The following is a 57,671-nucleotide window of genomic DNA, read 5'->3' on the forward strand; positions in this document are numbered from 1 at the left end:
TCTTAGTATAGTTAATATCCTATGGTATGGCGCGGAATATGTCAAAGCAATTTTAGCAAATTGCTTTTTTATTTGGTATAATATTACAAATTAAATTATAATATGGTCCTTTTACAGTACATTTTGATTGATAAAATTATTTAATGTTCGGATATTGACGATATCCCATTTGAATCCCTTACTTTAAATTGACATGCAAAATATCAAAAAAAGCACCTTACGGTGCTTTCAGATCATCCATATAAAATTATCTCTTGCATAAACGTACAAATGCGAGTCCAGCTATTACTAAAGCAAGAGCCCCATATCCAATACTCCACCAAAAATGAGCATTAAATGTATCAAAATTCTGGGTCAATACATCACGCGCTAATTGAATAGAATGTACAAAAGGAAGCGCATTCGCTACTTTTTGAAACGTGTCCCCTAGCATACTTATATCCATCCACGCACCGCCTAAGAAAGACACAGCTGTAATAAAGATGGTACCAATACCAGAAATTTGTTTTTCCGTAAATAACGCACCTAAAAATAACCCAAGGAAAATGGACATAAGTGCAATGGGAAGAAGTGTTAAAATGCTCAGCGAGATATCCATAAAGCTAGACGATAAACCAAGAAACTTCGCCAATACAAAACAAATAATGCCTTGTAACAATGCAAGAGGAATTAACGGTAATGCATAACCAAATACATAATCCATCACTGTTAATGGTGAAGCAAATAATCTTGTTAAAAATGCACTTTGTTTATCCTTAGAGATTAAGAGTGCCGAAAACATCGTTAAAAAGGCAAAGCTAAATACAATCAAGCCTGGCGTTAGATTTTCAACTTTAAATGTATCGAGGGGTGCGTTTTTTTCAATCGTTGTAAAGACGACTAAAAGAAGAAGTGGTAACGCAATGCCAAGAACAATAGAAAGTGGATCTCTAAAAATTTCTTTTCGATTTCTTCCTGCAAAATTAAGCATTTTCATATGTCACCTCTTGAATCGCAAATCGCTAAAAACGCCTCTTCAAACGATGTTGTATTTGTACTATTTTTCATTTGTTCTGCTGTGCCAATGGCTTTTACAGACCCCTTCTGTAAAATACAAATACGATCCGCAAGTGCTTCTGCTTCCTCTAAATAATGCGTTGTTAAGACAATCGTCATCTTTCCTTTTAATTTCGAAAGGGTTGCCCACAGTTCACGTCTTGAACGAACATCAAGCCCCAGTGTCGGTTCATCCAGGAACAAAATTTGAGGATTTGTAATAAGCCCCATCGCAATACTTAAGCGTCGCTGCATACCGCCTGATAAAGATTTCGCTTTATCTTTTTGTCGTTCCGTCAGCCCGAATGTTTGAAGCATTTCCGTCGCTCTTTCTTTTGCTTCCTTTTTTGAACTGCCATAAATGCCAGCGACTAACTCAAGGTTTTCTCGAATGGTTAAATTCGGTGCAACGGCTGTTTCCTGAGGGGAAATATTAATTTTTTGCTTCACAGCATCAGCGCCTGTGCGAATACTGTCACCTAACACAAGAGCATCGCCAGCTGTAGGTGTTACTAGACAACAAAGCATACTGATTAATGTCGTTTTCCCAGCACCATTTTCTCCAAGCAAAGCAAAAAATTCGCCTTCCTCAATTGAGAAATCAAGGGAATTAACGACAGTGTGGTCTTTATATTGTTTCGTCAAATTATTTAATTTGATGGCTGCCAATTATTCTCCATCCTCCCGTATTTCTTGTGCTTTCAAAATGTCTTGCGCAAATTTAAACATCAACTCATTTTTCACAATAGCAATGCCCTGCTGCTCATCTCCTAGTAGAAGCAACGAATCACCTGGTTTAATATCAAAAACCTCTCTTGCTTCTTTTGGAATCACGATCTGCCCTTTTTCTCCTACTTTCACTGTTCCGAAAATGTACTTCCCATTTGGTCCTTTCATTCCATTTACCTCCTACAATCCATTTAAGTATGATTAGTCATACTTTTCATACCAATTATACACCATGTGTTAAAAAAATCCATCCAAAATTATACAAAAATAAAAACTTAAACAAAAAGAAACAGTTCCCTTTCAAATCGCTTTCGCACTTTCATAATCTAATGCAAGAAAGCAGAAATCGATCGAAATAAAGAAATGACGGTGCAGGGATAACCTCATGCACCGCCATTTCATTATTTTTCGTACCTTTTTAAGATCCAAACGATCGAATCCATTTATATCGGTTCACTTTGACAATGGCTACAAAGCATTTCAGAATCTGGTCCGATTTCAAGCAAATAAACGTAATTAGCGGTGAAAGATTAAACACAAAGGCACAAAGGAATGAGGACGGAAGAACGATGAGCCACATAAAAATAAAGTCATTGTACAGCACAAACTTCGTGTCTCCGCCACTGCGTACAATGCCGGTCAGAGCTGGCATCTGATAAGCGGTTCCGACCACGGTAATGGACATTACCGTCATAAACTGCAGAGCGAGCTCCTTAGCTTCCCCGGATATCGAGTAAAACCCTAACACGTAATCCTTTAGAATGAACAATACGGCCCCTGTACACAAACCCAAGAAAAGATAAAGAATCTGAAGCGTTTTGGCATAAGCTTTGATCTTATCGGCAAAGCCTTCCCCGATCGTTTTGCCAATCAGAACAGCTGTTGCACTAGCCGAAGCATAAATCACAACGCTCACCAGCTGGAATATGGTGGTTGCTATACTGTTAGCCGCAATTGCAGCCTCACCCATATGCCCAAGAATGGCGGTTTGCGCGCCCATGGCGAGTCCCCAGATCGTATTGGACAACAATATCGGTGAACCAACTTTGATGTAGTGCTTGAATAAGCTTAGATCGATACTGAAGAAATCCTTCAGTTTCAGTAAAATTTTACGGTCGTATTTCTTGATGTACACGCAAACAATAACCGTTTCAATTATTCTCGCTATTAGTGTTGCAATGGCAGAGCCTCTTACTCCGAGCTCCGGAAATCCGAAATGTCCATAAATCAGCACATAGTTCAACCCCACATTGATAATGAGCGTGGACAAGGATACGATAAAGCCGATTTTGACCGTCTCTACACTGCGCAGGGAGGCGAGCAGAATGCTTGTAATTGCAAAAAATACGTAGGAAAAACATATGATCTGCAAATATTTTACTCCCTCGTTGATGACACTCTCCCCGCTGGTAAATATCGAAAGTGTGGCGTGTGGGAAGAAAAACACAATGGCCCACAATACTGCACTTAACACAACGGCCATGCGCATCCCGATGCTTGCAACCTTTTTTATAGCCCCGATGTCTTTAGCGCCCCAATATCTTGACGCCATAATAACGAGCCCTTCACCCGCGCCCATAACAAGCATGTGGAGCAGGAATTGAATCTGATTCGCGAGTGCCACGCCGGAAAGCGCAGATTCACTGTATCCGCCTAGCATGACATTGTCCGACAGGTTTACCCCGAGGGAAATAATGTTCTGCAGCCCGATGATTAGAGTCAGCCAGAAGAAACTCTTGTAAAAATGCTTCTCTCGCACAAATAAACTCACGATAGGAATACCTTCTTTGTCGTTTAGTTATGTATCCTTATCCAATATATACTAACTCTTCAAAATAATCAGTACACCTTATGTTTATATTGATAGATTGGCGAATAAACAGAGATAAAAAAGGGGAGGCTCCCCATCAAATGGAGGCCTCCCCTTTTGTCCTGAAAAATATGATACGTCGTACTCCGGTATGGAGTACCGTAATGCAAACTATTCTATTGGAATCCCCTTCTCTATCCGTTCCTCAACCGACATATTCTGAATGTCCTCCATGCTGTAGAAAACTTCATCCTCCTCGAGCTGAATGAAATCCGGCACCGGCAACAAATCCGTCTCCTCGGTCGTGAATGAATCTGAGGCAATACTGTATTCAGGGAAGAAATTCGTTATCGGATTGACGGGAGTAGAGGAATTGTCTATTTGGCAGGCACTTGCACATTTTCTTGTCTCAAAATGAAGATGGACACCAGTGGCATCCCCCGTCTGACCCATGTAACCGACGGTGGTCCCTTTACTTACATTTTGATTGAGAGATACGGAAGGTGATTGGTTCATGTGAGCGTATCTGGATTGATAATTCGTATTGTTGATGACATGATGAATGTAGACGACCCAACCATAACTTGTTGACCAACCTGATCTTGACACGGTACCGCCATAGAAGGCGACAATCTTATTGCCGGCTACACCAGCAGTCTTGGCTCCAATGTCAATTCCATTGTGGCCGCTGCTGAAACCTTGTGTAATCCTTGATGATTCAGGTACGGGCCAGGTGTATACACTGTTTGCAGAAGCAACTGTGGAGAGTGAGGCAATACATAAAGCAAGCACCGATAACAACGTTACCAATCTCTTCATGACTCTATCATCTCCTTTTTATGGTAAATACACTATAAGTTTATCATATATTATATATTTGTAAATACTTAATATAATTGGAATTTAAGTTTTTGATAGAGTGCAGGTGATAGAAGAACAGATGGTAGAAGAACACTCCCAATAAGCTCCGCAATTGATGCGTCGCAAACGATTATCTATCATCCTTTCACCTACCATCTGCAATTCTTCTCTATCATTTCCCTGCATCTGCGCGCTCAACTAAAGCTCGCACACCATCTTGTAATTCCCGGGCTCCGCCCGGAAACCGATCAGATCACGGTTAATTCGCAGCATGGGGGCATTCATAGAGTCGTTGTGTGTTCTCAAATAGGGAACTCCGCATGCACGGGCCGTTTGCACGCCGAGCATCTTTAAGGCAAGTGCAATACGACGGCCGCGGTATTCCGGAAGCACGCCGGTATATTCGTGATACATCGCCTGTGTCTGCTCATTCTGCTGCAACGTAACAACGCCGATGTAGCGATCGCCATCCTTGGCAATATGGATCCATTCCGGACGCACACCGGCTTGCCCGATGCTCCACTTTTTCCATTCTTCAAACCAGGGAAAATCGCCAGCGTAGCCTGGTATATCCGGATGAGTAACCTTATACAGCTCATAGAGCTTTCTTTCACTCGCTTCCCCCGGCTCATCTGCCAGCGTAACGAACCGGATTCCGGCCCGTTCTGCCTCATTGATCGCATCATACAGATTACCGCCGTCAAACGATGCCAGGTCCAGAACGGATTCGAACGTGTGGCGTTCCTTTACGTACCCGTGACGTTCCGCAAAAGCTACCGAACGATCATCTGTCTCTCTCAAAAAGCTGATTAAACGCGAGGCTTTGACCTCTGCAGCCCACTGATGAAGCGTATCGTGCAAGGCTCTTCCTATCCCGTTCCCACGACTTTCCGGGTGAACGACATTGGTCTGGATCAAAGTTCCGGGATCCGTCCATGGAGCCCGCCAAGCGATCGCGTAGGCAACAACTTGACCAAACTCGTCTTCCGCCACCCATTGAGGACGGTCCCATCCCATAAGCTCGCCCTTTTCATTGTAATCCAGCTTCCCCGGAGGAACTTGGTCCTCCTCTGCCTTCAATCGTTCCGCTGTCGTCGGTTCCGACCAGATCCAATTCAACAGCTGAGCAACCGCTGCAAAATCGTCCGGCTGCCGCATCCTTCGAATTATAAATTTTGTCATGTTTCCAATCTACCACCTTATTTAGAATAAGATTTCATAGACATTATCCCATATCTCAAAATCCATTTCATGGTAAATATTAGCTGTATAGATCAAAAAGAATAGCGGTGCAGGAATAACCAACCTGCACCGCTATTTTGTCATCTTTTTAAATCATATTATTTTTTCAAGAGAATACATTCGTTAAAGTACCAAGCTCTTCGATTTCTACACTTACAATATCGCCCGGTTTCAAGTAAATGTGCTTAAATGGTGGATAACCCATAACCACTCCCTCCGGAGTTCCGGTCAGTATAATGAGCAACAAAAACTTGCTATTACAAACAGCGCGGAGAACCATATCATAAATAATAGATTTGAAATTAGTTGAACCCCCCCTACAAATTCAGCTCATCTTTTTTGTTACATAAAGCAATCCGTATAGAATTTACCAAAACGTAAAAAATAGATGCGGAGGTGCTTTATGCAGAAAATTATATTGCTTTTAGTCACTTTTCTCATCTGTTTTGCTCCTGTTGCTTATGCTGTACAAGATGAGGCGGTAGAACCGTTTACATGGGATGGAGAGTACGTTGAACAGTTAAAGAAAGTGAATATTCCTCTTTATGTCCCGACTTATGTAGCTTCATCTGAATTTTCTCGAAAACTTGGTCAATTATTTGTAAGCAAACTTGAAGTAAGCAAAGATCGTTATTTATTTCATATTTCACGCCAAAGAGTCCATGACGGTGAGGTGAAAACGCTAGCTTTCGATGTAATGACAATGTCTGCTGGTACACTTCCAGCATATCGAAAACAGCCCTTCTCAACATACGATATGTTCAAGAAACCAGAAGGTACAACTAGGTTTGAGGGGTATGATGTAGAGTATTTTGCTGATAAAAAAGCATTTATTTGGGAAAACAATGGCTGGGAATACCTCGTATGGGCAAAGAACACAAACAATGCTATTAATATCATGAAGCGTGTTATGGCTACAATACCAAAAGGAGCTAATCCTGTTCAGGGTGCAATAAAAGGACAGGTTACAACTTTTGATACAAATGAAGGTGTTCAATCCGATGCTGGTTGGTCTTATGATAACGGTAAAACATGGTATATTATCACTGGACGAACTACACCAGAACAATTAATAAAAGTTCTAAAATCTATGGTTAAATTAGATACAAAATAAAATCCCCCCTTACAGTATCATCGGTTTCCCATATAGGTTTTTCCAATTTCTAAAAAGTGGGCTTCATTATGATAGGCAAACGTGGCGACAAGCTCCAAATCCACTACATATGCTGGCAAAAAGAGAGGTGGGGCTCTTTCCCATGACCTATAAGAGCAGTACAATTAAGAGCAAGTGGAAAAAGACCAAATGGCTTCTGGAAGAATCCCATTTAAAGCAATATGTGCCGGCAACACTGCCCTTCAGTAAAGGTAACCTGACGTCCATGCTCTCCTCCTATTCCACTGTTTTTTTCAAACCGACAAGCGGCTCCGGCGGGAATAATATAATCCGTATCAAAAAAAAGGACGGGGGGTATCAGACCCAGTACAATACCGTCAAAACCACTTACACGACGCAAGAAAAGCTCTATAAAGGACTGAAACGGTTTGCAGGGAAGAAAGATTTTTTGCTGCAAAAAGGAATCCGTCTAGCCAAAAGCAACGGAAAGCCATTCGATATTCGTGTCATGGTTCAAAAGACGAACAAAGGCTCTTGGGTAAGCACCGGATTGTTTACGAAAGTCGGCAAGCCAAACAAGGTCGCTACGAATTACAATCAAGGCGGAACCGTTGAATATTTTAATAAAACGATGGCCCGTTCAGAATTTAACAGCATCTCCATACAACAGATGGAACATAAACTGAAGCAACTCGGTGTTTCTGTGGGGCATAACTTTGATCGGCATTACAAGGGCTTTAAGGAGCTGGGGCTGGACGTCGCTCTGGATCAGAGCGGCAAGCCATGGATATTAGAAGTGAATACACGGCCTCAATTTTACCCGCTTAAAGCTTTGAAAGACAAAAGCTTATATCATCGGATTGTTTCTTATGGCAAACAGTATGGGAGAACAAAATAGACTGCATAACGAAGGGGGTGTCCCAAGGTCTGTTGACCTGGGTCACCCCCATTGTACTCAACCGATGATCAGGTTCCCGGTACTGTGCTGAACCGATGCTCCTTCAGCTGGGAGCGACGAACGGTTCACCTTCTCTTCGATGCAAGACGTCAGAAAGAAATAGTTCCCCTTCGCAATACTTCCCTCCGAAGCGGCGTATTGACCTCCCTTGAAATGAGCTCCCACTGCCTTAAAGTTCAGCTTGCCATCGGTCATCTGAAAGTGCAGTGTACGGGCGTCATCCGCCAGACTCTGGCAGCTGCCGTAGTGCAGCGTAAAGGTTCCGCCTGCGGCTTCATGCTTAACATATGCGTTCTCGCCGCTTGTCCCTTTGAATACCGCTCCACCGTCTACGGTCAGACACTGGTCCATCGTACCTGTCTTGATATGGTCCCAAGCTCCTGTGAAGATTAAGCCGCAGTTGTCTAATCCTCCGCCGCTGATCATCACTTCCTTGCTTCCGACACGCACAATACCTGTCGATGCTGAAGTCCCTCTAAACCAGGTGTCCCGGATGGTCAGCCTGTTGATACTTCCAATATTGACATCCTCCACCGATGTGAACTCACAGTTAGCAATCAACAGATCGCTGGACACCGGAGTTACACCTACCGCCTCGCTCCGGATCGGTCTGGCAATTTCATACCCCTTCAACATGCCAAAAGAACAATTCTCGATGGCGTTCGGACGCTTGGAACGTACCGAGCTTTGCGACAAAGTAATCATATTCTCAGCCGTACAGCCCCGGATTTGCAGGCCGTCAACGTTAGCCCAGATCGAACCGGAATTACTGAGACCTGGCTTGTTGATGGCATAGCAGTCCTCCAGCGTAAGATCCGTCAGCTTTTTATGGGCTACAATCCGTGTTGCAATGTGCTTCTTAACTGTGATCCGTTTGGCACTGTCGCCCCAATGTGTGCCGCTGTTGGCGAACGACAGCAGACCGGAGTTGCCGATATACGTCAGATCATGTTCAAACTGGCCGTGGGTTACGAACGGACCATAATCATCTCCGTCGCCGTGGCAGTTCTCGACCAGACAATAAGCAGCGCACGTAAAATCGTTCAAGTGACGGGCATTACTCGTATTGCAGTTCCGAACGTTACCGTACAGCACATTCAACTGCTGGGTTAAATACCCTGTTCCACCCCAGTCCCGTTCCTCCGGATTGATCAGCTCGCAGCTTTCTGTTACATAGTGGGAGCAGTAGCGCCGCTGAACGACCGGCCAAAATACTTTAGTCGCCCGAACCCCGGATACGTCACATTCAACAGCAAATTCATAAGCGACCGGGTTAGAGCCGATCTGATCCCATGTCTCGAACGGCCTTTGACTCGTTGATTCTGTCGGAGGAACAGGCACACCGACAAATTCCATGTTGCGCACGCTGCACCGGTAAACAGGATTCATCTTCGTATATGTAATGGTACGTCCTGCTTCAAGGCTCCAGCCAAGCTTGTAATTGATCCGTATATGAGTGGCATCGATGATCTCCGTCACCTTCACCATATAATCCAGCTCACGTTGGGCTTTGCCGCCCTTCTGGGGTGACACTTGGGCAATCCACCAATCCTCTACCGCAAAAGCGGAGGAGTTCTGTACCTCCAGTACATCACTGCCCTCCGGAATGTCGGCACTTAACGTAATACTGCTTGCCGCACCTGCAGCTTGTCCCTGAAAAAACATCACGGCACCAAACGGATTATCCCGGGTATTGAGCTCGATTCCATCCGTCGTCACCCGGTGTCCGCCAAAATCCAGTTCGATCCCGCTGCGGTGAAACACATGCCGCCTTACAAAATTCAAAGGCGTATGCGCCTCAACCCTGTGGATGGAAAGATCGTTCACCATCGCAGCCAGCGCATCATCCGCATTGGTCTGTGCATCGAATATACCGAACCAGCGGAAGTCGGCCACCCCGTTATGAATGGTTTCCCAGCGGCCTGATCCGAGGCCTCTAGCTGCATGAACTGTTCCACCATTGTCCTCTTTATTACTGTCAGCCGCCCAGCGAACCCATTTTCCCCCGCCGTCCCCGGCTTTGTAGTAACCAGCGACATATACAATAGCGTCTGCTTTAAGCCGTTTGGGATTGATCGCTAGCAGCGCTTTTACGTCAGACACAAATTCAACCTTGGTCTGTCCTCCCTGGGCCTCTGCGCTCTGAGACTGTGACTGTACTTCATCGGCAAAAGTCAGCTTGGAACCTAGGACGCTTCCAACAACGACTGCCCCAGCGGCGCCCAACACCTGAAGCGCTTTGCGTCTGCTTACAGCTAAGCTTGAATTTGAACTGCATTCTTCATGATTCATGGAGAAACCTCCTTCAGTTGAATAGACTCTATGCATATGATCCTATGGTCAATCTTTATCCTGCGGGTTCGTCGGCTCTGAAATGATTTTGGCAGCCCCGCTCTTCAACTCTCGGATTGTCGTTCCAACGGCACGGCCCAGCTCAGGCAGCTTCTTCGGACCGAACAGTAAAAGACCCAACACGACCAGAAGTACAATACCGGTCACTCCAATAGTCGGCATAATGTTATTTCCCTCCCATTCTTCACGTTCTCGCTACTAACTTAGTACTCTCACTGCGCATAAATGGATGCGCTTTCAAATTCATTCAACCTCCTTTGATTCACGATTAGTTCACGAAAGAGTGCTCACAGATCGATAGAAACACTTCTTCACCATTAATTGATGTACGCTGATGTACGTTAATTATAGAAACAGCACCATTTTTTTGTCAACACAAAAAACCACACCACGCGAAACTCAAAAGCGCGGTGTGGCGTTGCATGACAGCGATTGACCACATCATATCTTCGATTTACTTGTTATCCGAATAATAACTTTCCAACTTGGCATATAGCTCCTTCTCGTCGATGATGTCTGACCAGAATTCCTTCAGGCTGCTGCTGAATTGCTTCATCGAGTGAATGGATAAGCCAAGCTGATTGTGATACATAAAGCTCGGGAACAGCTCCCGATACATGGAATAACGCGATGGGCGGTTAATATCTTCGGTTGCTGCCTCTTCTGCGATCATCTTCCTGGACGGGATACTGATCGTCTTCTCCCTGATAATAGCCTGCGCCGCAGGCGAAGCTAGAAATTCCGCAAACGTCCGAGCCGCCTCCTTCTCTTTCGATCTGCGGTTTACCGCAACCCCAATCGATACAAGCAGCGTTTTTTGCTCACCACCACGGTTCATCAAAGGTACAGGTGAAATGTCGTACGACAGACTCCGTTCCTTGAATGCGTTCAGACTGAAATAAGTCGTCAAAATGATGGATACCCGCTCCTGCATAAACAGCGAGATGGAGTCATCTTCGCTACTTCCTGAGAAGTATTTTGGAAAAATCGTATGGTCATTCACAATATCACTGAGCTTCCTTAGACTGTAGGCCAGCCCCGGAGCATTATTCCGCTTACGCCCCGTATTTCCGTCAAGCTCATCCAAGCTATTAACAGCTACACCTTCCGCACTTTCCATCAGACCGCTGTGCAGTAGAAATATCGGATACCTGTTCAAGGCAGCAGGAACAAAATAAATAGAGTGCCTTCCGCTATACTTCGTAAGCTTTCGGGCCGTATCCAGCAGATCATCCCAGGTCCACGAGCTGTCAGGTTCCTGCAGCTTCGCTTCTTGGAAATGCTCCTTGTTGTAACATAAGACGACCGGCGAGAATGACACGACCCTTGCATACAGCTGCCCTTCATGCCGAAACGCCTCGCTGGCGACCCGGTATATCCCATCGTCCGACTCAAGCGGCTCCAGCAGCGGAAATCCGGTTCCGGTCTCACACATTTCTTGAAACTGCCAGTTGTTAAAAGACACTACATCCAGCATCCCGCTTGAGAGCATTTCGCCGGCAGAAGTCACATGTTCGAAGAAATCAAGCGGGATAGCTCGGACATGAATAGCCGGATGCAGTCGGTGGAATTCCTCCAGCAGTTGATCCATCACGATATCTTCTGACAAAGAAGGATTGCAGCCGAAATTTACGATAATCGGCTTCTGCTCCTTCGAGACCATGCTCCCAACCCGGTCGATTTTCACGATAAGTTCTTCTTCCACTAGAAGTTCCAGCCCTTTGCGGACTGTTTTATTACTTATCTTAAACTGCTTGGCCAGCGCACTTTCCGAAGGCAGAAACGCTCCCGGCTTTCTTATACCATTTATAATCTCCGAACGGAGTGAATGGACCATTCGATCCAGCTTCTCCTGAAAAGACAGCTTGTCTGATTCCTCATTCATGTACAAAACTCCCAATTATATGAATAAAGTTACATCACAAATTATATTCTGGTGGAAGGGGATAGTATTGTCAAATATCTAGCAACCTCTCTTCTAATTAGCTAATTTGGTACATTTTTAATCGCCATACTGTACCTTTTTGTGCTAATGTCTATAGATGCGTGCATTTTATTTTGACAGAAAGGGAAGGTTCGGAACATTCATGAGTGAATTAGGACAAGAACTAAATACAAGAAACAATTCGGAGACCGTTATACGTAGTAAACCAAGTACAAGCCGACTATGGATGATCCTTATCCTTGGCGCACTGTCCGCTTTTGGACCCCTTTCGCTAGACATGTATTTGCCTTCCTTGCCGGAATTGGCCAGATCCATGCATACGACAACGTCGCTTACGCAGCTCAGCCTGACCTCTTGCCTCATTGGCCTCGCTGTGGGACAGCTGCTGGCAGGTCCACTTAGTGATATACGGGGAAGACGCCTTCCGCTGATCATCGGAATGGTTGTCTATGGGGTTGCATCTCTACTGTGTGCTTTTAGCACATCCATTGAAATGTTAATTGCCCTTCGCTTTATTCAAGGCATTGCCGGTTCGGCGGGCATTGTTATATCAAGAGCTATTGTACGGGATATGTATTCCGGATCCGAGCTCACCAAATTTTTCTCTATGCTTATGCTGGTAAATGGAGCAGCGCCTATTCTCTCTCCAATTATCGGAGGACAGCTGCTTAAATTCACCTCTTGGCGCGGTGTGTTCATCGTATTGACCTTTATTGGGGTGGCTATGCTTCTTGCGGTACTCTTTGGATTGCCGGAGACATTAAGCAGAGAAAAACGCTCCAAGGGCGGGATTTCCAACACGCTATCCACATTTGGAACTCTATTTCGTGATCCAGGATTTGTAGGACTGGCCCTATGCCAAGGCTTTGTTTCTGCAGCGATGTTTGCTTATATTTCAGGCTCTCCTTTCGTACTTCAGGACATTTTTGGGGTGTCCCCTCAGTCCTTCGGACTTATATTTGCCGCCAATGGGATCGGCATCATCATAGCCGGTCAAATCACAGGTCGCCTCGCAGGGCGAGTCAGTGAACGAACATTGTTCCTGTCAGGCATCACGTTGGCAACGATCGGCGGCTTTGTTCTGCTATTGACCATTGTGAGCGGAGCAGGGCTTGGCTTTATACTGCCGCCGCTCTTTATCGTCGTTTCCTGTGTCGGTATTGTCGGTACAGCCGGCTCATCATTGGCACTGCAAAATTACGGGCATGCGGCAGGGAGCGCCTCTGCACTGCTAGGACTGCTGTCTTATATTTTGGGCGCTTTGGTCATGCCACTTGTAGGAATTATGGGCAATGGGACAGCGGTTCCGATGGGTATCGTCATAGCTGGTGCTGATGTAGGAGCTGTGCTGTGCTATTTACTGCTGGTGCGGAGACCCGAGAGAAAGGCAGCTGCATCATCCGCAGGATGAGTAATAGAAAGTGCAGCGCCCCTTCTAAATCAACATAAGAAAAACATCTATCGACGAACCTCAAAGGAGATAGACCGCACTTAGCGGTAGTGTTTCTTGCGAGATTAGGATGTACTATACTCCGATTTTTACACTTTCTTATCTCTAATAATAAAGAATGGATAGAGCATCAGCTCAAAGCTGATAGCTTTATCCATTCTTTTTTAAATTTATAAGGCTTATCACCAAAGTTAGTGCTGGACGATTATTAAAGTGAATGGGTTGCATACACTTTTGGTAATTTACTAATATGTCTAATGTCTGAATCACATGTGGTCGACCCCCATCATGCAACGTTACACCGTTCGCTGGGAGCTGCGCGCAGTGCGAAAGCTACTACAATGATCAGATATGATGTGTGAAGTAATATTGTACTTTATACAACACTGGAGAAGCAGAATTCCTGAATCTATTAATATTGTTGTAGATTCTACAACAATCCCTCCTGGAAAGTGGTAAATAAACGATTCCCTATCCCAATTATTGTATTTTATGCAACAATACTGCTTCACCGCTAGATGCCAAAATAAAATTGCACTTTATACAACATTCACTGAATCCTGTTGAACGATATGAGTTCACATTCCACTTGTAAAATGATTAATTCTCCGCTCAATCTACGATATTCCACTCGAACCATCTTCCACGCCCCTCCGTTGCACCAATCGTATGGTTATACGTTTTTCCATTGTGCACATAATCGAGATGGAGATCACCATCATTCATATTATTGTAGAGGTGAACAATATCTCTGGTGCTACCAATCTCTTGTATCGTCTCCGTCAACCTTTTCTTGGCTTCCTTGGGAATTTGGTTGGCAACATGGGTATGGAAGACACAGATCAGCGAGTCTGTAGATATTTGGTCACTTAATTGTGAGAGCAGAGCGACTCCATCCCCTTCAATCAGCTGTATGGGTGTTTCTTGTACACATTGAGATGCTCTCGCGAATAATTCGCGTCTTTCATGATGCTCCGGCCATATTAACGCCTGTAACCACTGCTTGTCTTCTGGATTGGATACGTCATTAACGTGCAAATCAACTCCAATTCTGACCGACACCGGCGGAGCTGTATCCAGCAGAAGCGGGGTTGAATCGCCCTTGATCTCAGAAGTGATATGAACTCTACCACGCGGATTTCCGTAGGTTATTCCCGTGCCATAGGAGTAGCTGAATTGGTCCCATAGCAGCTGCAAGCCTGAGCTCGTTCCGATCTCGATCAAGGCCAGCGGCTTCTTCACCTTGTCGTAGATATAACAAAATGAAGGATACAAGTAAGCGCAGCGCCGTACCTCATTAGTCTGCACTAGCTTGCGTTCCAGGATCGGGATGATCTCTTCTCTGTGGGCAAGGCAGAAATCTTTAAAATAAGTAAATACACCTTCGGTTTCCGGTTGGTTCACGAGACTAGGGTAGAAATTTTTGAGGCTATGCTCTTTTCCGTTCAACAACAGATAGTGGACCGCACCAAAGATAAGGTTCGGCATCGGCTGCCCTTTTTGTGCATAGGAGCTTAGTTCCAGCAGCTCTGGATCTTCGGCGATGTGGAGGGATAAATGCTCGTACAGCGCACTGGATTGACATTCTGCCGCGAATTGGATAAACCGTTTAGATTGATTTTTATCCATCATAATTCGTATCCTCCTTAGAAATGTGGGTGCAGGAGCTTGGTGTCCCTTGATGAAAGAACATTTGCCATAGGTCATTCACACGCTTCCAGATGGAACTTCTCAGCGTATGTACCATTTTTGTTTCATCGAATAAACGATATGTAGTTAACACCACATTCTCCGACAAAGGATGGATTTCAAAATCATGAAGCGTCATGTTTCGAACACCTATTCCACCTTCACCGAGACAATCCTGCTTAAAAAATATGTTCCCTGAACTTCCGAACTCAAAAAAATCATCTGCCAGCCGCTTTGAAAGCTCTTCTGGAGAGGTACGAACATCCGGTTTCAGCAATTCCTCCTCCAGTTGAAGCAAATGCTCTTTTAAAGAGATATTGTCCATTTCCCAGCATCCTCTCCACTATATTATGGCTTGATCCTGTCCTAGTTCTTATTTTCTACCTTCTGTTCTCATTATCCGAGACTTCTTCTCCATTTGTAGATCTATCCCCTGCCTAAACCTTACTGAATATAAGAAAAACGTCAATCGACGTATCTCAAAGAACACAGACCGCACTTAGCGGTAGTTTTTCTTGCGAGATAAGGATCCTGTTTACTCCTCCGAAGTTTATCTTCCTTATCTCTAAAAAAAGAGATGACTCCTGATCATATCAGAAGCCATCTCGTGCACTCATTACTCGAGAATCTCTTCAATCCGGCCCACGATTTCTTCACTCAGCTCTACACCGGATGCTTTCGCATTCTCCGTCACCTGTTCCGGACGGCTGGCGCCTACAAGTGCGCTGGCGACATTGGAATTACGCAAAACCCAGGCAAGGGCCAGATTGCCAACGGACAGATCAAGTTCATCTGCGATCTTCTCTAGCTCATGCACCTTGGCAATCTTCTCGTCCGTAATGCCTTTGCGCACCCATTCCAGCTTCGAGGCACGACTGTCTTCCGGAATATCGGAAGCCGACGTGTACTTCCCTGTCAGCAAGCCTTGGGCAAGCGGTGAGAACACAACCTGACCGACCCCAGAGCGCTCGCTGAGCGGTATCACTTCTTTTTCAATATAACGCTCGAACATGTTGTAATGCGGCTGATTCACGACAATACGGTCCAGTAGATAACGGTCGGCAACACTCATTGCTTCGGCGATCTGGGAGGCCTGCCACTCACTGACACCCACATAGAGCACCTTACCCTGACGAACAAGATCATCCAGTGCGCGCAACGTTTCATCGAGCGGTGTTTCCGGATCATGACGGTGGCAGTAGAAAATGTCGACATAATCGTGACCCAGACGTTTCAAGCTGGCGTGAGCCTGTTCCATAATGTGCTTACGTGACAGTCCACGGTCATTCGGACCATCTCCCATCGGCCAAAAGGCTTTCGTAGCCAGCACATACGATTCACGCGGATACGCTTTCAACGTTTCACCGACCAGCACTTCAGCTGCACCATTCTCATATACATTCGCTGTATCAAAGAAATTAATGCCGAGATCATACGCGGTCGTAATAGCATGGACTGCATTCTCCCGCTCTACATAACCGCCGTAAGTAAGCCAGCTTCCCAAGCTAATTTCACTTACCTTCAGGCCGCTGCGGCCAAGTCTCCGATATTTCATATCACATTCCTCCTAAAAGTAAATGATCTTGATATCTGTATCTATTACTCTAAAATAGTTCCTATTCTTTTAAAAGAAGGTGAATCAGTATTTGTACCTGTGAACAAGAAGCAAAACCATCATCTGCTGTTCAAAAAATACATCAACTCAAACTAAAGAACATCAGAGAAAAATTATCTGATGTTCTTTTCTTAGCGTATGAACATATACCAAGCTTTATGATTAAAGTGTTACGATTCCCGTTCCCACTTCATCACATATTCCGGTTCCGACGTTGCTGAATCTACCGTTTCTTCAACAATGTGAAAGCCATTTTTCTTATAAAATTGGGTGGCACTTTCGTTCTTCTGATAAACCTTTAAATCGAGTAAGTCTCGGTCTTTCTTGACATGATTGAGCAGCCTTCCTCCGTATCCTCGGTTCTGCGCATTAACGTCAATAAATAATGCCGCTATGTACTGTTCTATAAGTGAAATAAATCCAATGATAGTGTCGTTATCTTCATCTTCATGCTCCAACACAAATGTTGTTGAGGAAGGAAGATACAGACTTGCCATCGCTTCCTTTTGCGCTTCCCAGTAGCCAGAGTCGATAAAGTGATGCGCTCTTAATGAGCCCTCTAGCCAAATATCAACAACCTTCTCCGTATCGGAATTCTGAAATAATCGTATATTCATATGTTGTACCCGGCAGCGTTGATCTGCCTTTTCCTCTCGACTGATTGTGAGGTTTAGTTCTACCATTAACCCCAAACTCCTAATATGATGACTCCCACGGTAATTAAGATAGATGTGAGTATACGCCTTGTACCTTGTTGTTCCCGTAAAATAAATATTCCCATGATCGTCCCAAAGACGGTTCCAATCTCCCTTATTGGCGCAAGCTGTGATACGGGCGCAAGAGATAAGGCATACAAGAACAATAAGTATCCTGCAGGTGCGATTAACCCGCCCAGTAAGATGATCTTCCAGTTCGTCCTCAGTTCCCTCCTCATTCCTTTGGAACGGAATGCCGCCCAAGACAAAGCCAGCAGACTACTTACATTCGCTGCTTCGTTTAATACTACAGCTGGAACGTAGTTTAGTGCTATTTTATCTACGACGATGTAGCTCGCTATACAGATCCCCACGGCGAGTGCCATCAGCGGTGCCTTTAATGAAGATTCATGACGACTGAATTTTATGTTACTTAACAGCGCAATGCCTACAACAATCGTTATAACGCCTATCCATCCTCCTGCGGATAATTGTTCGTGAAGTAAAGTTACTCCCATGAGTGGCACTAATAATGGGCTGGTTCCATGTTCCAGACGGAATGCAGAAACCCCGAACCAAGTACGAGCAATATAGCTACACTAAACATGGTATCAGCATCAGACCTTTCCACTTCAATGAACGCAGGTATGATTGTATACTAACGCAAAAAGACACGAAACAACCATCCCGTGCCTTTCATCTAATCCGCCAAGTTAACTCAAACGCTCAACTCAACTTCATATTTATACTCATTATTTATTGGCATGTTCCTTGGTCGCTGTGTCCAGCATGGATTTCCAATCTGCAAAATCCGTTTCCCTTGCAACATGACGGTCGAACAGTTCGTCAGGGATGTTATTGATATCTTCCTGTGTCTGCACTTGAAAGTTGCCTTTCTCCACAAACGCTCCAAAGCTATTAAAGCTGGAATGCTTGCTCATAAACGTCTCATTGAAAAGATCGTCCAGCGAAACATGATTCGGATCGTCCTGAATCGTTCTCTGGCCCTGTAAATCCATCAGCAGTTCGTCAAAAGACATTGGTTTGTGTTTCCTCAAATTACCACTCCTAAATCTATTTTATCGATTCCAGCCTACCCCTTACATTGCCTTTTCGTCAAGTTATTTGAGCATATGGAATCAGCCTATCCTAAGTTTATACATATCAGACTGCCTATATGTCCAATTTGTCATCATCCAATTTGGAGTTTTCTGCGCTGTCCTGATTCTTTGTGTTTTTGCTCTTATACGGTTTAGGGGCGCTTTTGGATCTGTTGGCACTGGCCTGCCACCGGTTCCAGCCCTTTTTGCCTGTTCCCCTGCCTGTTCCGCCCTTACCCTTAGCTTTACTCACATAATCACTCCGTTATATTGTAACTTCAATGTTATTTACTATTAACCAGTATACCGGGTATACCGACATAAATACGCAATTATCATTTTTTCCAGTATACCAGCTAAATCTGTAATTGTCTGATTTGAATTTAAATTTTTGGAACAATGCCATCTCTTCCAACAACTCAAATCAATAAAAAAGGCAGCTCCCCCTTGTGAGGAACCACCTACCGTGTCATACCCCTTTTTGCTGGCTTGTCCGAAGTGACGCCCATTTGTCTTCTAGCCACTTATCGAATTCTTCGCCCTTGTCGCCCTCGTACGTATCGTACACATCAATTCTCATCTTTTTCAATTTCTCTTTGAACTCTTCATAGCTATGTCCAGCCGGAAGGCTTTTCTTGATTCGGACGAGCATTTTCGTAAGTCCCTTAACCAATTCTTCTTGTCTTCTTGGAGGCATCTGAACATCTTCGCCCACTTCTTTCAGCTGTTGATAAGCAGCCTCTTGTACTTTATAGACCGGATCATTCATCATGCGATGCTTCAGCACATCTAGCGCTTGCGGATTGTCGATCTTGCCCAATTCTTCGACCGCTTTCAGACGCTCCCGCCAATCTGCTGTCCGGTTGGCCGCTGCTTTCAATTCCTTATAGCTGTTTTCATTTTTTTCGCCCTGTACTTGTTGTTCCGTATCCAAAACACTTCATTCCCTTCGTTAATAGCTCTGCGAAATATCTTATATGACCCGGGATTCCGGCTCGATCCTTTACCGATCATTATGAATACAAGCATGATGAAATATACAACATTACCGGGGAGAAGTACAGGATATTCTATACTTTTTTGCTTTGGCCCGATTATTTGACAATCGATAGGCGTAACATATAAAATCAAAATTGTTTACTGGTAAACTATTTCCCGAGATAATCAATACAAATACGTTTGAAAGAAGGCGCTGTCGTAATGAACCACAATCTTACAAAACACGAAATATATCATAATTATTTGCATTTTTTACATCTCAACGAACAGAAAGCGGATCGTGATATACAGATGTTTTATAAACAGGCCGCGCAAGAGGAACTGCCGTATCTGCCTACAAATATGACAAGTCTGCATGTTATTGCGTGTATCGGCGAACATCAACCCATCAATAATATTGCTATTGCCAAGAAGATGAATCTATCGAAAGCGAATATTACGAAAATCAGCACGAAGCTGATAAAGGAAGGCCTTATTACCCGCTTTCAATCCCCTGATAACAAGAAAGAGATATATTTTGAGTTAACGTCCAAAGGGCATTCCTTATTCGAACTGCATGAAAAAATTCATAAGCAAAAAGAAAAAGAATTCTATGCGTTTATCGATACATTTTCGCAATCGGAACAAAAAGTGATCCTGAAATTTTTTCAGGATATGACTCACCGAATAACAGAGAATTAAAACTCTTGTTATGGATCTTCATTTAATTTTGAAATCAAGATGGGATGGTTATGATGAATCGCTTGAAATCAAACTCTTATTTTATCCTATATTTGGTATGTATCAGTGCTTTTATCGCTTCTTTGAATCAAAACATCTATTCTCCAATCATTCCTTTGATTAGGGATTCTTTCCATGTTTCCGTAACCATGGTAAACCTGTCGGTATCCATTTTCATATTTATTACAGCTATTATGCAGATTGTCTTTGGATCACTGATTGATTTTAAAGGAACCCGGTCCGTTCTTATTTCCAGTATCCTGCTAACGGTTGCCGCCAGCATTGCTTGTGCCATTACAAGAAATTTCACCGTATTTTTTATTTCGAGGATATTGCAAGCGGTTGGGACGGCGGCGATCCCGCTTATTGCGGCAACGACAATCGGCCGGCTATTCCAAGGAAATCAACGGGGAAGCGCGATGGGAACTTATCAGATGTTATTATCCGTCGCTCCGGCAGCCGCACCCGTACTAGGCGGCTTCATCGGCGAGCGGTATGGTTATCCCGGCGTGTTCTGGTTTCTTGTAGGAGTTTCCGTCATTTTGCTGCTTATCAATTGGTTGTTCTTCCCTGAAGACGATATCGATTGCAATCAGGCTGTAAGCCTAAAAACTCTGGCGCTTCATTACACATCTATATTTAAAAATAAAGTCGGAAGCTCCATTCTGCTTTTAAGTTTTTGCATATTCTTTCTCTATTTTTCGATTATGGTGTATTTGCCCGTTTTGTTAGCGGATCACTATCATTTGAGTTTGAAAATCGTAGGACTTCTTTATTTGCCTATGGCTTTAAGTTTAATCCTCGGAAGTATCGCATATAAGTTTCTCCAAGCTAAAATTTCGTTCAGAAAATTATTAGCATTTGGAAATATATTGGCGTCTTCCAGCATCCTTTTATTTGCCGTGGCTCACTTGTATACTTTAACGGGCACGTCTGTCATTTTGGCTCTTCATGGGATAGCTGTAGGCATGCTGACCCCTCTATTTGCCACTAGAATAACGAATGAATTTGAGCATAACCGTGGAAGCGCGGTAGGGATGTTTAACTTCATCAGATATATGGGAATGGCTGGGGGGCCGGTGCTTTCCGGGCTGTTATTAAATGTTGCTCCCTCTGCGCTTGTATTTGGAGCGTTTGGCATATTGTTTGCTCTATTAAGCTATATCATGTTCATAAGGATTAAATGATCGAGGGCAGACACTGCCGTAGTAACAATGTAAGGGCGATCATATTGTAAGCAGTGTAAAGGTGTAAGAAGTTGCACTTTTTCGCCGTAGCCTCTCATAATTTCGGTAATCCAATAGGACGGGCCGGATGCAAAAAAAGGCCGACTTTCACAGGCAGCCCGGCCTTTTTAACGCCCTCACGAAACGCCGTTCCGCATAAGCGACTAATCCATAGTGCATTAATATTTATTTTTTATCCACATGCAGCATGGACACACTTTTGATCGAGAACGTATCTTTAATCTTTTCCCTGGAGATGACATTAAGTGTGATCAGGCTGGCAATCTTAGAAGGATCCGACTTGGAGAGCATGCGCCACACCTCAGGATCAGGGAGCGCTTCATACAGCTTATTATCATCGTATTCTTTCCGCTCTTGAAGAACAATCTTCGCTTTGTAGCTCCCAGCCTCCAGTTCGGATATGTCCTGCTCCTCACAATGGTCGATGATCTCACTCCGTAATTCAGTTAATTCCTGCTCTATCGCTTTATGCTTTTGCTTTAGTTGATAATATCGCTTTAATTTACTGTCCATATTGCTCACGCTCCTCTTCATATCATATGTATGCAAAAGAGCGTGAATATAGGATTCGGCAGCTGCATGATTTTTGCGGTCTGGGGCACACTGAAACGGTATGTTAAGTACCCATTTGGGAGGCTTCGTTTATGAACCGGTTTGAGAAGGAAGAACGCGCGGAATATACGGATCTATCTACTGTTGAATCCCAACGCAACGACCTGATTCCCGAGGAATTTCCCGAGGGGCCTTATGGGGCTGATCTGCGGAGTGAATCATTAGGCAAAAGCAGTCCTTGGCGCAAGGATCAGCGGCCACCCAATCCCTTTAATTATGAGGACCGTAATCTGCATATGGGCATCAATCGGGATTTTCCCGGTGCGGACGAAACTATCCAGGCTGATCCCGGGCAAGAAAAACCTGAGTAAGGCACACGTTACCAACCGTCATTCTTTGGCCTTGACCAGCACGCTTCAGAGGGTAAAAAACATCGGCGTCCTGTAAGGGGATGCCGATGTTTTTTGGCTTCGATCTACTTACCGCTGCAACACATTGAGGATGTCATCCTTCAACCCCGGGAATGTGATCTCATTCCCTTTATCGGGATCAATCAGGATTATGTAGAGAAACATCAGTATGAATGCATAAGAAGTCCATGCGAAATATACCTATGAAAGGGCTCATCTTATTAGCATAAAAATCCCCTTTTCACAAAACATTAGTAGCTAATTTACGTTATAGATAAAAATACTGAGTTGAGATAATAAAACTAAAACACTGAAAATATCTTGATCAAGATAATAATGTACTCACTCTTCAAAATAATAACAGAACAGCAATTAAAAATGGCTCTAGTATTAAAATTGATGCACCGCCTGTAATTCATAATGGAAGTTTATTTGTACCTATTCGATTTATATCAGAAGCCTTTGAAAGTGATGTAGCATGGAATAAATATACAACATCCGTTCAAATTGCTTTAATTGACAATGAAACAAAAAAAAATTAAACAGCAATGATCTACGTTTATCAAGAGCAACAGTGCTAAATGATCTACCTAAACTATCTAGTTTTTAGTAAATGTAGCCTTTCCTTCCGGCTTGATTGCACTGGGTAGCCCCCACAAAAAAAGAAACCATAAGGGACTATCCATTAAAGTTTTGGTTATTAATTCAACATTTTTTTCAACTGTGCTGTCCAAATCTACTGCTTCATGATTTATCTCCACTATATTTGAAACAAATCTTCATAGTAGGATGGACTATCTCAATCTTTGAGGTGAATCATAATGGATAATAAAAAACCCTTCAAGGAAGAAACACTTCGTACAAAGTTTTTTGTTATTACAACAGTGACCTTACTAATAATAGGCGCTATTGCCTTTGTGATAGCGGCTTTCTATTTTGGTATATTAGGTTTATTTAGTTTATTGGGTGTCGAATATAATTCTTTTTGGTCTCTCCTTTGGTTTGTATTATCATATTTTTTATTAGCAATTATAGGTGATTCTATCATTAAACTATGTGTTACTATAATGAGAATTTCAGAAAAATGGAATCATACTCAAATCAAAATTAGCTTCCTGATATTTTCATTTTTAATCAACTGGGCTACCATTTCTCTATTAGATGAACTTTTTAATTCGATAGAATTAAAGGTACTTACAGAGATAATTCTTTCTTTAATTATTGCAATACTGGATCTTGCTTCTGAAACTAAAGCAAAAAAGTAAATGTTGCTTTATATATTTTGGTATTTTTGTTCATCAGTTAGAATTGCTAAATGATGCTTTAAATGGAGTATGGCCTGTTTCTACATTCTTAATAATGTAGGAAATCTTAAGATACGGCAGCGCATGATATTTTCAATCCACGTATCTATAAGAGATGCAACCAAGCTGGTCCCTTAGTTTTTTTCCTTTCCTTCCAACTTGATTAACTAGGTAGCCCCCCCCCAAAAAAAGAAACCTTGAAAGGCACGAAGCCAATCAAGTTATTAACCCAGATGGATACAAAATAACCCACTTAGGCACAAGCCTCAGAAGTAGGTTATTTCATCATATCAAAAATCAAAATCGGTTTAATAAACTAACGGACTACAAGATACGGTTCAATTCCAACGCATGATCTGCTAACCCTCTAACTCTTTTTCTTCAAAAGATGAATATACCATTTCAATCCAGCGTTATGGTTAAACAAGCTCACCTTGTCCACTACATCAAACAGTCCGCACTGCTCCATCTCTTCGATTTTATATTCTACCATTGCATAGTCCGGATCCAGGGTGTTTTTGTGAGAATATAAGGAAGATATTATTACGCCATCAGGAGTCAAGAAATGCGAGTATTCTAACAGTTTGCTGGGCGTGTTCGGTACGTATTGTAATGATTCATTAAAAATAATGACATCGTATCGCTTTGTAGGAACATATTGATTAATATCCCCACAATGGAAGCGCTTAGATGTTTTACTCGACGCTATTTTGATAGCCTCCTCCGAGAGGTCCACACCTGTATAGACATCCTTCTCGCTGTCCAAAAGCATATCGTACAATATACCGGTGCCACAACCCATATCCAAAATGCCCTCATCTGCAACAAACTTTCTTATGTACCCGTAGACAATCGAATATCTGGCATATTCCGTGATATCCGATAAATAACTCCACATATTAGATCTGTACTCTTCGTCCCATTGCTGTTGACTGCTCTCGATATAATCCTGAATTTTCGCATTTTCCATTTTCGATTCCTCCCATAATTTAAAAAATGTACGGCAAGAAAGAATTAAGAGGAAATAACATGGTGTTTTTCTTCTTTATAATAGTGTTACAGTTATTTTATGTCAATAAATTTCCAGCATATGGGGTTCTAGGTCATATTAAGCCCATCTAACATGATCATTTCCTCAGAAACAAAAAAAATCACACATTAAAAAAGTTCCACCAAATAAATGGGGATTTTTCAATGTGTGAATTCGTTTCAAATGAAGCTCTATTATTCAGTTACATAATTCAATAACCGATACAGAAACACGGCTGTTTCAGCACGGGTGGTATTGTTGCGCGGATGGATCATATGTCCATCACCTTGAATCAGACCCTGCTCAATCATGCCCGCAATACTACCTGCCGCATAAGCAGATATGCTTTTGGCATCCTTAAAACCGTCAAGCGTTGTCAGGTCTCCCGCGATCTCTGTTGCTTTTGCTGCCTTCAAGGCCCGGACAGCCATCACCATCATATCTTGTCGTGTTATTTTTGCTTTCGGGTCTAATCGCTCCCCATCGACACCGGTAACGATGTCCAGCTGCTTCGCGATGGATACAGCATCGTAATAATAATCCTGCGGTTTAACATCTGTAAATGTATCGCTTGCTTCCGCTTTTAAATCAAGTGCTCTGATGAGCATCAGAATAAAATCTGCTCTGCTCACTTGCTCACCGGGGCTGAATATGTCAGCCGATGTTCCCTTCACAATCCCCAATGCAGTCAATTGATCAATGGCTTCCTTAGCCCATAAATGATTTCCGAGATCCGTAAATTGGGATACAGGTTGATCATAATATACCGCGTATGTGCCTGTACGGTCCGTTTGGAAGCGGATGAGCTTGTCGGAAGCTGAATATATCGCTCCCTTCATAGCTGATGCTGCACCTTGATCGTTAATCGACAATATACCGATTCTAGTCCCGATCTCTTTACCAGCAACTAAATACGGAACAGTGACGGTGATTGGAGCCTTCTCATTTTTCCACTGAATCAGCTTGCCATCCAGCTTAGCCTCCAAATGAATAATAGGTCTGTTGCCTATTTGAGCTTGTGCTTCTGGGCTTATTGTTTTTCCATCCTTATCGCCAATAACAAAACGAAGCTGCTTGCCAAGCTCTTCTGTTTTCGCCAGCATCTGTCCGGAAAGGACGATTGATGCTTTCGGGGTAATTACTTCAATAAGCAGATTAGGATACTCAGACAAGAATGTTGCAGGAAGATCCAGTGCATATTTCGCTGCTTCCCCATTCTTCTTAATCTCTATACTTAATTTCTGCTTACCAGCTTGATCAGCCTTTGCCTGAGCTAACGCCTTTCGTACTTCCTGCTCACTCAAAACCCCAATTGCCGTTTTTCCATCGGAATCGAGTTTGGAGCTCAATACTGTTTTTACAGAACCATCCGGTTGGCGCTGGAATCCATCTGGAGTTGGAGAAGGAGTTCCACCACCGCTGCTGCCTCCACTATTACCTCCACCATTTCCTCCACTGCCGCCGCCTCCATTGTTGCCTCCTCCATTGCCTTCGCCAGGGTTTGCTTTCTTATATTCAAAAGTAATTTTTTCAGGCACACTCATATCGTCTGTTGACAGATAGGCTTCGTAGGTTCCCTCTATTCCAGTCTTGAGTGTGAATACGAATTGGAAACCTCCGGCTTCTGTACTTGTCGTTTGACCTTCGTAATCCACTTTGCCTTTCGGATTAAGCACTTTCAATTGAACCTTTTCAAGGCCGCCATTCATGATTAACCCATCTATCGTTACTTTTTTCGATGCTGCGTCTATTGCCGCTTTCAAGCCTTCAATCGCTTTGATCTCCTCGGCTCCGGAGAGATTATATACACCAAATTCATAGAAGGAATATCCATAATCCGTCGCTCTTTCAATTCCTTGAAATTTAATGTATCTAGCCTTAAGACGATCAAATTGAACCGTTTCTTTTCCATCATGCGCTGTAATGATTCCATCATTATCACTCACGGCATTTGTCCAGTTCTGCTTATCATCTGATACAAGTAATCTATATGTTTTCGCGCGAGCATACTCCCAATCGATTCTTACCGTATCCATCTCCTTCACTTCACCGAGATCGATCTGGAACCACGAATTGTTAATATAGTCACTCGCCCATCTTGTAGCAGCGAATCCATCCACTGCCTTTGCAGGTGCATAATTCGGATTGGCGCCTTCTATCGATGATGCTTCCACCGCTTTATTTGCAGCTTCATTCCCAATCAGATAATAGACGCCTTCCTTCAGCGTACTGTAAGCGCTATCAGAAATGATATGATCTTTCTTCAACAGATCCAGCTTTGCATTAAATCCTTTTAGATATTTGACAGCCTTAGCTGCATCTGCGCCTTCGTAGCGTTTCATCATTTCCAAATAATTGTTCAAAGAACGAGCCGCTTCAGCATTCGTGAATTGCTTATTCTCCTCGAAGCGGTTAACTAACGTTTTCAAACCGTCAGCATTCGTGGATGCTTCGATGACATAAGAGGTTTTCTTCGATTTACCCGCTGCTACGGTTATGATCAGCTCGTGTTTACCCGGCTTGCCTGCCAGATCAATGACTGTTCCTTCGGTGTAAGGTTTGCCATCAAACGTTGCAGTCACTTTAGTCAATCCGCTTCCATCATCATTTTGGACTTCCCATGTGAATTGAACCGGCTCCGTATCCGGTATGACGGCTCCACTTTGAAGCGTTTGACCGTTCATTTGTACTACCGCTTCTGGTGGAGCGGCATTGTTTTTTTCATAGGTTCCATTGACGAATTGATAAAGCCATTCATACAAAATACGTGTTGAAGGATCCGTACTAACAGCTGTATTGAAAATAGCATTATTCCCTTGGTAGTAGGCTTTAAAACCCTTTTGCATAAGCCCCGTTTCTACACCACTGTTCAAATAATCAATAAACCGTTCACGGAATACAGCATCTGTAAGCATCCGATCATCAAACTCCAGTTCATTGCTCATCCCATACTGCTTCGCTATGTTCGCGGCGTCTTCCAAACGGTCATAACCCATTTCTTCAAAGAAATAGTTAGGCTGGAAGGCTACGGCATCGAACCCGACATCCTTCCACATGTAGCTTTTGTACGCCAGGGAGTGCGGTATCCAGAAAAACTTCAGATTTTTGCCATGAACTTTTACACTTGTCGATTGAAGCAGATCTGGACCTTTCTCACTTGTACTGATTTGTTCTGCCAGCCAGTACATTCCCACAAGCTCAAGATTGGAATAATTCGCTGCTCCCCATCTTTCTTCCACTTGATCTAACCACCATTGAATCGCTTTTTCCCGATTAGAAAGCGCTTTCTCTTCTCCGACATCTGAAACATTAAAGTTTAGAGGTTCACCATCTATAACTCCGAAATCCCTCACATACTCACCTGGATCTGGAATCATCAAAACAACCTTTTCTTTAAAATCTGGCCGATCGAGCTTGGCTCCGATTTCCTTTGTTGCTTCATTTAATTGCTGCATATCGCCTGCTTCGGCAAAGGTCTTATCCAGATACCACTGCCATTCTTTCAGAGTGGCTCCTGTGCTCGGACTGAATCCCCCGTCGAATGCCAGGCCATTCGGTGAAGTAAGACCGAGATAAAGAACGCCATCAAAGAGCCAATCCACCGGCTCCCCTGACTGATCTACATAACTGATGTTAGGAATAATCCGATCCTTCTTCCAAGTTCCCAAATCATTCGGATAATGCCCGTTATACAGCAAATTAAGATTGCGAATGCCTGCTGTGGCTTCACCCGGTTCTAAAAAGCCTGGTTGCTCAGCCGGAACCGTCACCGCTCCTTCAAGCTTCCCATCAGCACCCATAATTTCAATTTCGTCAATGAAACTCCACGCCCTGGTATGCATCGAGAAGGTTACCTTTACATAACGGGCATAGGCCATGCTCGCATCCAAATTTCCGCTTCGAATTCCGTCTGTGGCCCCATCCCACTCATACACCTCTTCTCTTGGAGGTCCGTCCCCCCAAAGAAGCTGAGTAGCGTTGTGTGAAAGCGTTCCCCAATTTTCCTTGTCGTCAGAGACGTACATCGAGACCGTCAACGGAACCAACATAGAGTTGGTAGGCCAATCTTGCATAAACCGGGCTTTAATGTTCGAAATCGACTTTGGCTCACCTAAGTCGAACACGACTTCGCGTGTCTTTTTCTTCACATGCCCTACCCATGCCGGATCCGACATTTTCAGTTCACCATGTATTCCATCAGTCAGCTTATTGCTATCGTCGGGATACGCAGCTTCAGGTGCTTCAGACCATTCATAATTAAGCCCTAGAGCAAGATTATGAATATCTGACTGTAACCCATACACTGCAGGGATCACCCCTTCTACACCCTGCACCGGTGCCAGATCTTCCGGTTGGACTTCAGGATCTGATACTTCTTCATCTGGATTTGTCGCGTCATTCTCACTTGGTTCGCCTGGCAGAACCTGCTCTTCCGTTGGCGTTGGCGGATTTCCCTCCTCCGCTTGCACTGCCGGAACAAGTGTCAACAATAAGCTAATAATCATTACAATCGTTGCCCATTTTTTATACCAAGTCATAAACGCCCACTTCCTTTCTATTCTTTATGATGTAACAAGCTTAATCCGATGATCTTTCATCCTTTCCACCTATTATTTTTGAAACTTTAGACGTGGCTTTACAGTAACATTAAGAAACTTAACTCTTGTTTTAAATAGATAAGTTATTACTTTTCATATACACTTGTTTACCTGTCGCTCAAGAACGACAGTTTGAGCTACAATACAACTTTTTAAGACTACAAATTTGACTTGGATACCTCTTACCCGCAAAATGGCCGTTGCATGATGCTAGGGAGGAGGAACAAGAAAACAGGACAATCATAATAATATCTAACCACGAACGAAGCAGGTTAATTCAGTAAGAATAGGTAGTATAATTTTGTTGCTTATTTTGAGAAATACAATATTTTATTAAGTAAATATTGAAAGAAAATGCAGCAAGATGAAGATAGAAAAAAAGAAGGATACACTGTAACTTTTAAATGAGGTGATGACAGTGTATAGAAGTGTACTGAAGAATCGAATGATATTGTATTATTTGGCGGGAGCAGGGATTTCCCAATTAGGAAATGTTATTACAGGACTTGCTTTCCTTTTTTTATCTTATGAACTAACACAATCCAGCATTCTGACCACAGTTATGGCTATTACACAAGCTACTCCATACCTTTTATTCGGACTAGCTGGTGGAGTAATTGCTGACTCAGTAAACAAAAAACGTTTATTACTGTTGATAGACATCATACGAGTACCTATTATTCTTTCATTGGTCTTTATTTATCAAATGAATCTTTTAGGTTTTTGGCATTTAATAGTTGTGAGTTTCATAATTCAAAGTCTAGGATGTTTTTATAATCCAGCTTACAGAGCTGTATTACCTCTCATTACTTCTATAGAAGATCGAACAGTTGCAAATAGCTTATTTGATATTGTGACAAGAGGTGTACAAATGCTTGGACCAATATTTAGTATTGGTCTGTTAAATTCAGGACAAATAATTCATTTCTTCACAATTGATGCCTTAACGTATTTAGTCAGTGTATTTTTCATCTTAAAACTTCTTTGGAAAGAAAATAACGATACTACGGATAACCTGTTGAATACAACTGACAGTATTTTTAGTTCTATAAAAGATTTCCTTAACTGGGTAAAAGGTGAATATACTATCAGAACGTTGTTGTTTGTAACTTTTTTGATTGTGTTCTTTAACACTTGGGTATGGCAGGTCGGATTATTGTTACAACTAATAGAAACCAAGAATAATGGTGAGCAACTTTACAGTCTTCTAATGGGGTGGTATGGTGCTGGTGTGATTACAGTCAATATCGTCATCCCTTTTCTTTGGAAAAAGCTGACCCTCACGATTTATCTAATCGGTTCTATTGTATGGGGTGTTGGTATACTTGTATTAGGATTTGCAACTCATCTGTCAACCTATTTTATTGGTATACTAATCGCAGCTATTGGACTTCCTATTTCTGGTTTAGCACGGGTTTATCTTATTCAAACATTGATACCAATAAATAAATTAGGCAGAGCGTTTAGTTTTAATGCAGTTCTCTTATATGGTTCTAATGTGCTTTCGTTGAGCTTGTTTGGCGCACTATCCCCTCTTGTAGAAATTCGGTATATTTTTGTTTTTTGCGGAAGTATGATGGTTATCGGCTCATTTGTCTATTTATTTCGTGTATTTCCCTCGAAAAAAACTGGGCGTGATTCCGTAGAGACGTTTAAATAATTGATTATAAACAGAGATAGTAGAAAACCCACAACTATATGAAATATCTGCAATAGTTTTCTTGGTATTGATAAGCATTTCTTGACTTCTGATAATGCGATATAATTGAAGCCACGAAAAGGGGGAAATTCCAATGTACTCTTTAAAAAGATGGGCAAATTGAAATTTGCTTATATCTAAAACCCCTGCCATTTCATCTAGGCTCCAAGCATGTTGGAAGTCTTCTTTTATAACGTTCATTGTTTTGTATAGTGCAGGGTGAATTTCTTTAAATGGTTGTATGTTAATGTCAGACGAATGTGTACCAACCATAACTTTAAGTATAATTAATGCTAACTGAGTGAAGCTATGGTCTAAAAATAACTCTAATGAATGACTTTCGTTTACTTCTTCTATTTGTACATAATCATTTATAAAATGGACCCATTGCTGGATTAATGGATGTTTTTGAGCAGTAAGAGCGAAAGAAATATCATCTTTAATAAATGAAATATCAGCCGTCAGTTGATTAAAAAATCGTGGATCAAGCTCTATTAAAAATTTATGATCATCTACTGAAATTTGTTTATGCATATCATTCGGGTTAAAAAGAATAAATTCATTTTTAGATAAGAAAATGTCGCTTCTCTCAGTCTGGTAATACATAGATCCTTTTATAGAATAGATAAGCTTATAAGAATAGTCGTTTCGCCATTTGCTTTCGCATTTTTTTTGATTTGTGGACAATAACAAACCCTGTGTAGCTTGTAAAACGATAGACAATTAAATCACCATCACTATACTGAAGTTTACATTATAGTTTACCATGTCAAATACGATTATGATGCAATATCTAATTTTTTGGGAATGGGTCTTGATGAATATGAAGAATATTGGAAAAGGGGCTATGGTTAGGGATTACAGAGCGAGTGAAATCAGGTTTTTAACGATTTTATCAAATATCAAGCAAAATAAGAGAGGACAGTACTAACATGGAAAACGTATCAAATGTAGATAAATTGGAATCAATAAAATCCTTCCAATCGACAATCAGTAAATCCGAAAAGGCCTTGGCTCAGATGACTCAGAAAGGCGCAAATACTACCTTATTAAAGAAACGACTCAAAGCTCTTTACATCGGCTTAGCCATGCTAGAAAACGTTTGGAATCAAAGACCCCATCATTACACCCAGGAAGATTTAGCAGAAGCTCGCAATGTTCTTACTGGTTTATTCCCATCAATTGAGAACATTTATGCTAATTCAAAGACAGGTAGTCCTCAAAGAACGCTTTTAGAAAGAAGAATTAAAGCATTGGAACTAGCTGTTCAAGCGATTGACGATCTTTCCAATGAATAGCGCCTTTAGCCTGGGATTGTACGCCAAAAAACGCACGCCAAGCCATTTCATGGTTAGCGTGCGTTTTATTTTTTAGTTCCACATTGAGAACAACACTATCATCACTGTAACAATACCCAGGATTAACATTTTTGTTTATTGGTTGACCAGCGGTTTGATACCAGTAGAATCGCTATTCAGATAAGTGAACCCTCTATTTTTTTATATATTTAACCATCTTTTCGTTCACAAGTACTTCACTTATATGATCAACAGCCACCTCTTCGCTTAAAGAGACGATCGCATAGTAGATCTGCTTACGGGTAGGCTCGATTGTATCCTGGGCGTTATCAGCATCTGTTCCGCCCGAGGGAGATGGCGCTTCTCCCTGCGTTGTGTCGTCCGCCGCCGTCTTGTCCGTCCCCACGCTGTTCCCTGAAGGGTTTTCCGAAGAATTTCCAGCCGGTGTCTGGTCCCCATTCCCGTCTAACTCGGTTTGAGGTTCTGCGTCTCCGGCTTGTCCCTTCACCGATGGCGGCTCCTCCGTTCCTGCACCGGTGTCTTGAGCACGATCCGACAGCCCTGCATCCGAACGGCCTTCATCATCGCTTGCCCCGCTTCCCTCAGAGCAAAGATACTGCACTTTAAAATCCGTATAACTCTGCGCCTTGCCGTCCATCAGCTTCAAAGTAATCGTGTCCGTTTGGAAGGCGGCGCACTCCGCCTCTGTTCCGAACTCGAATACAAGCTCTGTCTGCGGCTTCAATTCGCCATCAGCGACATCCTCGGTTAGCCGCGCGTAAACCTGCGGCTCCTGCTTCTCTGCCGCTTGCTGCGGCGGCGCCGGCTTGGTACCAGGCATTCCTGTCACGACCGGATCGTCTCGGTCAAAGATGCCGAACGCTGCCATTCCTCCGGTAATCCCCCCGCCAACCAGGATAATGGCCATGAGCCACACAAGCGGCTTCCGGTTACGATGCAGCCATCTCACGAGCGGCGGAGACAGCTCGCGGCGTGCCGTGTCATAGACGGCTTGCAGCGGAGGGCCCGCCTTATCGAAATAAAGTTTCCGGTTCATCCGGTGTTTGAATGCGTCCCTGTCATATTTCTTGAAATATGCTACCAATGCCGACGCATATCCCGGCGCGAGCTTCTTCCCTTTCAAGAAGAAACGCTTGTTCTTCGACCAGTTTATAAATTTATAGACGGTCTCTTTATCGGAGGCATGCTGCTGCAAGTAATGAAGCAGTGATCCGTACTCGATCATGCCGCTGTCGATACCGCGATAGAAGGCAAGCACTAGCCGGCCAAAATTGGCCTGTCCGAGATCGTCCTGCAGCCAGCGGCGGCCGAGCTTCTGCAGCCGATCCATCTCTGCCGGTGACAATCCGTCGAACAGCAACTCATCCGGATCTTCGTCGTGAAACCAACGGTACGCAGACAGCATAACCGCTGCGTTCGACTCCACATGCGGCGGAAAACGGGTCGCCCATTGTCTAACTTCATCCGGGTACGCCAGGAAATCGATCTGCAGGAATGCATCCTTGTGTACCTGCTCCAGTTCGAGCTCTGTCAGCAAGAACACATTCGCTTCATAGGACAGCAGTTTCAAGAATGATAGCATCGGTTCACTCGCCGAATGGCTCTTCTCCTCGAACAAGCGGTCGATCATATCGAGCACCGTATTCACGGCCGACACCGGCTCCACCTCACGCCGGAGCTTCTCCATCAGCTGTCCGGTGGCCAGGTCAATAAATTCATTCGTGTCTAGAAGGATCGGATACTGGCTGGACCAATGAAACGCCAAATTCACGACCTCCTCGGCCCGGGTCGCTTTTTGGAACTTCCGCTGCATAAACGGGAAGAAAAGCGAAATCGTCTTGCCGCCCCGCAGCAGCGCAGCGAAGAAGGTCTGGCTGACCCTGCCGCTGCCCTCAATAAGATCATAGTAAGCTTCCATCCACTCGCGGTTCTTCTCCTTGCTTGCCTCGTACAAGCTTCGGATTAAATATCCGAGCAGGTCGCTTCCCAATCCCGCTGTCCCCCCGGCAATTGCTTCGTATTCGATGAAGCACTTCACAATATCCGGATCTGGCGCCTGTCCCTGCTGCACCCGTTCATATTCGCGATCGAAGCAGTCGCGGAACAGCTTTTGCAGCCGCGGCTTCGCAAGGGCAGCCCCGACGGGCTCCAAATAGCCGAGCATGGAACGGAGTACGATGTTTCGATTCTGCATATATAAGGAAGCGTCGCCTCCTTCAATCTGGTACAAGACGGCAAGCTCGTGGCAGCTCACAATCGCCGTATACTGCTGCGAGTCCATACCTTGCAACAGCTGTTCCGCAAAGTCATAGAACGCTTCCGCCCGCTCCGGCAGCGAGAGATTGTTCCAGGCAAAGTTCAGGTAAGGCTGCTTCGCCAGGTCGATATCGACATTCGTAACCCGCCGAGATGCCAGATCGAACGTATAATCTTTGTCGATTTGACGATCATTGGGCCGCAAGCTTCCGCGTTCAACGAAGGTGAGATGAATCCCCTTCCGGCTCTGCGGATCCTTCGAATATGTAAGCAAACCCAGAGCGCGGCGGTACGCGTAAGGGAGGCTGCCGTATAACACGCTGGCGAGCTGTATTGCGCACTCTGTCAACGCCTCCACTTCAACATCGAGCGCCACAAACACCTTGCGCCTTGTAACGATGGACGACATGACGGCGAACAGCAACTGCTTGAACATCTTCTCGTCGATCCCCAAGCTGGCAAGCAGAGCGGATGGCGAGGCCGGATGATCCACTTCCGCTTCAGCAGGCAGTTGCTCCAACTCGGGCAGTTCCATGCCTTGCTCGATGTCATAGCTGCTGGCGAAGGCGGTTCTCAGCAAGCCAGGATAGTCTTTTACCGCCGCGGCCCTTTCGACAGGAATGATGTAGTTATGAGTGAAGAAAGCGCTGCGCAAGCCGGTAAAATCGGCTGCCTGATAAATGCTGCGGCCCAGGACGAGCTGTCCCGTGTCAGCGTGAAACAGATGCAGCGCCTGCGGATAGCGAGCTTCACCCTTTTCGCCTTGCGACACCAGTTCTGCCGGCGCATCGTAAACACAGAATGGGTGCAGCACTTTTTTGATGAAACCGGCATCGAGACCGGCAGACTTCGCAATCGTGTCAAATCCTTCGTTCGGACGGAAAATGCCACTCCGCTCCCGTGTGTACATTTGCTGCTGAATGCGAGAGGATCCGTTCGCTGTCAATGCTGCTCTCTCCCCTCGATGTAATTCAGTTGATACAGCAGCCATATGAACGGCTCATCGACCCGAATCGGGCTTACAACACCTTGCAGCTTCTGATTGACCGGGTTGCTGCCAAGTGCGGACACAGCGAAGTAGGACGTATTGGAGAAGTAGACATCCATCGTGCCTTTGAACGGACGGTCCACCTTCTCGATAAAGCGCCGCATCTCACCGTCGATATTGTTGGATTCGGTTAGATTAAGATATTTACGATGAATCATATTATTGAAAATATTACTATTTCCCTTTATATAATCTCCGTCCTCATCTTTCAACGCATGCAGCATATCGCTTTTCGTCAGCACGACCGCCGTCGGAATGTCGGTCTTGTTTTTCTCTTGATAGGCGATGAAATCGCCGAACAGCGTCAGCACGACATCACGCGGTTCATCGTATTGCGGTACCCACTCGTTAGATTCGCCGCCATATTGCATGCGTATTTTTTCACGAATGGAGCGAATTTGCAGCGGATCGATCATAAACAGGATGCCTGCTGAATTTTTGATATGCTGACCATGCAGCCCAAGATAATCTTGATCGACCATTCCTTCTCCCGCGACATCAAAAAACACCAGCGTCAGCGGAGGCTTCGACTCATCCTTGAAGACGAATTGAAAAATAAACGGCTCCTGCATCTTCTCCTTCTGTGTTGAAGCAAGCAGATCACCGCGTTCGAACAGCGGCTCCTCGTACATGTGGCGAAATTTGCGGCTTATCTCCGCATTGAGCGGCATGCAGGCGGCATCGAAATGATCCGCCGTACTATGCTGAAGCGTATGAATAAGCGAAGTCATGTAAACCGACTTGCCGACCTGGGAAGCCCCGATAATGGATATAATATTGCTGGGCACCTTCCCGGCCGTCACCGGAAGCTCGTTATGGCAATGCGGGCACAGTCTTCTGCGCGTAACGACCCCATACCGGTCGTTCAATCCAATCAACACATGATCGGAATACAGATGGTGCTCCTCCGGAATATCTCGCGGATCGATGACCGCCTCCATATCATAGACGGTATCGAGGCCGAAACGGTCCCGGTATTTGTTAAGCTTCTCATCCTCCTGCATCGCATAATCCTCATCATCCTCGCGATGGTGCCCCGCACGAAACACGACCTCTTCCGGCGAGAACTTGCTAAAGCAGTACGGACACACGATATCATAGAACAGCGGTTGCGACTTCGGCTGCGGTTTGCGTTTCAGAAAATCAAAAATCCCCAAGTGTCTTCCCCTCCTTATTCCGGTATCAGCTCGTATAATTGGCCGTATTGTTGGCGGTCTGTAAAGAAAAGCCGGATATAGTCGTCCTTGCCGATCTCTATCTCCGGCAGCACATTACGGCCCGGGGCAAACGACTCGACGAAAGGATAGACTGTTCCGTCGTCCTGGCTGACAGGATAGACGCCCTGTTTCTTCACATAGCAAAGGACATCCGCGGGCAGCGGCACCTCTGTCGTCACCTGAATTTGCGCGGCTTTGAATTTTTTGAACCAGCCGCCCTTGTAGCGGATCGAATAATAGATTCTCGCCCGGCCCGTACTGAGCGCGATCCGGTTTTCGCCATTCGGCTGGATGAGGAGCGTTTGACCGTCTTCCTGCAACAGACAGGCGTATACCGTATAGACGAGCCGCCCGATCCCTTCAATTCGGTCGTGATACCCGTTATTTGCTTTGTATTCGTCTCTCGTATACAGCTTCAGCTCCGCACCTGACGGACGATCCAATGGCAAGCCATCCACCGTCTTGTGAATATAGACGGCTTGGATACCAGCCGGCCATAGCCAGCGCAAGGTGCATTGCCCTTCGTCAATATGATGTGTCAGTTCACGGATGATCGGCGTATCCGATCCCGCCTCTATATAATGCATCTGTCATGGCCCCCCCACACTAGAATCCGCGGCTGCTTCGATCAGACTGCCGGCCGGACAGGCTGCTGACTTCGCTCTCGGCCGCGCCTCTGTGCCGTCGTCCACCCCGCTGCCGTTGGTTCTCCCGGATAGGCACGACGAATGAGAACAGCGTAATGACACCCGCAAGCACGAGATCGGCACCCAAGCGAACGAGTCCGTCCGTGAACGGACGTCCGGATAGGCCCGCCTCCAGCAGGAAGCCAGCCAAGAGCCCCGCTGTCGCGCCGCCAATCGCAAAGCTCTTGGCGAGATAACGGTTGTCGAATACGAGCCCCAGCGCCAGGCCAAGCATCGTTCCAATAAGTGCCAAGGCAATGATATGCAGAACCATATAATAAGTACTGTTCTTAAGCGGGCCGGAGCGCTCCGTAACCAGCGTCCTTTCACCAATACTGCTGTAGATCTGTTCGAAGACGAACGACAGCTCATTTGCATCGGATACATCGTAATATTGGCCTCCGGTCTCCTCTGCAATCTGGCGCAGCAGGCCCGAGCCTTGGGCATCGACCTGGCTGAGGCCAATCGTATGAACGCCAATATGCTGCGCCTTATAATCGGCGAGCATGGCGTTTGTGTCTATTTCACTGAAGCCGTCCGACAGAAGCACGACCATCGTGCCGCGCTCCGTATCCTGATGATCCTTGATGTGTTTCATCGCCTCGGATAGAGACAAGCCGATATCCGTACCGCCCTGCGTCGGCTGGATCGCATCGATCTTGGCGAACAGCTGGTTCTTGACATCCTGATCTTCCAATTGCACAAAAGGCTGGAGCAGGTCCACACTGTCGTTAAATACAAACACAGCTACTTGCTTGTCACTATCCATCTCTTCGATCATGCGCTTGGCTGCTTTATACCGGTCCTGATTCGGATCCGTCTGCTCCATACTGCCCGAGTTGTCGATGGCGAGCACGATATTGTTCACGCTTTTTACATTGCCCGGCTCGAACTGATATGCCGCTTCCAACGCCAAGCCCGCAATGAACAGCATCACCAGCGTCGCGGGAACAAGCACCAGCCACGAGGTTCCTGTATATCGCTGACGCCACGAAGGGCCATTCAACCGAGGCGAGATCATCTCAGCGATCAGGCAGGCCAGACCAACACAAAGCGAGATCACACCGAAGTAAAGTCCGCTCACTACAATATCCGGCCACTCGCCGCGCAGGCTATTTAGCAGCCATTCTCCGATCCCCCAGCCGATGGCGCCACCAATCAAGCTGAACAGCACCATGAGCCAATTCACTTTTCGCTGCATAGATATAGCATCCTCTCACATATAGTGTACATCCGCTCGGATGCGTTCTTCCCGTCATTGCTTCTGTCGGATCATCGCCCGGATAAGCAAAGAGCAGCGATGCCGACATCCGTATTTGTATCGCAATTTACCGCTAATCGAAAGACCTTGTAGGGGCAATCCTCGGTAACGAAGACAGACGGGACTGATTATCAAACCATCCTGCTTACCGGACAGGAGGCAGCAGCTCGGAACTGATGCCGTGGAATTGATATCCGTTCTCTACATATCTCTCGTAGTACATTTTTCCATTCCGGTAATACAGCAAATCCTCGATCTGGAAGCCGCCCATAATGTTAAGCTTCTCTACACCGCTGGTGCGCTGTTCATGCACGCAGCCGAGTTTGTAGATACGGGATGTCTCCTCTTCCCCCAGCGCATAACGCATAAACTCGCTCGTCGCATCGCCAAAAAAATATTTTTCCTCGTAACGGTGTTCATGCGTATAATCCAGGAGCCGCACATGTATGCCCGCATGCTCCTCCAGCGTCCGGTAAAGCTTCTTGAACAGCTCGTCCTTCGACAGCACCTCTTGATTGCTGTATTCAATCGTAACATTCGCCCGCTGCAGCAATTCTTCCTCAAACGTCTGCCTGAACGGCGGTCCTGTCAAAATATGCGTTCTGCATACTTCACATAGCCGCTCAACCAACGATTCGGTTCCCTGCTCCAGCAGTCGGGACAAGCTGCCCATATACCGCTCTTCGCCAAAGGCGTTCGGTCCCCGCTTCGCTTCAATCTCCTGCATAATGTCCGCCGTTGCCCGTTCGTAGTACTCCATAATATTTTGGCCGATATAGTCATCGGCGCGGCGGATGCTGATGAGCGCTGCAGCTCTGAGCGTCTCCTCCAGCGATTCCATCTGCTGCACATACTGTTTATAGATAACGTGCAACCGTTCCAGTTCCGCTTCATATTTCCGATACAGCCGCAGCCCCGTCTCCAGCCGCAGCACCTCAAGCTTCAGGCGGTACACGGTGTTAAAAAAGCAGCGGATGAAATTGCGCACATTATGCTTATCCATCAGCGGCATCCGCGGGAATGATTGCTCCTCCACCGCCTCGGCATACTTTTGCTCCAGCTCGGCCTGCGCCGCCTCCAGCGCCCGGCTTGCATCACGGATGCGGCCGTGCAGCAGCGGCCAAACGCTCCCTCCTTCATCCGCTTCATTCGTCCAATCGTACACATGACAGAAGCTTGTATCCGCCTGCACGGCCAGCCTTTCCCGGACCATCTGCACCAGCTCGTCGTCCGGCAGATGCCGGAGCCCTTTATCCGCAACCTGTTCATAATTATCCCGAAAGTATGCATGGCAGCCGCTACCGAACAAAGCATCCTCGGCTTCGCGCAACGTCATGCGTTTCAATTGGCCGAAGCTGATACCATGGGTCATGATGCCGTTCATATCGCTAAGCAGCTCCTCATCCGGCACAACCCGATCAACCCGGGCAGCGATTGCCTGAGGATCAAGCCCAAACCAGGCCAGCTTCTCCGCCTGCGTACGCTCGGGAGCGGCCTTCATTCGGTCGGTCAGCCCGCGGTAGAAATGATACAGCACGGTGAGTGCAATCGAATGGTTCGGACGCGCGACCTTGGACAAGCCGGCAGAAACATACCCATAGCGGCCAGATTCGGTCATTACATTGTTCCGCAAGGACGTATTGTTGTAGTTGTCCCGTTCATGCAAGTGGCCCGAGCCGGTCTGCTTCCGATTTTTCAATAGATTCATATGGCATATAATCTCGTAATTGTCCTCTTCGGCAAAGGTCGACATTCCCCGCTCATTTTTGTCCGTCAGCACATAAACGAGATCAAACAATGGTGAGGCGGGATGCGTCACTTCGATCGAAATCCCGTCTTCCGTCACATGCAAAGGGGCCGAGAAGGAATAGTCCGGACTCTGCATATAATCGACCTCACGCAGGTATGCGACCCCCGCCGAGCTGGCATAGCCGAATGCATCCGCCTGTTCTCGTTCGTTGATAAGCACATACAGGTCCATCTGGACCGACTTGAACGATTGCTGGAAGATCGCATCCGCGAGCAGTGTAATCTCCGGTACCAGCACGTTGAGCGGGTCGTCGACTCTCGTAACAACCGCCAAATGAATCCGGTCAAACGAGGCGTAAAGCCGGCCGTACTCCGCGATATCACTGCTCACCTGCCGCAAAATGCGATTGAGCTCGAACAATCCGCGGTTATGCTCATAGAACTGCCGGTACACATCGCGGCGCATCGTTTTGCTATTATCCGGAACATGGCCGTCAACCGGCAGAACGAGCCGAGCAATTTTTCTGCCGGAATCGGATTTCTGCCATGCAAAAGCGTCTTGACGGCCGGAATTACTGTTGCCGTCCCCACCATCGCCGGAAGCCATAGCGGACGCAGCAGCGTTACGAGACAGCGCGTGGATATACATGACGCCGGCGCTGTTATCCCATTTTCGCTCATTAATCCGGATCATCGGCTCAATTGCATCGCCCGCCTTGTCACCAATGAAGAGAAACACCGTCGGATAATGAATGCTGCTCTGACTATCGTCTTTGCCGCTGAGTCTCCCTTCATCGCGTGAATATGCTGTTGCGTATTTTTCCAATATCGTCTGTGTCTTCATCCTATTTCAACTTTCTCCGAATCGCATTCAGCTTGGTCGCCAATTGCTTGTAGAACTGGTAGGTATCCTCGCCGTTCGCCAGCTCAATCTTCTCGTATTCCAGACGTTCGCGGGCTTCCAGGAACGCCGCGTACAATTCATCCAGCTTCGTCAGCAGCAGAGCAACATCCTCCGTTGCCGTCATCTCCGCCGCACGGCGGGCCGACTTACGCAGCAACGTACCACGGAGCTTCTCATCCAAACTGCGGAAATGCTCGTATACCTCAAATTCTACATAGTCCCGGCTCTTCATCAGATTGGCAAACGGCTCCCACGCTTCTTCTTCCTCATCCCGATCATAGACGTAGAGTGCGCCTTTTTTGCAGATCGTGCCCGTGTACAGTGCTTCAATGAAATGATCCTGCCATTTCTCTTCGTCCTGATACTGGCTGAGCAGCTGCTCGAATTGTTCAGCCTGGGTGCGGATCGCCTCATATTTAGCCATTTCCTCTCGCAAGCGTGCAATCAGCTCCGGCGATCGGATTAGATTTTCCTTCGCCAGATTTTCATTAATGCTGCCGAAAATATCCTTCGTTCCTACCTGCTCTAGCCCTTCCTCCAACAGCCGCTTCAGTTCTAAATAAGCGCGCTTTACTTCTCCGAGGTTCGGCTTCGCTGCCTGCAGCTGCAGATCGTAGCCGTTCAGCATATCCTGCAGCTGGAACGGTTTCGTGAAGACGATCTCATAGCGATTGCTTGTGTTGTCATCCATGTTTTTCGCGACAACGGCTTTGTACTTCAGGCCGAGCTCAAACTCAGCGCGTACGCGAACATTGTATTGCTCTACCCGTTCGTTGCGGTACGTGTCCCCCCAAGATTGCTGCGGGATGGGGGAAGGGAGATACGTCCAGTTCGCCTTGTCGGTCTGCACGAGATGGCGTCCGATGCCTTCCTTGTCGAGAATGGTGCGTTCGTAGCTCTCCTCGTATACTTTGAGCGGCGTATAGACGAAGAGCGGCACCCCGTTATGCGTGTTCAGCCAGAAGATGCGGTTCTTCACCTCGCTCTCCTTGACGGTGAAGTTCGACTTGCCGACTGCATTGTTCTGATAATTGCGTATTCCCTTCAGAATGCTTGGCGCCTTCACGGGCACTGACACAAATCCCCATTTCGGAAAATGCAAGTTGCCCGAGCTGTTGCTCAGATGGAACACCGGAACGGCCTCGTCATCCAGCTTGCTTGCGATCTGGCGCTCGACAAACTTGTCGATCGACTCGTCGTTGCCAAACTTCATGACGAGGAAATCTTCCATCGATTGCGTAATCAGATCGCCGAACTTGTCTGACAGGAAATCCGAAATCGAGCTGACGATATCGAGCTCCTGCTCCTTGATCCACTGGTTCGAGTGATCCAGCAGCTCCAGCGAGAAGTCGCGGATCAGGTCGTCGACTTCCTTCTGATCCATAATATTGCTGATCACTTTCGAAATGTCCGGAACACTGACAATATTCCAGTAGTAGGTCCGGTTACCTTTGTGATCGGCCTGCTCTTCACCGTTAATCAGAATGTCGCCGTTCTTCTCGAAGATCGTGTTGAGCGCGTTCAAAATTTCAGTAAATACGCTATAAATGCGGTTGTTCTCCTGATTCAGCAGCTGATACAGATCCTCGTAGAACTCGATCATCTGCTCCATACGCTCTACGTCGGCATGCAACCAATACTCCTGAATTTTGGATTGGATATACATGTTTTTCTTTTTATCCTTGGAAATAAAGGCGCTCTTCGCATCCCCGAGACGTTCGTTTGACTGCTCCTGCGCCGCTTCGATGTCGCGCGGAATACGATGCAGATTCTCGCGCAGCGTCTCAATGTAGGAAAGCAGCATTTTCAACAGACAGAAGCCCTTCTCCGTATAGATCAGACGGGACACATAGAACGGCCCCTGCTCTGGATGGAGGAACATCCGCCGGATCTGATCGGTGAAATTGCCAACAATCTCACCAGGAAGCTGCTTCTTCGCCTTGATGTATTCCTCGCGTGCCCGCGCCAAAAATGTCTGCTCCAGCTCCGTATCCATATTTACAACCTGCAGCTTCACTACATTGTTATAGCTCAGTCGTTCGCTATTCTCATACCCCGGCAGCGGATCGGGCACGCGCGATTCGAACGTCTTCACCATCGTGTCGAGATCGACACCCAACTGGCGAGCGAACTTCTCGACTTCCTCTTGGCTCGGCGCCTTCTGGAACATCTTCTCCATCTTTTGGAAGAGGCGGTATCCGAGATAGGTCGTCATCTCTTCGATCGGCAGGACCGCCGACGAAGCACCGATGATATTGTAATCGTAATTGGCCGGATAGACTCGATTCATCTGGGCAATATTCGTGCGGATATTGCTAATATAATCGTGAATCGCGAATTCCTCACCGGACTGTTTATCCTCGCTTGCCATGAAGTTCGTGATGTTCTCCGCCGTCACATTCATGCAGTAGTCGTAGGCATTCTCCAGCAGCTTCCCTTCCGTGTTTGTCGCCGAGATCAAATGGCACAGGTTAAACGGAGGCAGCGGGGAATTGACCGTCAAAATGTTGCCGTACTTCTGCCGGAAACGCTCACCCCGGCTGTCGACGTTCATCCAATAGTCCAGTTCCTTAAGTGCGGCGTATCCGTTCTTCTTGATATATTCGCGTGTGTGCTCGCTCAGGCTCTTGTTCGACAGGTTCACGTCCGGAGTGAACAGATAGCCGAGCGTATTGACGCGATCGATGCCCGCCGAGCCGTAATCCCGCTCGATAATGCCCCGTACGATATAGGAAATGTCCAAGAAGCAGCCGCTGCCGGTTCCCCCGGACAAGCCGGACAGCATAAATACCATCAACTTCTTATTCGTTCCGACCGACAGTGTCTTGATCTTCTTGTCAATCGCCTGGACAACCTGGTTGATCTTGGTGAACAGCAACAACCGTCCAGCTTGACGCACCCCGGCGGCGCCGTTCATCCCGTCGGTAATGCTCAGCTCTGGGGACAGCCATTCGGTAATATAAGGTTCCAAAATACTGCGGTTCTGCAGCAGTCCGCCGATTTCGGCGTTCGACAGCAATACAAATTCATTGAGCGGATCGAGACCAATGCCGCGATATTTCTTATTGCGATCCTGCTCATTTGTCTCTAGCGCCAGGAACTCCACATTATCTGGCTTATCGCGTTTCTTCTTCGAGATCGGATCTTCTGGGAGCCTAAATCTGCGATTAATTTGATATTTTAAACGAAGCAGCGCATCGATTCCGGTTCCTCCCAAACCGATAATGAGGATCGGGTTATCGATCGTATCAACGCGAATTTTATCGCTGACAATCCCTCCGCCCAGCGATACGTCCAATTGCTGAATATGTTCTCTAACGATTGGTTTCATAATGGATGTTCCTCCCTATACGATATATTCGATCCAGATCGTTTTATCTACTTGAGTCAACGGCACCGTAATCCGATCGCCGCTCTTTAATTCCAAACCTTTGCTCGCGTCGATTGCACGACCCGATTTTTCAATAGTTCCGTTTGAGCCGTTCTTGAGCAGAATGCGGTCGTTCTTGTCCGGAATGAATACCATCTTCTCGGTCTCCTTGAACTCGGGAGCCAGTTGCAGCAGCTGGTGGAGCGAGCACTTGCCTTTGAAGGCGTTCAATTTCTTATATTGAGGATGGCTCTTCTCGCCTGTATTCTCATCCCGTACTTCAATGACCATTTGACCAACGAAGCCACGGTTCGCCTTCTTCCATGCCGCAATCAGAAAGGCGGCCGCCAGAGCGAGCACAATCCCTCCGGTGGCTGAATAAACAATCCACATTGGAAACGGCTTTTTAACTTCTCCCTCGCTAGCACCCGGCTGGGCAGAAGCCCCTGCGCCGGCAGCTGGCTTCGCACTCACCTTGACCGGCTCAGTCTCCCGGTAGAAGCTTTTCTCCTCTGCCCTTACCTTGAGCTCATATTCATGCTTGTCCTTTACCTCGAACTCCCCTGTGAACCGATCTCCCTCGTTAACGAGCGATAGGTCGACGCTATTCCCCGTATCAAGGTCCTTGACATGAAGTACAGCGTTCATGTTGCGATACAGCGCATCATTTTGCAGCTTCTGTCCATTGCTGGTCAAGTAAGCGTTGATTTTGATTTTGTCGCCTTGTTTGTAAGTTTTGGACGGTATCGGGTCCAGGGCCAGCTTTAAATCATAGTTAAAAACGAGATTTATATCGATTTTGTCTTTCTTCGCCCCTTTTACCTGCAGCTTCCAATCGCCCTGAGCCGGTTGAAGCAGCTTCAGCAGGGAATAGCTCTTGGAGCGGGACAGCCGTACATTATCATCAGGGATGGCGACCTCCTTGCCGGACGGATCGTATAACTTCAGGTCGACCGGTTTTGAGGACATGATGGAAATATTGGCCTCCATCACGTTCGCGTTTGGCACATTCACCGTTACATCCTGATAGCTTCCGTTGCCTGTCATCGACTGGACCGGAACGATTTTCAGCTTCTGATGGCTGGCGAAAATCTCACTCAATATTTGCGGCAGATCGTCCGCGGAAGACGTTACAAATGATTTCCCGTTCGTCTGCTTTGACAAATTCGCCAACGCATCCTGGTTCAGCTGCCCGTCGGCGTTCAGCCCGATCGTGTAGATCGGAATGCCCTTTTGCTTCGCAGCGGCTACCGCCGCGCTCAGCTCCTGATCCGACTCTGCCTGTGTACGGCTACCATTCTTGTTCAAGTAATTGTTACCGTCCGCAAGCAGGACAATCATTGGCTCATGGGCAGGATCAGCTCCTTGCTCGAGCACCTTGACGGCTTCTTTCACCCCGACAGCGATGTCCGTATAGGCCCCGCGGTTCAGTTGGTCGATAAAGTGCTTGAGATCCTCTTTGTCCGTATCGGACCGGATCTCAAGCAGCGCTTTCTCACGTTCGATTTTGTCGGTATAAGCGACGATGCCAACCTTGTCTCCGGTAGAAGACAACATATCAATGAACATCTTCATCGCTTCATTTCCGATTTTGTCCTTGTCACTCGTATCCATCGAGTTGCTCACATCGATAACGAGCATCGCATCAATTTGGGACGCTGTTTGGGCACCCTGAGCAGCGGCTTCTCTCCCAATCCATGGCATGAAGCTGAGTACCAGAGTGAACAACATCATATAAGCAATCACTTTTCTCTGAAGCATAGTTGTACTCCTTTATCGTAAAATGATAGGGTGGGTATTGGTAGGCACACAAGCGCCACTGAAACGGCACAGCATTGTTATACCTAATCGTTCCTGACTATTGTTAAAACGAGATAAACATCCTCTTGGTTCCGTTTATCTTCATCAAATTACTGGATATGACATTATATTCACTTTATCTATCACCGACTGTCATTATGATATAATCAGGGAATGTAAAGTTCAACCTTATTACACATACGATATAGGAATAAAGCCATATAGCAATATCATTTCTAGTAATAATAAGAACCAAATTCCATAAATATAAAAGATTTTATTTTTATAAGGAAGGGACTCTCTTATGTTAGCATACGGTTGTATCGCGGTTTTGTTTCTTTTTACTGCCATTCAAGTTGTCCTCTATTGGATTCGACACAAAAAAACACCCGCACCCGACGAAATTGATCATCGGCTTCTCTCCATATTGAACGATAGGAGCGAGAAGACGCCATGAAAAAAATACCTGTCTTTTTCAGACCTTACCACAAACCAAAACAACTCTATGATTTAATTTGTAGATGTAAATCATGTGGCTCCTTCTCTGCACTGGAAGATAAAGTCTGTCCTTCCTGCGGCAAGACTGCACTGCGTCCGATCGAACGTGAGGCAGCAGTCAATGTTAAACGATCGATGCAGACAAAGCGACTCTTCTTGCTGTTCATTACGTTGGTTGGGGTCCTTCTAAGCGATACGTTCGGCCAGATGATGCTTTGCCTTGCAACAGCCCTAATACTTATTGTCATTCTCTGGTTCGTCCAGAGAAGATTTATCGCTTCTGAGATCAGCCTGAAGCTAGATCGACTACTGCAGCAAGAACAGATGCAGCTTACACGGGACATATACCATGACTGGGAGATAGCTTTCTCACACTGGGATGAGGACAAGCAGCTTACTTACGAGCTACTGCGCAAGCTCCGGCCCCTTATCCGTAACGATACGTTTCGACTGCAGCAGCTTGGGCTTCTCCATCACTTCGCACTGCGTAAAGATATGGAGCTGGAGCTGGAACCGCTCCTGCTGCAGCATTTTGATCCGCTGCTGGTCGATTATATCGGGGAGATCGCCAAGATAAAGCGTGAACTGATTAAAGACGACACGTTCCGATATATCATCCATTACGAGCCAGAAATACTCGGTCTTAAGAACGGTCAGGACATCCTGACCGGTGTGACCGGAGTAGCCGTAAGAATGAAACGGTATGTGCTCACTTATCCCGGTTTGATTCGTCGTTACGCCTACCGGCTGCCGAAGGATCGCATACTGCGGCTGCACCGAATGATTCAGCAATATCCGAACGAGCCGTGGGATCGTGTAGCCGAAGAGGTGAAACGAATCGTGCGTGACCAATATGAATGGGATCCTGATTTCCAGGATTCTGCAAAGAGAGACTAATATCTATGACGATACGAGAGGTTCTAAACCCGCGGAATTTTATGATTTTATTATGTGCGGCGACTGTGGTAATGATTGGAATCAAGGGAGTGCATATTGCAGAGAAGATTGATACCATCAAGGAAGCCGATCGGCTGTACGCCGCTAACGATCTCGTTGCAGCGGAAGAAGCGTACCGACAAGCGCACAATAATCGATGGATTCTCTATGAGGAGGACAAATTGGCCGAGCGGCTGCACAAGCTGGCGCCAATTACCGCTATGAAGCGCAAGCTAGACAAGATTTTGTCTGATGCAGATGCGGCTGCGGCTGATCTCCAGTTTGAGACGTTCATGAAGGCGTACAAACGTTATCAGCAATTGCGTTCCTCTTACTTAGAGCCCGGCAGCTCCCATATCAACGAGTTCAAGCAAATGCTCACCGCAGCAACGGCCGCTGACCGGATGAACGAGCATCTGATTCAGTTCAAGGCATATTTCGAAGAGCAGCTCGCTGCCAGCAAGCAGCAGGGAGACAGTAGCACTGAATCACTCAAAGCAAATCTGCTAACTCTTCCGTCCTCACTCTTCGGTGGAGCTGAGAAGAAAACCACCCAACTGAATACCCTGTTCCGCTCCTATGATGAATCCAAGCTGGCCCGTATCGCAGGCAAAGGGGAGTTACAGCAAATGCTGGACGAAGCAGTGACTATGGCAAAAGCTTACAAGAAGCTGGGCATCACAGCGGAGTGGCTGCAGTCCAAGTCGGAGGAGCTTGCTGAGACGATCATGCGGAAAGATGGCGAACAGAACAATGCAAAAGCGTTCGCAATCCATGCCACCATCTATGCGGGTTATGCGGACCGCTCCGGCAGCTCGTCCCGCGTCACCAATTATCTGGAGCAAGAACTAAAAAACTGGATGAGGAAGGCAGACCGCCATGTCGCGGCCGGGGAATACGAGACGGCGATTCGCTTGTATGAAGACCTGTCCGGCTTCCGCGACACCACTGCCGAAATCGCGGACGTCCGGCTCGTATGGGCCGCAGCAGAGCCTTCGCTCTTGCTACCGGAAGGCAATTATCCGATCATCGAAGGCGGTAAAAACCGATTTGGCGCTCTCGTGTATACGATGGCACTCGATACCGAACGTCGTTTGTATTATGCAACGTGGGACGGCACTTCGAAGCCGAAAGTGCTGCGCAACCCGCAGCCAATACCTTACCATTATGAGGTGCGCCGCCTGACCGTTGAAGAGCAATTGAGTTCAAATGAACGGCCTGTCCTGCTCATCGAGTATGATTCGAATTCTCGATCCGCCGCTTACAGTGCCTATACCGTGGCAAACGATCGAATTGAGCTGCTGTTCTCATTCGAGGCAGACGGCTATAAAATTGACAATGACGGCTCTTTGCTCGTGCATAACCTGAACGAAACGGGGAAGGAAGATGAAACAGCCCGTTATGAGCTTTACGGTGACAGTTACCAATTCGTCGAACTTCTCCCGAATGCGAATTATATCGACATCCCGGTGGAGAAACTGCCAGAGTATCCACGCAAAAAGGTGCGTTTCACATCCGAGATCGTGCTTGACAGCGATGAAAAGCCTTATGCCCGTATGGGTAACAGTTATATTGCGCTGCAGGGTGACTATGCATTCGTGGAAGGACCAATTACAGTTTGCGGTATCTTCAGCTATTATATAGAAGTATACATAGACAGCGAAATTGTCACTATTCCGGTGTTCCATGTCGAGAAAGTTGAATAATAAGAATATTGCGGTCAGACTGATAGAAGACAGAGCCTGGTATCCTCTTGTAAGTAAGGATATCAGGCTCTCTTTTCGTTCAATGAAGTCCAACCTTATGCAATTCACTCTATGGATGATTCAGGAGTCGAAAACACGGATCCATTATCCTAATAACGGGGGAATTCAATCTATTTCTTGAAGTCGAGGGTGTATCCTGGGAATACTCTAAGTGCATCAATAGGTACTGATTTAACTACCTCTCTTTTCTTAACGATATATTCCATTTTGCCTCCTGTAGACGTTGTATTTCCCTCTTTTATATAAGGAGCAAGTACTAAAGTAAGATCCCAGTAGTCTATCGTTGTTTCTTCTAACCATGTTTGAATCGCCACTCGAACTTGATATTCTGTTTTTTGTCCATTCTTGATTTGTTTTATATCCATAATTTGCGAAGCTAACATGGTTGGTCCCATAGAAAAATGTAGTTGCTTTAATAGTTCCACGTCCATGTCGTCTGTCGTAGTTTTTTTAAGAAGATCTTCACTACCTGTATCCATTCCAGCCATAAATACTTGAACTGTGTTGTTAATACCCGCAACAGTAAATTGACCTATATTACTTACGTCATCATTCCAAACATTTTCATGAGGAATCCCAATACTTTTTATTGAGACTGTCTGTGTTTTTTCATTCCACGCAACATTAGCGCCAAGTGCTTTCGAAATAAAGCTAATAGGTACCATTACTCGATTATTTACCATTCGTGGCGCAACGTCTGTCGAGACTTGCTTACCGTTGACATTGATTTTAATTACACCACTTGCATATGCAGCTCCAAACACAGTGGATACCGTCACCAGTGTAGCCAAGACAGAAATGATCATCTTTTTCTTCATATAATTGTAATCCCTCCCATTTATATTACAAACGTTAAATACCCTTTAAAGTTGCTTTAAAAACCAAAATATTTGCATGCAAAAAAGCTCATGTCAATTTTGAATTTCATAGCTTTATGGACACCCACTTTCAAAAACGTTTTTCGCTTATTACATCACCCGGTACGATTCGTCTTATTTTCCTGATTTCGATTTCAAATTACCTGTCTCTGATGTTACTGGTTTTTTAGATTTTTTGATTTTCCAGTAGTATATATAAACTCTTCGACATCCTTTTGATTTTTTTTCAATTGTTTTGAGTAAATAAATACATCTCCATTTAAATACTCAAAGCAAAACTTCCTTAATGGTAAAATATTCAATTTTTCCCCAAAGAAACCGTCTCTAATAATAGTATGAATAGTGGTGTTATCATTATATGAATATCTGTCAATCATAAACGTTTCTTCGTCCATATCATCGTCCCTTGTGTAGAATAATACTTTTTCAATCACAGATCCTTCATATATTACACAATATACTTGGCTTAAAACCATTTCATCATCTTCGTTACTTAGAAATCTAAGACAAATTTTCTTTTCAACTTCATTCATTATGAAAGAGCTCCCCCAGCCTTTATTTTCAGCATTATAAGAAAAATACAGTTCATTGTTTTTTAACCTATTCACAATAATTCCTTCCTTAGATTTCGGCTCATTTTTATATACTTTCAGTTTTGGTAATTGATTTAATTCATATTGATATGGATACAACTCCAAATCAGAATTGCTCCAAACAACTGTTTCATTTCCAACATCTTCAACTCGATGAAGCAACGCCTTGTATGAGGATCTATATTTTTCGAAAATTTTTACAATAAAACCGTAATCTTTTTCTATCATCATGTACACACCAATCTATCCTTTACTATGTAATGTAATGTAATGTAATTTAATTTCATTACTTCCAAAAGCAAGATGTTTGCAAATCCTGAAAGCTGATTTCTTTATATCCTGTTTGAATCCCTCTCATCCTATTCGATGTACGTTCCACCTTATCTTCACCAACATGAGGAGCTTCTATTTGAAAGATTTCATATTTCCCTAACGATTTATTTACTTTAAATTCTAACGCCTTTGTTTTATTAAGGAGAATTACTCCATACTCCCAATCGAAATCCTCAGATTTACATACATATACGCGAATATTTTTGGACTCTAGACATTTTTGGAAATCAAATAAATCCGGAGAGTCTTCATAGAATTCAATCGCATGCAAGTATCGTTTTCTTTCTGAAAAATACAACTTCAATTCAACTTCTTGATCATTAAGGATTTCTATGTAATATGATAAAATCGCATCAAACTTCTCATCGCCAGACATGTTATTGCAATATCTTTTTAGTACGTCATAGGATTCATCATATACACTGTTTTCAAATGTAGTAGGCTCCGTGATAAAACGATAAACTATTTCATTTATACTAAGTCCTTCTAGCTGACTGCTAAGCCTTTTTCTTATTTCCATGATAAACTCCTCTTACTTTGTTCTATTGGATGATTTTGAAATAAGGGTACGAGCCATCATTGTAAATCAAGCTTATCCAATTGTGCACATCAGCTAATAGATTCTTTTATGATATTTTTGAGTAAGTTTCGATTAATAATTCTTCTAACGAATTATATAATAACTCCACTTCTCCAGAATCATGCAGAAAAATAAATATTCCTCCATGTTCATTCATAAGGATTGGATTCCCAGAACCATCATCTGAAATAACGTACGAATTTTTTAGTAAAAACTCTACACTTTCGCCTTCAAATTCTATGCCATCAAAATCAAATATTTCTTCTTCAAATATCCTTCTAAATTTTAAAGTAAGATCGACGACTGTTGACTTTCCAATTAAATCTCCATTGTTAAAAGCACTGATGGTCAATCCTCCATAAGCCCCGCCAAATAATTTAATAAACTCTATATATTGATCATTAAATTTAAACCACTTGGATATCCTCCTGGATGCCCTACTGCTTTTTTCCCCATGACATCTTGCGTATACCATCCATATCCATATTGTGACGGAAACTTTTTAGCATGCGTCATACTCATCAGTTCTGATGATTCTTTGCTTATCAATAAATTATTACACAGGGCTCTGTCAAACCGTTCTAAATCTTCAACTGTAGAAATGATATCCCCAGCTGCAAATGCTGCAGAATTATGCATTACGGGTCCGACTTCCCCCTTTACATGTCCTTCCGCTTTTGGTATACCAGCCGAAACCGTAAACATAGAATGAAACATGTTACTTGGCTTAAAAATATGCTCATTTATGTAATTTGCATATGACTGCCCGCTGACTTTCTCAACAATAAGTCCTAACATCACATAACCAGTATTACTGTAACTAAAGCTTTTACCTGGGGTAAACTCTAATTCAGAATCGCTAACGGTTTTTACAATATCATTTGGATTCCATTCTTTGCTGTAGTCAAATTTGAAATTCGCCTTTAGATAATCCGGAATTCCCGAGCTATGACTTAGTAGATGACTTATTGTAATAGACTCTCCATTCGGAAAGTCTGGAAAGTATTGCGAAATTGGATTATCTAAGTTTAGAAGTTCCTTCTCTACTAGTTGCATGACTGCTACTGCAGTGAATGTTTTAGATAATGAAGCAATCTGATAGAGCGTGCTTGGGCTGTTAGGTAAATCAGTGGCTGCCAATCCATAACCTTTTTTAAATAAAATTTCACCTTCCTTTGCAATTAGGATGGTTCCCTGAAATTTTTCATTTATCAAATATTGATCGATTTTATCGGAAACGCTTCCAGATAAATTACTATGGTTGTTACGTCCAAATAATAGCACAGCCATTATAGACACGATTACAATAACAAGAATAGTAATAGAGGAAATTTTCAAGAATTTTTTCATATGTATATCTCTCAGTCTATTTCTTTATAGCCTATTAAACACTCCCTATTACAATCACCGTTAAACTAGACCAAAATTCTGACCTTTTACATATTCCACCGTTTTCTATATCCATTATTGAACCTCTTATCAAGATTGTTTTATGAAGAGATAATGTCGATATATTCTTTATATTCTAAAGGAATTGGTCTATCAAAAATCAGATCTTTTAAAGGATCTACGTTTTTCCCAAACTTATAACAAAGATATAATCGTTCATTAAATTCTGGATAAACCCGGACATTGGTTAATTCATATTTATCTATGGTCTCGCTATCTGTTTCAGGAATTGAAGGCATAATTATTTTCGTTTTATAACTACCAGTAGACATGTCCTCTTCTATTAACCTGCCTCCACCTTGACCCAGTATCAATACTTTCCGCTCATTTGTTGTTCCTTTCCATACAGTCACATGTCTACTTCCCATACCTAAAGATTCTAATTTATAATTAGGGAGTTTGTAATTTATAAGGGGTTTCATGTTTTGTTTATATATATTACTATTTTTAATAAACTGTCTTGTTACGGACGTACTAAATAAAATAGGAACTTCGTTTAAATTAACTTCCCCCCAACTATTATCGTCACTATATAAATCAAAAATCAGTAGTTGGGCCTTACTAATCATTTGTGCTAAAACATAAATATTATTCTTCCTACCTTCGTCCTTCAACCTCGTTTCTATACTAATCACTTGATTAGCTTTCCAAACATTTTTTATCATATTCAAACCCCCTTCAAACCTTTTTCCCAATATAAGCTGACCATCAAATTTGATAATTTTCCAATAAACTCCCAATCATTAAACAACTAGAAATTATCACAATTTTGTTCCATGACAGAACATATTTGTTTATACTTTTTTTCAAAGTTCTTTCTAAAATATTCATTCCCGTCCTTAGTTAATTTTTTTTCTTCAAAAGCCCAAGATAATAAATATTCTTGAAAACTATTATCTAAATCCAAATCTAATGGAATAATTTTGTCTACAGATATTTCACTATCATTCGATGTAGTAATAATTTTTCGTGCCCTTATCATAATAGGTGATTCTATCCACTGTTTGTAAGAACCTATTCTTTTTATCACTTCCACATCGTTTAAAAAATTGAAAATAATATTATCAGATACAAGATCATTTATAAAAAATTTTTTCATGAACGAACCACGTTTATTACTGTCATTTATCTCAGAAAATAAATGTAAAAAATCAGAACTTTGTTTTATTAAAAAAACACTAGTAAAGTTTATAAAATACTCTGCACAACTTTGTAACATCGTTGTTGAAGAGGTATCATGCTCAACTTCCATTACTAGAGAGAGAATCTTTGAAAACTCTTTTTTATTTGACCAAAGATTTTTCATTCTTTCTTCATCTCTATAGTAGTAAATTATTATACTCAGAATATCTGTTTTTCCCCTCATATTATAAGCATCTCCCTAATTGGCTCCCGTGCAGCTGATCTATATGGACGTCCGCCTACACCATATCTCCTTCAACTTTTCTAAAAAATTGGCTAATGAAATCTTTCAAGATTTTCAAGTAAATCAAAATCTACTAGATTGGTAACATTATATCCCGTTTCTATTAAGACCTGTCGTAGTTGATGCAATAGCTTGAGCCACTCTTGTATAAATAAATCGGTTTTCATCGTAATACTCCGATAATCATCACGACTCCCCCAATTAATGTTAATATCACATTTTTCAATTTTACATATCCATGTTTCGAAAAATGCTTGACTTGGGAAAGTTACAACGAACTGCGCTTCTCTTTTTTTTATTGCTTCTAACATTTTAACAATATCACTTATGCCATCGGCTATTTGTGTTCCATAATTGATTCTTAATGACGTATCATGCCATTTCATTGTAAAGTGTTGGCTATTAACAAGCCTATTATCTAGTGCTTCAGATATCGTTGTATCTTCTGGATCACGTATTCCAATCTTAAAATTTGGGTTGATTATTATTTCAAATTCCACTTCTCTCACCTCAAGGACATTTAACTTTTGCATGGCTCTCTTATCTAACAAAAAAACATATGTAAAGAAAGAGCTTATGACGTCTTCTTTGCATATGTTTCGGGAGCTTATTAACTAGCCTAGGATTATATTAAAAGTCATTTTTCTAAGTACATTGTGTAAAAAAAACACCTGCATCATTCTGATCAACATTTTTATTTAAAAACAAATATCCGATCGAGTCACTAAGGCTAAATATATCATGAAATCCTTCAGGAAAATCACCGCCATAAATTTGTAGGCAAAATTGATAATCATCCAAACCTATGTTTTCTATTTGTAACAGAGATGGTTTAGGGCCAATCAACGAACCGCAGTAAATCTCTATATCATCCAAATTTTCTTCATCTACTTCTTCTAAATCTAAATTCAATTCATCCCCCAAAATGAACTCTTGTGCTGGTATTAGGAAATCTGATTCATTTCGAATATCACCTGCTTCGTGTAATAAAACTCTTGTAAATCCTTCTTTAATATTTTTTAACTCTTCTTTATCTCCATGAAAAGTGATTAAATCTAAAAAGTAATCATCTTTTTTATACGTTGTAAAAACGGACAGCAGATGAGCTTTTGGCAAGTTTAAATCTAGAGTTTTATTAAGAAAATCCGTTGGCAAGCATAATACAAGTGTTAATTTATCTCCATCTGGATTTAATGGCCAATCAATATGTTCAGGTAAGAAGCTATATCCGCCAAGTCGAGGTACATTGGATTCATTTTCAACATTTTTAAAAATAATTTCAACTGACATATTTTCAACACCATCCTTATTTTCTACATTTTTTAGCTTCATCAGTTAACTTTTTCTCCATGAGTATGGATGCATAAAGCTAGATATTAGGTCTCAAGTCATCACTTAATTTACTTTTGTTAAAATGGACATTTATTCCTTTTTCTAAAAACAAGACTACCTCACTATCATCCCAAAAGGCATTTAAGTCATTTATGAACATCTCTTTCTCAAGCCCTTCAAAGTTGTGTTTCTCTAACGCAGTGTTTAGGAACTCTAAAAATAGATTCCCCAAATGATAGCGTTGCTCTACTTTATACATTTTTTCATATTCTTCTACCGTAACTGCAATATCGATTGTCAGATAGTTATCTTTTTTATTATATCTAATAAATGACTTTCTTCTATAAGATTCAGGTAAGCATCTAAAAGCTATTCCGATCGAAACATCAACATTACAATATTTTGATTTTATTTTAGATACCAATGCGTTTCTTAATTCACTAGCTAATTCAGCAACTCTCGCACCCGCAGTATCTGTAACTATTGAAAAATCCACTCAATAAGGCAAATGAATTCATTTTAAAAAAAGTAGCGATAAAACCCAGCTCGGGATTTATGCTACTCTTTTGATATTACAAGTATATTCACCGAATATTATTTTATAGTTTCAAAACATACGTGATCATCCATGGGACAATGAAACAAATCCAAACTCGGAGGTTATCCTATGGACAAAGATCAACGCCATCAAGAGTGGGTCTCGCGGATCGAGGATTTTAAGGCGAGCGGGCTCACGATGGTAGCGTGGTGTGAATCGCGCCAATACTCGATTCATCAACTGAAGTATTGGCTTCGTAAACTCAGCCCCGTCAAGCTGACACCTCATCTTCTACAGCCTCGAAGCATTCATCATGAACCCTTTCCAGTACTTAAAGTATCTATTTGAACAACTCCCGCAATTAGACGATCCGAAAGACCCGAGTGTCCTGGATCGCTTTATGCCATGGTCGATTTCCTTACCTCTGACCTGTCGGGTGTTCACATCGAAATAGCAGGCTCGACTGCCCTCATCTTGCATTACAAGGTGGGGGCTATTTGACTATAGAAATATTATAGCTGATTTACATTCATTAACACGAAGAATCCGTACCTATATCACTTGTAAAGTCACTGTAT

General features: G+C 44.2%; 51 protein-coding genes and 3 pseudogenes. 14 read left to right on the forward strand and 40 right to left on the reverse strand.

What is annotated here, in order from left to right; genetic code table 11:
* Positions 1–247: 247 nt before the first annotated feature.
* From B9N86_RS23625 to B9N86_RS23655, 7 genes and pseudogenes are all read right to left on the reverse strand, one after another.
* A complete protein-coding gene (locus B9N86_RS23625) occupies positions 248–976 on the reverse strand; it encodes an ABC transporter permease (RefSeq protein ID WP_244562824.1) in 729 nt (242 codons plus the stop codon).
* The gene (locus tag B9N86_RS23630; protein WP_208915555.1) at positions 973–1,704 is read right to left on the reverse strand and encodes an ABC transporter ATP-binding protein; all 732 of its coding nucleotides are present in this window, start codon (positions 1,702–1,704) and stop codon (positions 973–975) included. The genes B9N86_RS23625 and B9N86_RS23630 overlap by 4 nt, the downstream gene beginning before the upstream one ends.
* Entirely contained in the window at positions 1,705–1,932 is a 228-nt protein-coding gene (locus B9N86_RS23635; RefSeq protein WP_208915556.1) for an AbrB/MazE/SpoVT family DNA-binding domain-containing protein, read from the reverse strand. It abuts the gene before it with no gap.
* Between the two features lie 250 nt (positions 1,933–2,182).
* The gene (locus B9N86_RS23640; RefSeq protein ID WP_208915557.1) at positions 2,183–3,535 is read right to left on the reverse strand and encodes an MATE family efflux transporter; all 1,353 of its coding nucleotides are present in this window, start codon (positions 3,533–3,535) and stop codon (positions 2,183–2,185) included.
* A 210-nt stretch (positions 3,536–3,745) separates the two neighbouring features.
* A complete protein-coding gene (locus B9N86_RS23645; RefSeq protein WP_208915558.1) occupies positions 3,746–4,393 on the reverse strand; it encodes a M23 family metallopeptidase in 648 nt (215 codons plus the stop codon).
* 240 nt (positions 4,394–4,633) lie between these two features.
* The gene (locus B9N86_RS23650; RefSeq protein WP_208915559.1) at positions 4,634–5,617 is read right to left on the reverse strand and encodes a GNAT family N-acetyltransferase; all 984 of its coding nucleotides are present in this window, start codon (positions 5,615–5,617) and stop codon (positions 4,634–4,636) included.
* A 166-nt stretch (positions 5,618–5,783) separates the two neighbouring features.
* Positions 5,784–5,915: pseudogene (locus B9N86_RS23655) on the reverse strand (fumarylacetoacetate hydrolase family protein); the annotation flags it as partial.
* A 165-nt stretch (positions 5,916–6,080) separates the two neighbouring features.
* On the opposite strand from B9N86_RS23655, the gene B9N86_RS23660 reads away from it, so the two are divergent.
* Together B9N86_RS23660 and B9N86_RS23665 are read left to right on the forward strand one after the other, a co-directional pair.
* The gene (locus tag B9N86_RS23660; protein ID WP_208915560.1) at positions 6,081–6,791 is read left to right on the forward strand and encodes a hypothetical protein; all 711 of its coding nucleotides are present in this window, start codon (positions 6,081–6,083) and stop codon (positions 6,789–6,791) included.
* A 142-nt stretch (positions 6,792–6,933) separates the two neighbouring features.
* Positions 6,934–7,689 carry a YheC/YheD family protein gene (locus tag B9N86_RS23665; RefSeq protein ID WP_208915561.1) on the forward strand — a complete coding sequence of 252 codons (756 nt, stop codon included), beginning with the start codon at positions 6,934–6,936 and terminating at the stop codon, positions 7,687–7,689.
* Positions 7,690–7,746: 57 nt separating this feature from the next.
* On the opposite strand, the gene B9N86_RS23670 is transcribed toward B9N86_RS23665, so the two are convergent.
* The 3 genes from B9N86_RS23670 to B9N86_RS23680 all read right to left on the reverse strand — a co-directional run bounded on the left by B9N86_RS23670 (position 7,747) and on the right by B9N86_RS23680 (position 11,986).
* The gene (locus B9N86_RS23670; protein ID WP_210190606.1) at positions 7,747–10,041 is read right to left on the reverse strand and encodes a hypothetical protein; all 2,295 of its coding nucleotides are present in this window, start codon (positions 10,039–10,041) and stop codon (positions 7,747–7,749) included.
* A 48-nt stretch (positions 10,042–10,089) separates the two neighbouring features.
* A complete protein-coding gene (locus B9N86_RS23675; RefSeq protein ID WP_208915562.1) occupies positions 10,090–10,263 on the reverse strand; it encodes a twin-arginine translocase TatA/TatE family subunit in 174 nt (57 codons plus the stop codon).
* Between the two features lie 292 nt (positions 10,264–10,555).
* The gene (locus tag B9N86_RS23680; protein WP_208915563.1) at positions 10,556–11,986 is read right to left on the reverse strand and encodes an extracellular solute-binding protein; all 1,431 of its coding nucleotides are present in this window, start codon (positions 11,984–11,986) and stop codon (positions 10,556–10,558) included.
* Positions 11,987–12,272: 286 nt separating this feature from the next.
* Between B9N86_RS23680 and B9N86_RS23685 the strand changes: the two genes are divergently transcribed.
* A complete protein-coding gene (locus B9N86_RS23685; protein WP_425298620.1) occupies positions 12,273–13,457 on the forward strand; it encodes a multidrug effflux MFS transporter in 1,185 nt (394 codons plus the stop codon).
* A 651-nt stretch (positions 13,458–14,108) separates the two neighbouring features.
* On the opposite strand, the gene B9N86_RS23690 is transcribed toward B9N86_RS23685, so the two are convergent.
* From B9N86_RS23690 to B9N86_RS23725, 8 genes are all read right to left on the reverse strand, one after another.
* A complete protein-coding gene (locus B9N86_RS23690) occupies positions 14,109–15,128 on the reverse strand; it encodes a DUF2332 domain-containing protein (RefSeq protein WP_208915565.1) in 1,020 nt (339 codons plus the stop codon).
* Positions 15,118–15,510 (reverse strand): nuclear transport factor 2 family protein, encoded by a 393-nt coding sequence (locus B9N86_RS23695; protein ID WP_208915566.1) that lies wholly within the window; start codon positions 15,508–15,510, stop codon positions 15,118–15,120. Before B9N86_RS23695 ends, B9N86_RS23690 begins: the two co-directional genes overlap by 11 nt.
* A 291-nt stretch (positions 15,511–15,801) precedes the next feature.
* Entirely contained in the window at positions 15,802–16,740 is a 939-nt protein-coding gene (locus tag B9N86_RS23700; RefSeq protein ID WP_208915567.1) for an aldo/keto reductase family protein, read from the reverse strand.
* Positions 16,741–16,970: 230 nt separating this feature from the next.
* On the reverse strand, positions 16,971–17,417 hold the full coding sequence (locus tag B9N86_RS23705; protein ID WP_208915568.1) for an N-acetyltransferase: 447 nt from the start codon (positions 17,415–17,417) through the stop codon (positions 16,971–16,973).
* A gap of 65 nt (positions 17,418–17,482) precedes the next feature.
* Positions 17,483–18,013 carry an EamA family transporter gene (locus tag B9N86_RS23710; RefSeq protein WP_208915569.1) on the reverse strand — a complete coding sequence of 177 codons (531 nt, stop codon included), beginning with the start codon at positions 18,011–18,013 and terminating at the stop codon, positions 17,483–17,485.
* 234 nt (positions 18,014–18,247) lie between these two features.
* On the reverse strand, positions 18,248–18,535 hold the full coding sequence (locus B9N86_RS23715) for a hypothetical protein (protein WP_208920687.1): 288 nt from the start codon (positions 18,533–18,535) through the stop codon (positions 18,248–18,250).
* Between the two features lie 133 nt (positions 18,536–18,668).
* Positions 18,669–18,848: a DUF3934 family protein gene (locus B9N86_RS23720; protein WP_208915570.1), complete on the reverse strand. Its 180-nt coding sequence runs from the start codon at positions 18,846–18,848 to the stop codon at positions 18,669–18,671.
* Between the two features lie 216 nt (positions 18,849–19,064).
* Positions 19,065–19,529, reverse strand: a complete 465-nt coding sequence (locus B9N86_RS23725; protein WP_208915571.1) for a HEAT repeat domain-containing protein — start codon at positions 19,527–19,529, stop codon at positions 19,065–19,067.
* Between the two features lie 266 nt (positions 19,530–19,795).
* On the opposite strand from B9N86_RS23725, the gene B9N86_RS23730 reads away from it, so the two are divergent.
* Together B9N86_RS23730 and B9N86_RS23735 are read left to right on the forward strand one after the other, a co-directional pair.
* On the forward strand, positions 19,796–20,275 hold the full coding sequence (locus B9N86_RS23730; protein WP_208915572.1) for a MarR family transcriptional regulator: 480 nt from the start codon (positions 19,796–19,798) through the stop codon (positions 20,273–20,275).
* Between the two features lie 53 nt (positions 20,276–20,328).
* A complete protein-coding gene (locus tag B9N86_RS23735) occupies positions 20,329–21,501 on the forward strand; it encodes an MFS transporter (protein WP_208920690.1) in 1,173 nt (390 codons plus the stop codon).
* Positions 21,502–21,726: 225 nt separating this feature from the next.
* Here the strand turns inward: B9N86_RS23735 and B9N86_RS23740 are convergent, their stop codons facing one another.
* The gene (locus tag B9N86_RS23740) at positions 21,727–22,074 is read right to left on the reverse strand and encodes a hypothetical protein (RefSeq protein ID WP_208915573.1); all 348 of its coding nucleotides are present in this window, start codon (positions 22,072–22,074) and stop codon (positions 21,727–21,729) included.
* A 131-nt stretch (positions 22,075–22,205) separates the two neighbouring features.
* On the opposite strand from B9N86_RS23740, the gene B9N86_RS23745 reads away from it, so the two are divergent.
* From B9N86_RS23745 to B9N86_RS23755, 3 genes and pseudogenes are all read left to right on the forward strand, one after another.
* Positions 22,206–22,484 (forward strand): hypothetical protein, encoded by a 279-nt coding sequence (locus tag B9N86_RS23745; RefSeq protein WP_208915574.1) that lies wholly within the window; start codon positions 22,206–22,208, stop codon positions 22,482–22,484.
* 377 nt (positions 22,485–22,861) lie between these two features.
* Positions 22,862–23,065: pseudogene (locus B9N86_RS31035) on the forward strand (copper amine oxidase N-terminal domain-containing protein); the annotation flags it as partial.
* A gap of 279 nt (positions 23,066–23,344) precedes the next feature.
* Positions 23,345–23,788 (forward strand): YrvL family regulatory protein, encoded by a 444-nt coding sequence (locus B9N86_RS23755; protein WP_208915575.1) that lies wholly within the window; start codon positions 23,345–23,347, stop codon positions 23,786–23,788.
* Positions 23,789–24,194: 406 nt separating this feature from the next.
* On the opposite strand, the gene B9N86_RS23760 is transcribed toward B9N86_RS23755, so the two are convergent.
* Both B9N86_RS23760 and B9N86_RS23765 read right to left on the reverse strand, forming a co-directional pair.
* Complete coding sequence (locus tag B9N86_RS23760) at positions 24,195–24,797, reverse strand: class I SAM-dependent methyltransferase (RefSeq protein ID WP_208915576.1); 603 nt, start codon at positions 24,795–24,797, stop codon at positions 24,195–24,197.
* 254 nt (positions 24,798–25,051) lie between these two features.
* Positions 25,052–29,395: a DUF4855 domain-containing protein gene (locus tag B9N86_RS23765; RefSeq protein ID WP_208915577.1), complete on the reverse strand. Its 4,344-nt coding sequence runs from the start codon at positions 29,393–29,395 to the stop codon at positions 25,052–25,054.
* 478 nt (positions 29,396–29,873) lie between these two features.
* Here B9N86_RS23765 and B9N86_RS23770 point away from each other — a divergent pair, with 478 nt between their 5' ends.
* Positions 29,874–31,115 carry an MFS transporter gene (locus tag B9N86_RS23770; protein WP_208915578.1) on the forward strand — a complete coding sequence of 414 codons (1,242 nt, stop codon included), beginning with the start codon at positions 29,874–29,876 and terminating at the stop codon, positions 31,113–31,115.
* Here B9N86_RS23770 and B9N86_RS23775 read toward each other — a convergent pair.
* Positions 31,056–31,877 (reverse strand): AraC family transcriptional regulator, encoded by an 822-nt coding sequence (locus tag B9N86_RS23775; protein WP_208915579.1) that lies wholly within the window; start codon positions 31,875–31,877, stop codon positions 31,056–31,058. The genes B9N86_RS23770 and B9N86_RS23775 overlap by 60 nt on opposite strands.
* A 209-nt stretch (positions 31,878–32,086) precedes the next feature.
* Here B9N86_RS23775 and B9N86_RS23780 point away from each other — a divergent pair, with 209 nt between their 5' ends.
* Positions 32,087–32,452 (forward strand): hypothetical protein, encoded by a 366-nt coding sequence (locus tag B9N86_RS23780; protein ID WP_208915580.1) that lies wholly within the window; start codon positions 32,087–32,089, stop codon positions 32,450–32,452.
* Between the two features lie 193 nt (positions 32,453–32,645).
* Here the strand turns inward: B9N86_RS23780 and B9N86_RS23785 are convergent, their stop codons facing one another.
* The 8 genes from B9N86_RS23785 to B9N86_RS23820 form a co-directional block, all read right to left on the reverse strand.
* Complete coding sequence (locus B9N86_RS23785; protein WP_244562826.1) at positions 32,646–35,675, reverse strand: GAP1-N2 domain-containing protein; 3,030 nt, start codon at positions 35,673–35,675, stop codon at positions 32,646–32,648.
* Complete coding sequence (locus tag B9N86_RS23790; protein ID WP_208915581.1) at positions 35,672–36,934, reverse strand: TRAFAC clade GTPase domain-containing protein; 1,263 nt, start codon at positions 36,932–36,934, stop codon at positions 35,672–35,674. Before B9N86_RS23790 ends, B9N86_RS23785 begins: the two co-directional genes overlap by 4 nt.
* 14 nt (positions 36,935–36,948) lie before the next feature.
* Positions 36,949–37,581, reverse strand: coding sequence for a beta-mannanase (locus B9N86_RS23795; RefSeq protein ID WP_208915582.1), 633 nt, complete (start codon positions 37,579–37,581; stop codon positions 36,949–36,951).
* Between the two features lie 19 nt (positions 37,582–37,600).
* Positions 37,601–38,881: a vWA domain-containing protein gene (locus B9N86_RS23800; RefSeq protein ID WP_208915583.1), complete on the reverse strand. Its 1,281-nt coding sequence runs from the start codon at positions 38,879–38,881 to the stop codon at positions 37,601–37,603.
* Entirely contained in the window at positions 38,793–38,990 is a 198-nt protein-coding gene (locus B9N86_RS23805) for a hypothetical protein (protein WP_208920999.1), read from the reverse strand. The genes B9N86_RS23800 and B9N86_RS23805 overlap by 89 nt, the downstream gene beginning before the upstream one ends.
* Positions 38,991–39,086: 96 nt before the next feature.
* Positions 39,087–41,534, reverse strand: coding sequence for a tubulin-like doman-containing protein (locus B9N86_RS23810; RefSeq protein ID WP_208915584.1), 2,448 nt, complete (start codon positions 41,532–41,534; stop codon positions 39,087–39,089).
* Position 41,535: 1 nt separating this feature from the next.
* Positions 41,536–44,925, reverse strand: coding sequence for a tubulin-like doman-containing protein (locus B9N86_RS23815; RefSeq protein ID WP_208915585.1), 3,390 nt, complete (start codon positions 44,923–44,925; stop codon positions 41,536–41,538).
* A 15-nt stretch (positions 44,926–44,940) separates the two neighbouring features.
* A complete protein-coding gene (locus B9N86_RS23820) occupies positions 44,941–46,725 on the reverse strand; it encodes a vWA domain-containing protein (protein WP_208915586.1) in 1,785 nt (594 codons plus the stop codon).
* Between the two features lie 492 nt (positions 46,726–47,217).
* On the opposite strand from B9N86_RS23820, the gene B9N86_RS23825 reads away from it, so the two are divergent.
* Both B9N86_RS23825 and B9N86_RS23830 read left to right on the forward strand, forming a co-directional pair.
* A complete protein-coding gene (locus B9N86_RS23825) occupies positions 47,218–48,159 on the forward strand; it encodes an FmdB family zinc ribbon protein (RefSeq protein WP_208915587.1) in 942 nt (313 codons plus the stop codon).
* A gap of 41 nt (positions 48,160–48,200) precedes the next feature.
* Entirely contained in the window at positions 48,201–49,904 is a 1,704-nt protein-coding gene (locus B9N86_RS23830) for a hypothetical protein (RefSeq protein ID WP_208915588.1), read from the forward strand.
* Between the two features lie 170 nt (positions 49,905–50,074).
* On the opposite strand, the gene B9N86_RS23835 is transcribed toward B9N86_RS23830, so the two are convergent.
* The 10 genes from B9N86_RS23835 to B9N86_RS23880 form a co-directional block, all read right to left on the reverse strand.
* Positions 50,075–50,782, reverse strand: coding sequence for a copper amine oxidase N-terminal domain-containing protein (locus B9N86_RS23835; RefSeq protein ID WP_208915589.1), 708 nt, complete (start codon positions 50,780–50,782; stop codon positions 50,075–50,077).
* 215 nt (positions 50,783–50,997) lie between these two features.
* A complete protein-coding gene (locus tag B9N86_RS23840) occupies positions 50,998–51,666 on the reverse strand; it encodes a hypothetical protein (RefSeq protein ID WP_210190607.1) in 669 nt (222 codons plus the stop codon).
* A gap of 55 nt (positions 51,667–51,721) precedes the next feature.
* Positions 51,722–52,288 carry a hypothetical protein gene (locus B9N86_RS23845; protein WP_208915591.1) on the reverse strand — a complete coding sequence of 189 codons (567 nt, stop codon included), beginning with the start codon at positions 52,286–52,288 and terminating at the stop codon, positions 51,722–51,724.
* 106 nt (positions 52,289–52,394) lie between these two features.
* Entirely contained in the window at positions 52,395–52,823 is a 429-nt protein-coding gene (locus B9N86_RS23850) for an SMI1/KNR4 family protein (RefSeq protein ID WP_208915592.1), read from the reverse strand.
* Positions 52,736–53,698: a serine hydrolase domain-containing protein gene (locus tag B9N86_RS23855; protein ID WP_244562828.1), complete on the reverse strand. Its 963-nt coding sequence runs from the start codon at positions 53,696–53,698 to the stop codon at positions 52,736–52,738. Before B9N86_RS23855 ends, B9N86_RS23850 begins: the two co-directional genes overlap by 88 nt.
* A gap of 140 nt (positions 53,699–53,838) precedes the next feature.
* Entirely contained in the window at positions 53,839–54,462 is a 624-nt protein-coding gene (locus tag B9N86_RS23860; RefSeq protein ID WP_208915593.1) for a hypothetical protein, read from the reverse strand.
* Positions 54,463–54,548: 86 nt separating this feature from the next.
* Positions 54,549–55,163, reverse strand: coding sequence for a hypothetical protein (locus B9N86_RS23865; RefSeq protein WP_208915594.1), 615 nt, complete (start codon positions 55,161–55,163; stop codon positions 54,549–54,551).
* Positions 55,164–55,255: 92 nt separating this feature from the next.
* On the reverse strand, positions 55,256–55,774 hold the full coding sequence (locus B9N86_RS23870; RefSeq protein ID WP_208915595.1) for a hypothetical protein: 519 nt from the start codon (positions 55,772–55,774) through the stop codon (positions 55,256–55,258).
* A gap of 94 nt (positions 55,775–55,868) precedes the next feature.
* Positions 55,869–56,555, reverse strand: coding sequence for a DUF1963 domain-containing protein (locus B9N86_RS23875; RefSeq protein ID WP_244562829.1), 687 nt, complete (start codon positions 56,553–56,555; stop codon positions 55,869–55,871).
* 37 nt (positions 56,556–56,592) lie between these two features.
* Positions 56,593–57,051 (reverse strand): hypothetical protein, encoded by a 459-nt coding sequence (locus tag B9N86_RS23880; protein WP_208915596.1) that lies wholly within the window; start codon positions 57,049–57,051, stop codon positions 56,593–56,595.
* A 171-nt stretch (positions 57,052–57,222) separates the two neighbouring features.
* On the opposite strand from B9N86_RS23880, the gene tnpA reads away from it, so the two are divergent.
* Both tnpA and B9N86_RS31040 read left to right on the forward strand, forming a co-directional pair.
* The gene (gene tnpA, locus B9N86_RS23885; RefSeq protein WP_208915597.1) at positions 57,223–57,441 is read left to right on the forward strand and encodes an IS66 family insertion sequence element accessory protein TnpA; all 219 of its coding nucleotides are present in this window, start codon (positions 57,223–57,225) and stop codon (positions 57,439–57,441) included.
* A pseudogene (locus B9N86_RS31040) lies at positions 57,407–57,547 on the forward strand (transposase domain-containing protein); the annotation flags it as partial. The gene tnpA and the pseudogene B9N86_RS31040, both read left to right, overlap by 35 nt.
* Between the last annotated feature and the right edge of the window lie 124 nt (positions 57,548–57,671).

It is taken from the genome of Paenibacillus uliginis N3/975 (genome assembly GCF_900177425.1).
Taxonomy (GTDB): Bacteria; Bacillota; Bacilli; order Paenibacillales; family Paenibacillaceae; genus Paenibacillus_AQ; species Paenibacillus_AQ uliginis.

What these genes read in the sequence shown, in the direction of transcription:
- B9N86_RS23625 (WP_244562824.1), bottom strand. Translation starts at nt 976, where the DNA reads ATGAAAATGCTTAATTTTGCAGGAAGAAATCGAAAAGAAATTTTTAGA.
- B9N86_RS23635 (WP_208915556.1), bottom strand. Translation starts at nt 1,932, where the DNA reads ATGAAAGGACCAAATGGGAAGTACATTTTCGGAACAGTGAAAGTAGGA.
- B9N86_RS23645 (WP_208915558.1), bottom strand. Translation starts at nt 4,393, where the DNA reads ATGAAGAGATTGGTAACGTTGTTATCGGTGCTTGCTTTATGTATTGCC.
- B9N86_RS23650 (WP_208915559.1), bottom strand. Translation starts at nt 5,617, where the DNA reads ATGACAAAATTTATAATTCGAAGGATGCGGCAGCCGGACGATTTTGCA.
- B9N86_RS23660 (WP_208915560.1), top strand. Translation starts at nt 6,081, where the DNA reads ATGCAGAAAATTATATTGCTTTTAGTCACTTTTCTCATCTGTTTTGCT.
- B9N86_RS23665 (WP_208915561.1), top strand. Translation starts at nt 6,934, where the DNA reads ATGACCTATAAGAGCAGTACAATTAAGAGCAAGTGGAAAAAGACCAAA.
- B9N86_RS23670 (WP_210190606.1), bottom strand. Translation starts at nt 10,041, where the DNA reads ATGAATCATGAAGAATGCAGTTCAAATTCAAGCTTAGCTGTAAGCAGA.
- B9N86_RS23675 (WP_208915562.1), bottom strand. Translation starts at nt 10,263, where the DNA reads ATGCCGACTATTGGAGTGACCGGTATTGTACTTCTGGTCGTGTTGGGT.
- B9N86_RS23680 (WP_208915563.1), bottom strand. Translation starts at nt 11,986, where the DNA reads ATGAATGAGGAATCAGACAAGCTGTCTTTTCAGGAGAAGCTGGATCGA.
- B9N86_RS23685 (WP_425298620.1), top strand. Translation starts at nt 12,273, where the DNA reads ATGATCCTTATCCTTGGCGCACTGTCCGCTTTTGGACCCCTTTCGCTA.
- B9N86_RS23690 (WP_208915565.1), bottom strand. Translation starts at nt 15,128, where the DNA reads ATGATGGATAAAAATCAATCTAAACGGTTTATCCAATTCGCGGCAGAA.
- B9N86_RS23695 (WP_208915566.1), bottom strand. Translation starts at nt 15,510, where the DNA reads ATGGACAATATCTCTTTAAAAGAGCATTTGCTTCAACTGGAGGAGGAA.
- B9N86_RS23700 (WP_208915567.1), bottom strand. Translation starts at nt 16,740, where the DNA reads ATGAAATATCGGAGACTTGGCCGCAGCGGCCTGAAGGTAAGTGAAATT.
- B9N86_RS23705 (WP_208915568.1), bottom strand. Translation starts at nt 17,417, where the DNA reads ATGAATATACGATTATTTCAGAATTCCGATACGGAGAAGGTTGTTGAT.
- B9N86_RS23710 (WP_208915569.1), bottom strand. Translation starts at nt 18,013, where the DNA reads ATGGGAGTAACTTTACTTCACGAACAATTATCCGCAGGAGGATGGATA.
- B9N86_RS23715 (WP_208920687.1), bottom strand. Translation starts at nt 18,535, where the DNA reads ATGTCTTTTGACGAACTGCTGATGGATTTACAGGGCCAGAGAACGATT.
- B9N86_RS23730 (WP_208915572.1), top strand. Translation starts at nt 19,796, where the DNA reads ATGAACCACAATCTTACAAAACACGAAATATATCATAATTATTTGCAT.
- B9N86_RS23735 (WP_208920690.1), top strand. Translation starts at nt 20,329, where the DNA reads ATGAATCGCTTGAAATCAAACTCTTATTTTATCCTATATTTGGTATGT.
- B9N86_RS23740 (WP_208915573.1), bottom strand. Translation starts at nt 22,074, where the DNA reads ATGGACAGTAAATTAAAGCGATATTATCAACTAAAGCAAAAGCATAAA.
- B9N86_RS23745 (WP_208915574.1), top strand. Translation starts at nt 22,206, where the DNA reads ATGAACCGGTTTGAGAAGGAAGAACGCGCGGAATATACGGATCTATCT.
- B9N86_RS23755 (WP_208915575.1), top strand. Translation starts at nt 23,345, where the DNA reads ATGGATAATAAAAAACCCTTCAAGGAAGAAACACTTCGTACAAAGTTT.
- B9N86_RS23760 (WP_208915576.1), bottom strand. Translation starts at nt 24,797, where the DNA reads ATGGAAAATGCGAAAATTCAGGATTATATCGAGAGCAGTCAACAGCAA.
- B9N86_RS23765 (WP_208915577.1), bottom strand. Translation starts at nt 29,395, where the DNA reads ATGACTTGGTATAAAAAATGGGCAACGATTGTAATGATTATTAGCTTA.
- B9N86_RS23780 (WP_208915580.1), top strand. Translation starts at nt 32,087, where the DNA reads ATGGAAAACGTATCAAATGTAGATAAATTGGAATCAATAAAATCCTTC.
- B9N86_RS23795 (WP_208915582.1), bottom strand. Translation starts at nt 37,581, where the DNA reads ATGCATTATATAGAGGCGGGATCGGATACGCCGATCATCCGTGAACTG.
- B9N86_RS23800 (WP_208915583.1), bottom strand. Translation starts at nt 38,881, where the DNA reads ATGCAGCGAAAAGTGAATTGGCTCATGGTGCTGTTCAGCTTGATTGGT.
- B9N86_RS23805 (WP_208920999.1), bottom strand. Translation starts at nt 38,990, where the DNA reads ATGTCGGCATCGCTGCTCTTTGCTTATCCGGGCGATGATCCGACAGAA.
- B9N86_RS23810 (WP_208915584.1), bottom strand. Translation starts at nt 41,534, where the DNA reads ATGAAGACACAGACGATATTGGAAAAATACGCAACAGCATATTCACGC.
- B9N86_RS23815 (WP_208915585.1), bottom strand. Translation starts at nt 44,925, where the DNA reads ATGAAACCAATCGTTAGAGAACATATTCAGCAATTGGACGTATCGCTG.
- B9N86_RS23820 (WP_208915586.1), bottom strand. Translation starts at nt 46,725, where the DNA reads ATGCTTCAGAGAAAAGTGATTGCTTATATGATGTTGTTCACTCTGGTA.
- B9N86_RS23825 (WP_208915587.1), top strand. Translation starts at nt 47,218, where the DNA reads ATGAAAAAAATACCTGTCTTTTTCAGACCTTACCACAAACCAAAACAA.
- B9N86_RS23830 (WP_208915588.1), top strand. Translation starts at nt 48,201, where the DNA reads ATGATTTTATTATGTGCGGCGACTGTGGTAATGATTGGAATCAAGGGA.
- B9N86_RS23835 (WP_208915589.1), bottom strand. Translation starts at nt 50,782, where the DNA reads ATGAAGAAAAAGATGATCATTTCTGTCTTGGCTACACTGGTGACGGTA.
- B9N86_RS23840 (WP_210190607.1), bottom strand. Translation starts at nt 51,666, where the DNA reads ATGATGATAGAAAAAGATTACGGTTTTATTGTAAAAATTTTCGAAAAA.
- B9N86_RS23845 (WP_208915591.1), bottom strand. Translation starts at nt 52,288, where the DNA reads ATGGAAATAAGAAAAAGGCTTAGCAGTCAGCTAGAAGGACTTAGTATA.
- B9N86_RS23850 (WP_208915592.1), bottom strand. Translation starts at nt 52,823, where the DNA reads ATGGTATACGCAAGATGTCATGGGGAAAAAAGCAGTAGGGCATCCAGG.
- B9N86_RS23855 (WP_244562828.1), bottom strand. Translation starts at nt 53,698, where the DNA reads ATGAAAAAATTCTTGAAAATTTCCTCTATTACTATTCTTGTTATTGTA.
- B9N86_RS23860 (WP_208915593.1), bottom strand. Translation starts at nt 54,462, where the DNA reads ATGATAAAAAATGTTTGGAAAGCTAATCAAGTGATTAGTATAGAAACG.
- B9N86_RS23865 (WP_208915594.1), bottom strand. Translation starts at nt 55,163, where the DNA reads ATGAGGGGAAAAACAGATATTCTGAGTATAATAATTTACTACTATAGA.
- B9N86_RS23875 (WP_244562829.1), bottom strand. Translation starts at nt 56,555, where the DNA reads ATGAAGCTAAAAAATGTAGAAAATAAGGATGGTGTTGAAAATATGTCA.
- tnpA (WP_208915597.1), top strand. Translation starts at nt 57,223, where the DNA reads ATGGACAAAGATCAACGCCATCAAGAGTGGGTCTCGCGGATCGAGGAT.